This window comes from Streptomyces sp. SID9727 (genome assembly GCF_010550605.1).
Taxonomy (GTDB): Bacteria; Actinomycetota; Actinomycetes; order Streptomycetales; family Streptomycetaceae; genus Streptomyces.
Genome location: NZ_JAAGNI010000356.1, coordinates 57,672 through 114,008, shown reverse-complemented (window position 1 = coordinate 114,008; position 56,337 = coordinate 57,672). Strand labels below are relative to the sequence as shown.

Annotated in this window: 50 protein-coding genes and 12 pseudogenes (1 of these 62 cut by a window edge); 35 read left to right on the top strand and 27 right to left on the bottom strand. The window is 69.4% G+C overall.

Going from position 1 to position 56,337, the window contains the following annotated elements; genetic code table 11:
• Positions 1-845 precede the first annotated feature (845 nt).
• Positions 846-1,880 (bottom strand): annotated as a pseudogene (locus G3I41_RS24630) (IS256 family transposase); the annotation flags it as partial.
• A gap of 486 nt (positions 1,881-2,366) precedes the next feature.
• Here G3I41_RS24630 and G3I41_RS24625 point away from each other — a divergent pair.
• Positions 2,367-3,194 carry an alpha/beta hydrolase gene (locus G3I41_RS24625; protein WP_164402554.1) on the top strand — a complete coding sequence of 276 codons (828 nt, stop codon included), beginning with the start codon at positions 2,367-2,369 and terminating at the stop codon, positions 3,192-3,194.
• A gap of 136 nt (positions 3,195-3,330) precedes the next feature.
• Positions 3,331-3,872, top strand: a pseudogene (locus tag G3I41_RS24620) (peroxidase family protein); the annotation flags it as partial.
• Between the two features lie 124 nt (positions 3,873-3,996).
• Here the strand turns inward: G3I41_RS24620 and G3I41_RS24615 are convergent.
• The 3 genes from G3I41_RS24615 to G3I41_RS24605 all read right to left on the bottom strand — a co-directional run bounded on the left by G3I41_RS24615 (position 3,997) and on the right by G3I41_RS24605 (position 5,969).
• Positions 3,997-4,434 (bottom strand): NUDIX domain-containing protein, encoded by a 438-nt coding sequence (locus tag G3I41_RS24615; protein ID WP_343242220.1) that lies wholly within the window; start codon positions 4,432-4,434, stop codon positions 3,997-3,999.
• A gap of 652 nt (positions 4,435-5,086) precedes the next feature.
• Entirely contained in the window at positions 5,087-5,305 is a 219-nt protein-coding gene (locus G3I41_RS37075; RefSeq protein ID WP_343242222.1) for a hypothetical protein, read from the bottom strand.
• Positions 5,306-5,378: 73 nt separating this feature from the next.
• The gene (locus G3I41_RS24605) at positions 5,379-5,969 is read right to left on the bottom strand and encodes an XRE family transcriptional regulator (RefSeq protein WP_164402552.1); all 591 of its coding nucleotides are present in this window, start codon (positions 5,967-5,969) and stop codon (positions 5,379-5,381) included.
• Positions 5,970-6,092: 123 nt separating this feature from the next.
• On the opposite strand from G3I41_RS24605, the pseudogene G3I41_RS24600 reads away from it, so the two are divergent.
• The 4 genes and pseudogenes from G3I41_RS24600 to G3I41_RS24585 form a co-directional block, all read left to right on the top strand.
• Positions 6,093-6,926: pseudogene (locus G3I41_RS24600) on the top strand (DMT family transporter); the annotation flags it as partial.
• A 410-nt stretch (positions 6,927-7,336) separates the two neighbouring features.
• The gene (locus tag G3I41_RS37070) at positions 7,337-7,597 is read left to right on the top strand and encodes a hypothetical protein (protein ID WP_239081813.1); all 261 of its coding nucleotides are present in this window, start codon (positions 7,337-7,339) and stop codon (positions 7,595-7,597) included.
• Positions 7,598-7,641: 44 nt separating this feature from the next.
• Positions 7,642-8,349 carry a phenylalanine--tRNA ligase beta subunit-related protein gene (locus tag G3I41_RS24590; RefSeq protein ID WP_164402551.1) on the top strand — a complete coding sequence of 236 codons (708 nt, stop codon included), beginning with the start codon at positions 7,642-7,644 and terminating at the stop codon, positions 8,347-8,349.
• Between the two features lie 150 nt (positions 8,350-8,499).
• Positions 8,500-9,221: pseudogene (locus G3I41_RS24585) on the top strand (transposase family protein).
• A gap of 160 nt (positions 9,222-9,381) precedes the next feature.
• Here the strand turns inward: G3I41_RS24585 and G3I41_RS24580 are convergent.
• Positions 9,382-9,600, bottom strand: a pseudogene (locus G3I41_RS24580) (DJ-1/PfpI family protein); the annotation flags it as partial.
• 109 nt (positions 9,601-9,709) lie between these two features.
• Here G3I41_RS24580 and G3I41_RS24575 point away from each other — a divergent pair.
• From G3I41_RS24575 to G3I41_RS24565, 3 genes are all read left to right on the top strand, one after another.
• A complete protein-coding gene (locus G3I41_RS24575) occupies positions 9,710-10,342 on the top strand; it encodes an SMI1/KNR4 family protein (protein ID WP_164402550.1) in 633 nt (210 codons plus the stop codon).
• A 207-nt stretch (positions 10,343-10,549) separates the two neighbouring features.
• Positions 10,550-11,161, top strand: coding sequence for a hypothetical protein (locus G3I41_RS24570; protein ID WP_164402549.1), 612 nt, complete (start codon positions 10,550-10,552; stop codon positions 11,159-11,161).
• A gap of 619 nt (positions 11,162-11,780) precedes the next feature.
• Positions 11,781-12,161: a tautomerase family protein gene (locus G3I41_RS24565; protein ID WP_164402548.1), complete on the top strand. Its 381-nt coding sequence runs from the start codon at positions 11,781-11,783 to the stop codon at positions 12,159-12,161.
• A gap of 22 nt (positions 12,162-12,183) precedes the next feature.
• On the opposite strand, the pseudogene G3I41_RS37065 reads toward G3I41_RS24565, so the two are convergent.
• Positions 12,184-12,408 (bottom strand): annotated as a pseudogene (locus G3I41_RS37065) (IS5/IS1182 family transposase); the annotation flags it as partial.
• 147 nt (positions 12,409-12,555) lie between these two features.
• On the opposite strand from G3I41_RS37065, the pseudogene G3I41_RS24560 reads away from it, so the two are divergent.
• Together G3I41_RS24560 and G3I41_RS24555 are read left to right on the top strand one after the other, a co-directional pair.
• Positions 12,556-13,811: pseudogene (locus G3I41_RS24560) on the top strand (IS256 family transposase).
• A gap of 42 nt (positions 13,812-13,853) precedes the next feature.
• Positions 13,854-14,837, top strand: a complete 984-nt coding sequence (locus G3I41_RS24555) for a GNAT family N-acetyltransferase (protein WP_164402547.1) — start codon at positions 13,854-13,856, stop codon at positions 14,835-14,837.
• A gap of 88 nt (positions 14,838-14,925) precedes the next feature.
• On the opposite strand, the pseudogene G3I41_RS37060 reads toward G3I41_RS24555, so the two are convergent.
• Positions 14,926-15,858, bottom strand: a pseudogene (locus G3I41_RS37060) (IS3 family transposase); the annotation flags it as partial.
• A gap of 253 nt (positions 15,859-16,111) precedes the next feature.
• On the opposite strand from G3I41_RS37060, the gene G3I41_RS24550 reads away from it, so the two are divergent.
• The 5 genes from G3I41_RS24550 to G3I41_RS24530 all read left to right on the top strand — a co-directional run bounded on the left by G3I41_RS24550 (position 16,112) and on the right by G3I41_RS24530 (position 21,619).
• On the top strand, positions 16,112-16,696 hold the full coding sequence (locus G3I41_RS24550) for a hypothetical protein (RefSeq protein WP_164402546.1): 585 nt from the start codon (positions 16,112-16,114) through the stop codon (positions 16,694-16,696).
• 3 nt (positions 16,697-16,699) lie between these two features.
• Positions 16,700-17,881: a peptidoglycan-binding domain-containing protein gene (locus G3I41_RS37710; protein WP_164402545.1), complete on the top strand. Its 1,182-nt coding sequence runs from the start codon at positions 16,700-16,702 to the stop codon at positions 17,879-17,881.
• An 83-nt stretch (positions 17,882-17,964) separates the two neighbouring features.
• Positions 17,965-18,651 carry an ABC transporter ATP-binding protein gene (locus G3I41_RS24540; protein WP_164402560.1) on the top strand — a complete coding sequence of 229 codons (687 nt, stop codon included), beginning with the start codon at positions 17,965-17,967 and terminating at the stop codon, positions 18,649-18,651.
• Positions 18,648-19,934 carry an ABC transporter permease gene (locus G3I41_RS24535; protein ID WP_164402544.1) on the top strand — a complete coding sequence of 429 codons (1,287 nt, stop codon included), beginning with the start codon at positions 18,648-18,650 and terminating at the stop codon, positions 19,932-19,934. Before G3I41_RS24540 ends, G3I41_RS24535 begins: the two co-directional genes overlap by 4 nt.
• Before the next feature lie 14 nt (positions 19,935-19,948).
• Entirely contained in the window at positions 19,949-21,619 is a 1,671-nt protein-coding gene (locus G3I41_RS24530; RefSeq protein WP_164402543.1) for an ATP-binding protein, read from the top strand.
• On the opposite strand, the gene G3I41_RS24525 is transcribed toward G3I41_RS24530, so the two are convergent.
• From G3I41_RS24525 to G3I41_RS24515, 3 genes are all read right to left on the bottom strand, one after another.
• Positions 21,568-22,284: a response regulator transcription factor gene (locus G3I41_RS24525; RefSeq protein WP_164402542.1), complete on the bottom strand. Its 717-nt coding sequence runs from the start codon at positions 22,282-22,284 to the stop codon at positions 21,568-21,570. The genes G3I41_RS24530 and G3I41_RS24525 overlap by 52 nt on opposite strands.
• Positions 22,285-22,517: 233 nt before the next feature.
• The gene (locus tag G3I41_RS24520) at positions 22,518-23,408 is read right to left on the bottom strand and encodes a serine hydrolase (protein ID WP_164402541.1); all 891 of its coding nucleotides are present in this window, start codon (positions 23,406-23,408) and stop codon (positions 22,518-22,520) included.
• A complete protein-coding gene (locus G3I41_RS24515; RefSeq protein ID WP_164402540.1) occupies positions 23,405-24,364 on the bottom strand; it encodes a LysR substrate-binding domain-containing protein in 960 nt (319 codons plus the stop codon). Before G3I41_RS24515 ends, G3I41_RS24520 begins: the two co-directional genes overlap by 4 nt.
• 86 nt (positions 24,365-24,450) lie before the next feature.
• On the opposite strand from G3I41_RS24515, the gene G3I41_RS24510 reads away from it, so the two are divergent.
• Positions 24,451-26,073 (top strand): penicillin-binding transpeptidase domain-containing protein, encoded by a 1,623-nt coding sequence (locus G3I41_RS24510; protein ID WP_164402539.1) that lies wholly within the window; start codon positions 24,451-24,453, stop codon positions 26,071-26,073.
• Positions 26,074-26,288: 215 nt separating this feature from the next.
• A complete protein-coding gene (locus G3I41_RS36515) occupies positions 26,289-26,582 on the top strand; it encodes a transposase (protein WP_203601585.1) in 294 nt (97 codons plus the stop codon).
• Positions 26,583-26,679: 97 nt separating this feature from the next.
• Here G3I41_RS36515 and G3I41_RS24500 read toward each other — a convergent pair whose 3' ends face one another.
• Together G3I41_RS24500 and G3I41_RS24495 are read right to left on the bottom strand one after the other, a co-directional pair.
• The gene (locus tag G3I41_RS24500) at positions 26,680-27,225 is read right to left on the bottom strand and encodes an FAD-binding protein (protein ID WP_239081812.1); all 546 of its coding nucleotides are present in this window, start codon (positions 27,223-27,225) and stop codon (positions 26,680-26,682) included.
• Between the two features lie 187 nt (positions 27,226-27,412).
• Entirely contained in the window at positions 27,413-28,594 is a 1,182-nt protein-coding gene (locus G3I41_RS24495; protein ID WP_239081811.1) for a serine hydrolase domain-containing protein, read from the bottom strand.
• A gap of 117 nt (positions 28,595-28,711) precedes the next feature.
• On the opposite strand from G3I41_RS24495, the gene G3I41_RS36510 reads away from it, so the two are divergent.
• The 6 genes from G3I41_RS36510 (at position 28,712) to G3I41_RS24465 (ending at position 34,488) form a co-directional block, all read left to right on the top strand.
• A complete protein-coding gene (locus tag G3I41_RS36510) occupies positions 28,712-29,314 on the top strand; it encodes a hypothetical protein (RefSeq protein ID WP_203601584.1) in 603 nt (200 codons plus the stop codon).
• 294 nt (positions 29,315-29,608) lie between these two features.
• Positions 29,609-30,577 carry an alpha/beta hydrolase gene (locus tag G3I41_RS24485; RefSeq protein ID WP_164402538.1) on the top strand — a complete coding sequence of 323 codons (969 nt, stop codon included), beginning with the start codon at positions 29,609-29,611 and terminating at the stop codon, positions 30,575-30,577.
• Positions 30,578-30,701: 124 nt separating this feature from the next.
• Positions 30,702-31,391: a GPR1/FUN34/YaaH family transporter gene (locus tag G3I41_RS24480; protein WP_164402537.1), complete on the top strand. Its 690-nt coding sequence runs from the start codon at positions 30,702-30,704 to the stop codon at positions 31,389-31,391.
• Positions 31,392-31,492: 101 nt separating this feature from the next.
• The gene (locus G3I41_RS24475; RefSeq protein ID WP_164402558.1) at positions 31,493-33,385 is read left to right on the top strand and encodes an amidohydrolase; all 1,893 of its coding nucleotides are present in this window, start codon (positions 31,493-31,495) and stop codon (positions 33,383-33,385) included.
• 27 nt (positions 33,386-33,412) lie between these two features.
• Positions 33,413-33,928 (top strand): DoxX family protein, encoded by a 516-nt coding sequence (locus G3I41_RS24470; protein ID WP_164402536.1) that lies wholly within the window; start codon positions 33,413-33,415, stop codon positions 33,926-33,928.
• The gene (locus tag G3I41_RS24465; RefSeq protein WP_164402535.1) at positions 33,925-34,488 is read left to right on the top strand and encodes a DNA starvation/stationary phase protection protein; all 564 of its coding nucleotides are present in this window, start codon (positions 33,925-33,927) and stop codon (positions 34,486-34,488) included. The genes G3I41_RS24470 and G3I41_RS24465 overlap by 4 nt, the downstream gene beginning before the upstream one ends.
• Before the next feature lie 194 nt (positions 34,489-34,682).
• Here G3I41_RS24465 and G3I41_RS24460 read toward each other — a convergent pair whose 3' ends face one another.
• The 7 genes from G3I41_RS24460 to G3I41_RS24430 all read right to left on the bottom strand — a co-directional run bounded on the left by G3I41_RS24460 (position 34,683) and on the right by G3I41_RS24430 (position 42,251).
• Positions 34,683-35,516 (bottom strand): alpha/beta hydrolase, encoded by an 834-nt coding sequence (locus tag G3I41_RS24460; protein WP_164402534.1) that lies wholly within the window; start codon positions 35,514-35,516, stop codon positions 34,683-34,685.
• Positions 35,517-35,594: 78 nt separating this feature from the next.
• Positions 35,595-36,257, bottom strand: a complete 663-nt coding sequence (locus G3I41_RS24455) for a hydrolase (protein WP_164402533.1) — start codon at positions 36,255-36,257, stop codon at positions 35,595-35,597.
• A 165-nt stretch (positions 36,258-36,422) separates the two neighbouring features.
• Positions 36,423-36,824, bottom strand: coding sequence for an SsgA family sporulation/cell division regulator (locus G3I41_RS24450; protein WP_164402532.1), 402 nt, complete (start codon positions 36,822-36,824; stop codon positions 36,423-36,425).
• Between the two features lie 51 nt (positions 36,825-36,875).
• Complete coding sequence (locus G3I41_RS24445) at positions 36,876-37,532, bottom strand: CE1759 family FMN reductase (protein ID WP_164402531.1); 657 nt, start codon at positions 37,530-37,532, stop codon at positions 36,876-36,878.
• Positions 37,529-38,614, bottom strand: a complete 1,086-nt coding sequence (locus G3I41_RS24440; RefSeq protein ID WP_164402530.1) for an LLM class flavin-dependent oxidoreductase — start codon at positions 38,612-38,614, stop codon at positions 37,529-37,531. The genes G3I41_RS24445 and G3I41_RS24440 overlap by 4 nt, the downstream gene beginning before the upstream one ends.
• Positions 38,615-38,719: 105 nt before the next feature.
• Positions 38,720-39,736 (bottom strand): AraC family transcriptional regulator, encoded by a 1,017-nt coding sequence (locus G3I41_RS24435; protein WP_164402529.1) that lies wholly within the window; start codon positions 39,734-39,736, stop codon positions 38,720-38,722.
• A 184-nt stretch (positions 39,737-39,920) separates the two neighbouring features.
• Entirely contained in the window at positions 39,921-42,251 is a 2,331-nt protein-coding gene (locus G3I41_RS24430; protein WP_164402528.1) for a helix-turn-helix domain-containing protein, read from the bottom strand.
• Between the two features lie 371 nt (positions 42,252-42,622).
• On the opposite strand from G3I41_RS24430, the gene G3I41_RS24425 reads away from it, so the two are divergent.
• The gene (locus G3I41_RS24425; protein WP_164402527.1) at positions 42,623-43,459 is read left to right on the top strand and encodes a prephenate dehydratase; all 837 of its coding nucleotides are present in this window, start codon (positions 42,623-42,625) and stop codon (positions 43,457-43,459) included.
• A gap of 52 nt (positions 43,460-43,511) precedes the next feature.
• Here G3I41_RS24425 and G3I41_RS24420 read toward each other — a convergent pair whose 3' ends face one another.
• Both G3I41_RS24420 and G3I41_RS24415 read right to left on the bottom strand, forming a co-directional pair.
• Positions 43,512-44,588: an alpha/beta hydrolase gene (locus G3I41_RS24420; protein WP_164402526.1), complete on the bottom strand. Its 1,077-nt coding sequence runs from the start codon at positions 44,586-44,588 to the stop codon at positions 43,512-43,514.
• 252 nt (positions 44,589-44,840) lie between these two features.
• Positions 44,841-45,416: pseudogene (locus G3I41_RS24415) on the bottom strand (transposase); the annotation flags it as partial.
• 135 nt (positions 45,417-45,551) lie between these two features.
• Here G3I41_RS24415 and G3I41_RS24410 point away from each other — a divergent pair.
• Together G3I41_RS24410 and G3I41_RS24405 are read left to right on the top strand one after the other, a co-directional pair.
• The gene (locus G3I41_RS24410) at positions 45,552-45,743 is read left to right on the top strand and encodes a hypothetical protein (RefSeq protein WP_164402525.1); all 192 of its coding nucleotides are present in this window, start codon (positions 45,552-45,554) and stop codon (positions 45,741-45,743) included.
• Positions 45,744-45,868: 125 nt separating this feature from the next.
• The gene (locus G3I41_RS24405; RefSeq protein ID WP_164402524.1) at positions 45,869-46,354 is read left to right on the top strand and encodes a nuclear transport factor 2 family protein; all 486 of its coding nucleotides are present in this window, start codon (positions 45,869-45,871) and stop codon (positions 46,352-46,354) included.
• A gap of 156 nt (positions 46,355-46,510) precedes the next feature.
• Here G3I41_RS24405 and G3I41_RS24400 read toward each other — a convergent pair whose 3' ends face one another.
• The 3 genes and pseudogenes from G3I41_RS24400 to G3I41_RS24390 all read right to left on the bottom strand — a co-directional run bounded on the left by G3I41_RS24400 (position 46,511) and on the right by G3I41_RS24390 (position 48,320).
• On the bottom strand, positions 46,511-47,074 hold the full coding sequence (locus G3I41_RS24400; protein ID WP_164402523.1) for an ABATE domain-containing protein: 564 nt from the start codon (positions 47,072-47,074) through the stop codon (positions 46,511-46,513).
• Positions 47,075-47,274: 200 nt separating this feature from the next.
• A pseudogene (locus G3I41_RS24395) lies at positions 47,275-47,970 on the bottom strand (transposase family protein); the annotation flags it as partial.
• Positions 47,971-48,083: 113 nt separating this feature from the next.
• Positions 48,084-48,320 (bottom strand): hypothetical protein, encoded by a 237-nt coding sequence (locus tag G3I41_RS24390; RefSeq protein ID WP_239081809.1) that lies wholly within the window; start codon positions 48,318-48,320, stop codon positions 48,084-48,086.
• A 20-nt stretch (positions 48,321-48,340) separates the two neighbouring features.
• On the opposite strand from G3I41_RS24390, the gene G3I41_RS24385 reads away from it, so the two are divergent.
• Complete coding sequence (locus tag G3I41_RS24385; RefSeq protein WP_164402522.1) at positions 48,341-49,063, top strand: hypothetical protein; 723 nt, start codon at positions 48,341-48,343, stop codon at positions 49,061-49,063.
• Positions 49,064-49,320: 257 nt separating this feature from the next.
• Here G3I41_RS24385 and G3I41_RS24380 read toward each other — a convergent pair whose 3' ends face one another.
• Complete coding sequence (locus G3I41_RS24380; RefSeq protein WP_164402521.1) at positions 49,321-49,812, bottom strand: hypothetical protein; 492 nt, start codon at positions 49,810-49,812, stop codon at positions 49,321-49,323.
• Between the two features lie 523 nt (positions 49,813-50,335).
• Here G3I41_RS24380 and G3I41_RS37050 point away from each other — a divergent pair.
• From G3I41_RS37050 to G3I41_RS24345, 6 genes and pseudogenes are all read left to right on the top strand, one after another.
• A pseudogene (locus G3I41_RS37050) lies at positions 50,336-50,743 on the top strand (hypothetical protein); the annotation flags it as partial.
• A 358-nt stretch (positions 50,744-51,101) separates the two neighbouring features.
• Positions 51,102-51,995, top strand: coding sequence for a histone H1-like repetitive region-containing protein (locus tag G3I41_RS24365; protein WP_164402520.1), 894 nt, complete (start codon positions 51,102-51,104; stop codon positions 51,993-51,995).
• A 59-nt stretch (positions 51,996-52,054) separates the two neighbouring features.
• On the top strand, positions 52,055-52,336 hold the full coding sequence (locus tag G3I41_RS24360; protein ID WP_275408445.1) for a transposase: 282 nt from the start codon (positions 52,055-52,057) through the stop codon (positions 52,334-52,336).
• Positions 52,337-52,784: 448 nt separating this feature from the next.
• The gene (locus G3I41_RS24355; RefSeq protein ID WP_164402519.1) at positions 52,785-53,987 is read left to right on the top strand and encodes a hypothetical protein; all 1,203 of its coding nucleotides are present in this window, start codon (positions 52,785-52,787) and stop codon (positions 53,985-53,987) included.
• A 332-nt stretch (positions 53,988-54,319) separates the two neighbouring features.
• Positions 54,320-54,502 carry a hypothetical protein gene (locus tag G3I41_RS24350; protein WP_164402518.1) on the top strand — a complete coding sequence of 61 codons (183 nt, stop codon included), beginning with the start codon at positions 54,320-54,322 and terminating at the stop codon, positions 54,500-54,502.
• Positions 54,503-54,671: 169 nt separating this feature from the next.
• Positions 54,672-54,848: pseudogene (locus tag G3I41_RS24345) on the top strand (WhiB family transcriptional regulator); the annotation flags it as partial.
• 73 nt (positions 54,849-54,921) lie between these two features.
• On the opposite strand, the gene G3I41_RS36505 reads toward G3I41_RS24345, so the two are convergent.
• Together G3I41_RS36505 and G3I41_RS24340 are read right to left on the bottom strand one after the other, a co-directional pair.
• Positions 54,922-55,086, bottom strand: coding sequence for a hypothetical protein (locus G3I41_RS36505; protein ID WP_203601581.1), 165 nt, complete (start codon positions 55,084-55,086; stop codon positions 54,922-54,924).
• A gap of 50 nt (positions 55,087-55,136) precedes the next feature.
• On the bottom strand, positions 55,137-55,370 hold the full coding sequence (locus tag G3I41_RS24340) for a DUF5133 domain-containing protein (protein WP_164402517.1): 234 nt from the start codon (positions 55,368-55,370) through the stop codon (positions 55,137-55,139).
• A gap of 463 nt (positions 55,371-55,833) precedes the next feature.
• Between G3I41_RS24340 and G3I41_RS37045 the strand changes: the two genes are divergently transcribed.
• Positions 55,834-56,337: the 5' portion of a DUF6531 domain-containing protein gene (locus G3I41_RS37045; protein WP_239081808.1), read on the top strand. The gene runs 1,344 nt beyond the window's last position; 504 of the gene's 1,848 nt are visible here — the first part of the coding sequence; it begins with the start codon at positions 55,834-55,836; the stop codon falls past the right edge of the window.

Sequence of the window (56,337 nt, the reverse complement as noted above, 5' to 3'; positions counted from 1 at the left end):
GATGTGGCGGGCGGTGCGTACGGCGTCGAGAGAGGGAAAGGAAAAAGTCGCCAGCTGCGCGGCACCTAGATCAGCGCTTACTACTCGGGCCGCAAAGTCCCCTGAGTAGGGGCTGGACAACGCGAAGGGAGCGATTCCTTCACGCACCGCATCGATGAACCACGCGAATCGATCGGCCCGGCTGAGACCGCGGTTCGACTGAGAGAGCAAGGAATGGGCGGCACTGGGTAAGGACACGCCGCCATGGTCGACAGCCCAAGACGGAGACGGGAAGCAGATCTTCGGCCATGTCAGAACCGGCGTCAGCAAGGCTGCTCGCCCTGATTGGGCGACCTACTTGGCTTCGGGGGAGACCTTCTGCCAACTGCCGGCCCGCCGCGCCGGCAGTGCGGACAGCGGCGACCAGCGCGGTTCGCCAGCACCATGTCCCTGAGCGCCGCCTCAGCACACCTCGCACGCTCCACCACGTACTGGTCAAACGCTTGGACCACCAGGAAGTACGCCGGTACCGCCCGCGACCGATGAGATGGCCGAGGCTGCAGGGATCGAACAGCCCGACCCGGGCAAGGGCGAGATCATCTCGCGCATGGCCGAGGTCGGATTCGAGCGCCTGAGCGGGAGCGTAGGGGGCTGTTGCGGCACCGCCCCCTGGTCAGGGTCTGTCAAAGGAGCGGTGTAATCGGGGTTGTTGAGGGCTACTGGCGGGCTGCGGAGAGGCGGCTGTCGAAGGCGTTCAGGGCGGTCCTCCAGCGCATGGTCCAGCGGGCCTGGCCCTTGCCGGTCGGGTCCAGTGACATGATCGTCATGTAGACGCACTTCAGGGCGGCCTGCTCGTTCGGGAAGTGACCGCAGGCTTTCACTGCCCGTCGGATCCGCGCGTTCACGGACTCGGTCGCGTTCGTCGTGCAGACGATACGGCGGATCTCGGTGTCGAAGCGCAGGAAGGGAGTGAACTCCTCCCAGGCGGTCTCCCAGAGCCGGACGATCGCCGGATATTTCTTGCCCCACGCGTCGGCGAAGTCCGCGAACCGCTCGAGTGCGGCTTCCTCGGTCGCCGCGGTTTAGACGGGCTTGAGGACCTCCGCGACCTTGTCCCAGTCCTGGCGGGCGGCATAGCGGAAGGAGTTCCTCAGCAGGTGCACCACACAGGTCTGCACGATCGTCTGCGGCCGGACGGTCTCGACAGCGTCGGGCAGGCCCTTCAGTCCGTCGCAGACCAGCATGAGGACGTCATTCACTCCGCGGTCTTGATCTCGGTCAGGATATGTATCCAGTGCTTGGCGCCCGCACCCGTCGCCGGCCCACAGCCCCAGGATGTCCCGCCGGCCCTCGGTCGTGACGGCCAGGGCCACATAGATCGGACGGTTCGCCACGGCGCCGTCGCGGATCGTCACGTGCATCGCGTCGATGAAGACCACTGGATGGACTGCGTCCAGAGGCCGGTTCTGCCACTCGGCCATTCCCTCGAGAACCTTGTCGGTGATCGTGGAGATCGTCTGGCGCGACACGTCGGCGCCATAGACCTCGGACAGGTGGGCCCGGACCTCGCCTGTCGTCAACCCCTTCGCGGCGAGAGAAATGACCATCTCGTCCACGCCCGACAGACGCTTCTGCCGCTTCTTAACGATCTTCGGTTCGAAGGAGCCTTCGTGGTCACGGGGCACGGCTATATCCACCGGACCGACGTCGGTCAGCACGGTCTTGCCACGGGTTCCGTGGCGACTGTTACCGCCGTTCTTCCCCGCCGGGTCGTGCTTGTCATAGCCGAGGTGGTCGGTGATCTCGTCCTCGAGAGCGGACTCCAGGAGCCGCTTGGTCAGCTGCTGGAGCAGCTGGCCCTCGCCGGTCAGCTGCAGGCCCTCGGCCTGAGCCCGACTCACGAGCTCGGTCGATCAGCTGCTCGTCCATGGACGTCGGCACCAAGCCTCAGACGGCTCGACGGTCTCGTCCTCGATCCGTTGTTGCTGGTCATCGATGCATCTTCCATGATCGGGAGTGGAGTTACACCGAACGTTTTACAGTCCCCCCGGCAACGGCCGGTGGAGGTGATGGGCTGGTTGCCCTCGTCACCTCAGAATGAGCGCGTGGCTCCTCTCCCCATCGACCCGACAAGGTTTTCGCGTGTGCACGGTCGTGACTGGCAGCTACGCCATTGTGGGCATGGGCGATGCACCTCGCACGCGCGCCCGACGTGCGAGAGCTTCCGGAATGTGGACTATGGGGCAAGGGGAAGAAATGGCTGCGGTCTGGACTGCCGCCAAAACTCGGGCCGTGACGCCTGGATCGTGAGGCGGGCTCCCGCTTCGTCTTCGGTCTGCCTGTTCTTCGGCAGCCAGGGCCTTCGCTCAGTGAGAGGAAATCTGCTCATGCCGGTGTGCACGACGCGCGATGGTGTCGACATCTTCTACAAGGACTGGGGCCAGGGTCGCCCCGTGGTCTTCATCCATGGCTGGCCGCTCAACGGCGACGCCTGGCAGGACCAGCTGAAGGCGGTGGCCGACGCGGGCTTCCGGGGTATCGCCCACGACCGCCGCGGCCACGGACGCTCCACCCCGGTGTACGACGGCTACGACTTCGACACCTTCGCCGACGATCTGAACGACCTGATCACGCAGCTCGACCTGCGCGACGTGACGCTGGTCGCGCACTCGATGGGCGGTGGCGAACTGGCCCGGTACATCGGCCGGCACGGCACCGGACGCATCAAGTCCGCGGTTCTGCTCTCCGCGGTCCCGCCGCTGATGCTCCAGGGCCCGGACAACCCCGAGGGGGTGCCCCAGTCGGTCTTCGACGACATCAAGAAGGGCATCCTCGCCGAGCGCTCGCAGTTCTGGAAGGACACGGCGGTCGGGTTCTTCGGCGCGAACCGGGACGGCAACAAGGTCACCCAGGGCAACATGGACGCCTTCTGGTACATGGCCATGGCACAGACCATCGAGGGCGGCGTGGACTGTGTGGACGCCTTCGCCTCGACGGACTTCCACGAGGACCTGAAGAAGTTCGACATCCCCACCCTCGTCGTGCACGGCGACGACGACCAGGTGGTGCCGATCGACGCCACCGGCCGCAAGACCGCGAAGCTGGTGCAGAACGCCACGCTCAAGGTGTACGAGGGCGGCTCCCACGGGATCGCGCTCGTCCCGGGCGACAAGGAAAAGTTCAACAAGGACCTGCTGGACTTCCTCAAGAGCTGAGGCGGCCGGCCGGTCCACGATCGCGGGCTCGCACCTGGATCTTTCGGGGGCGGGCCCTCGGCCGTTGATGTCGCCTACCGGTCCCGGCGGGCCTCGAACACGAGGATGGATGCACAGGGCATGAGCAATCTCTCCCCAGGTTTCCACCCCAGGCCGGGTCGACGCCACCCAGGAACACACCGACATCGAAGGCTTCGCCAACCTGGAGCCCTTGGCCGACGGCTTCCGCAACCACCTCGGCAAGGACGACACCCTCCCAGCCGAGTACCGTCTCGTCGACCGGGCCGATCCGCTCGGCCTCGATCCGGAGGAGATGGCAGTCCTGCTCGGCGGGCTCCGTGTCCTTGGCGCGAACTACCAGAAGTCGGACCTGGGCGTCCTCACCACCACGCCGGGCGTACTGACCAACGACTACTTCGGCCACCTGCTCGACCAGGACGTGACCTGGACCCCCAGCGCCCACGACCCGGAGATCTTCGAGGGCAAGGAAGCCTCCGGCAAGCCGCGCTGGACCGGCACCCGCAACGACCTCGTCTTCGGCTCCAACGCCGAACTCCGTGCCGTCGCCGAGATTTACGCCGCCGCCGACGGGAAACGCAGTTCGTCCAGGACTTCACCGCAACATGGACCAAGGTCATGGACCTGGACCGCTTCGACCTGACACGGCACTCCAGGTAGACACCGCCCCTCGACCGCGGCGTCCCTCAGCCCGAGTCCCAGGTCCGGTGGGAAAGCGCCGGACCACCACCGCTCATCATCACGGGCCGGGGCGCCGCCGACGCTGCCGCCCAACCTCCCTGTCCTATGCGGCGAGCATGCCCCTGCGCCGCAGGAGAGGGAGAACGTGGTCCCTCACCGCGGGCGCGAGTTCGAGCCCCGCCTCGTGACCGGACACCCACCGCATATGCGCCAGCTCAGCGGCGGGAGTCGGGATCCCGCTGATGCGGGCCCCGAACACGGTCATCCTCATGGGAACACCTTCCAGCGCGGCCACCGCGTCGACATCGGCGAGGAACGCCGGATCCAGCGGCTGCACGCCGAGCTCCTCCTCGAATTCCCGTGTCAGCGTCTCCAGAAGCTCCTCGCCCGCAACAGGCTTCCCGCCAGGAAGGTAGAAGATTTCGGGCGCCGCCTTCTTGCTCACCACCAGGAGCCGACCGTTCTCGACCACCGCCGCCGCAACGACAGCAAGTGGCTCCACCTGTGCCGGCGGCGTGGCCGCCTGATGTCCATGAGTCACGCATGCAATTCTCCCAGAGGCTGCGGGGCCGGCCGGCCGGGCAGGCTGTCCGGCCATGCAGGGACGTGTCTACGCCATGGCGGAACGCACTCACCACTGCATGCCGCCCTGGCCTGGGCATACTCGGCGTGCTGCGACCAGTACGGGGTCGCACTCCTGGACCGCCGGGGCACCGGGCAGCCGGCTCGCGGGCGGGTGGTACCGGTCATCGAGGGCTCCTTCACAGCCACCGGAACAGAACACGGGCAGCATGGCGAGGGCACCCCTTGACCGCGGTCTGACGGTGCTCGGGCAGCCATCCCGGTCAAGGAGAAACAAGACCACCTGGAACCGGGCTCACAGGGCCGGATCACTATGTGGGTCACTGGCCGCAGCAGATGGGTCAGCGTTCCCGGGGGCGTCGGGGCGCCCGGTCCGCTGACCCAGCACCCGGTGTCAGGGGTGCAGGCGGCAGATCTGCCAGCGCGGGCCCGTGCGGCTGATTAGCCCGAGTTTCTCCAGGCGCCTGAGCTGATAGGCGACCGAGCTCGTGCTCGACGGACCGACCTGGCACCGATCTGCCGGACCGGGGGCCCCTCACCGTGCTCGGCAATCCTCTCCCGCACCGCCCGCAGGATGGCCTCCTGCCGCGACGACAACCCGGCCGGCCCGGTCACGCCGATCGCTCCCCGCGACGCTGCGCAGCTGACCGAGCCTGGCGGCGTAGCTCCACCCGGGCCGCCGGCGCACCACCGGGTGCGGTCGACCAGAACGGGTGGGTGTGCAGGAGCACCGACAGCCGCAGCAACCGCCGGCGCAGCACCGTAGAGCGGCGGGGGTACGGAACGGCGAATGCCTGGTCGGTGGCGTTCCATGCATGCTGGACACGGATGTCCCGTCTCACTGAACCTTGACCGATCTCACTGAAGCTGAGTGCTGCCGGTGAGGCCAGTGGACCTTGATCCTCAGGTGGACGGTCCTTGAGCGGGTCCGGGTGGGATGTGGACGGTCATGATCAAATGGCAGGTTCCGGTGCCCGCGCCGCGGTAGGTATGGGGGACATCGCTGTCGAACGTGGCGGTCTGTCCTGCCTCGACCGGGTGCTCGGTGCCGTCGGCGATGAGGATCATCTGTCCGGCGGTGACGCTGAGGGTTTCCACGACACCGGCTTGGTGGGGGTGGCTGGGGTACTCCTCCCCGGGCTCCAGTTTCCAGCGCCAGACCTCGACCGGGGCCGGCCCTGAGGTGGTCAGCATGAGCCGCGCCTCGCTGCCCTTTCCCCCGGCCCACAGAGGCATGACCGTGTCAGCGGACACGACCCGGACCCGGCTCTCGGACGGTCCTTCCATGAGTGCGGACACCGAGATGCCGAGGGTGTCGGCGAGGCGGACCAGGGTGGCGAAGTTCGGGTTGCCCTGGGCTTTCTCCAGGGCGACGAGGGCTCCCTTGCTGACCTTGGCCCGGCGGCCGAATTCGTCCAGGGACAGCCCGGCGCGGTTTCGGGCTGTTCGGACGTTGTGCGCGAGCGTCCGTAGCGCGTCTTCGGTCTCGGCCATCGCTGTCGTCCCTCCAGGGCGCGTGGTTCATTTCGCTGGCCCGTGCGGTCGTTCGGTTGACTATCTACGGTCGGTACGTTGTACGGTGTAGTCGTTCCATTGATAGTAGAGGATGTACTACCTGTGTTCGCTGTGCTGCTGGCCCTGGGCAGTTCCCTGGCCTATGGATACGCCGATTTCCTCGGCGGTCTGGGTGCCCGCAAGGCTGATGTCCTGCGCACGGTGACGATCGCCGCTCCGGCCTCGCTCGCCGTCGAGCTGCTGCTGTGGCCCTTCTTCGGTGCCTCCTTCGCTCCGGCCACCCTTGCCTGGGGCGCCGCGTCCGGAGTCGCGTCGGCCACCGCGTTCGCCCTGCTGTACAAGACCCTGGCGGTGGGCCCGATGAACGTGCTGTCCCCGGTCACCGCGCTGGTGTCGGCGATGCTGCCGGTCGGTGTCGGGTTGGTGCAGGGTGAGCATCTGGGGCCGGTCGGGCTGCTCGGCCTGCCGCTGGCGCTGGCGGCCGTGGTGCTGGTCAGCGCCGGGCGTGGCGGGAAGTCGGCCCGGCCCTCGCGTACCGCGCTGCTTCTGGCCGTCGGCGCCGGGGCCGCGATCGCCCTGCAGCTGGTCTTCCTGCACCAGGCGCCCTCCGACAGCGGGGTGGGACCGCTGATCATCGGACGCGCCGTGTCCTCCGCCGTCATCCTGGCCGCCGCCGCGGTGATGTTCCGGCGCCTGGGCAGGGAGAGGCCCGCTTACGGAATCTCGGCGGCGGCCGGTGTGCTCGACTCGTTCGCCAACGTGCTGTTCCTGCTCGCCGCCCGCAGCGGCGACCTGGCCGTCGTCGCCGTGCTCACCGCCCTGTACCCGGCCGGCACCGTTCTCCTCGCCCGCAGCGTCCTTTCCGAACGCATCCACCACGGCCAACTCGTCGGCCTCGGCACCGCTGCCGTCGCCGTCAACCTCCTCGCCCTCACCTGCCCCCCCGTACGACAGGAGCCCGGCATGTTCATCCAGCCCTGGGACGCAGCCCTCGACGACGCCGAATGGCAGACCTGGATCGCCGAGGACACGGCTTCGGCATACTCGGCGTCAACGGTCCGCCCGGACAGGCACCGGCCGTCGTGCCCACCCACTTCACCGTCGACGGCACGGCCCTGCTCGTGCACCTCGCCCGCCCCAACCCGGTATGGAAGGCGATCGAGACCGAGCGAACGTCACCTTCACCGTCACCGGCGACTACGCCTTCATACCCGGACCCTGGCGCGCCAAGCCCGGCACCGGCCCACCGACGGCGTCCCCACCAGCTACTACGCAACCGTCCAGTTCACCTGCCAGGCAACCATCATCGACGACCCGGCGGCCAGGCCGAGCTGCTGCTCCGCCAGATGACCCACTTCCAGCCCGACGGCGACCACGCCCCCATCGACCCCGACCAGCCGCCCTGCGGCCGGAGGCTGCCCGGCATCCGCGGCCTGTGCCTCGACGTCACCGAGGTACGCGCCAAGTTCAAGTACGACGACCACAAACCCGTCGAGCAGCGCACCGACACCGCCCGCCGGCTCACCGAACGCGGCACCGCCCTGGACGGACCCACCGCCGCCCAGCAGCTCCGCCGCCTCGACCGCCTCGGTACCTGGAAGTCCTGACCCCACCCCTCCTTGCCCGCCTTCTTGGAACGGAGCCGCAGATCATGACCGCTTTCCGCATCAGCCCCGCCGTCGCCGACGCCTTCCCCGACACCCTGATCGCCGTCGTCACCGCCACCGGCCTCAACGGCCACGAGCCCTGGCCCCACACCACCACCGCCCTGCAAGACCTGGAGCAGGACCTCGCCGACGGCACCTGGGCCCCCGCCGACGAAAGCGACCCGCGCATCGAGGCATGGCACACCGCCTACCGCTCCTTCGGCACCAACCCCCGCCGCATCCGCCCCAGCGTCGACGCCTTGGGCCGCCGCATGGCCAAGAAGGGCACCCTGCCCCGGATCAACCCGGCCGTCGACTCCTACAACACCGTCTCCGTCCGCCACGGCCTGCCCGCCGGAGCCTTCGACCTCGACCACGTCACCGGCGACGTCGAAATCCGCTACGCAGAGGGCACCGAAACCTTCACCCCCCTCGGCGAACCCGACACCGTCGAGCACCCCAAGCCCGGCGAGATCATCTACACAGACACCACCGACATCCTCACCCGGCACTGGAACCACCGCGACGCCCACCGCACCCGCGTCACCGAAGATTCCACCCGCGTCGCGTTCGTCCTCGAAACCCTCAACGCTGCCCGCGACGGCCACCTCCTCGAAGCCGCCGCCGAAGAACTGCACGGCCTGCTCGCCTCGCACGCCGGAGCCACGACGGTCCACTACCTCACCCCGCAGCAGCCACAAGCCACCATCTGAGACCGCGCTCACGAATCCGGTCCGAACGCGGCGGTGAGGCAAGCAAAATGGTGGCCTGAACCACGCCCCGGTTCCGTCACCGCTCCCACCCCTCCACCTCGACAGCATTCGGCACTCAACCTTCAGTGAGCCTCTTCGAGTTGGCCACCGATGCCGCATGCACTCGTGGAGTGGGTCACCACGCTGATCGTCACCCGTGAGGGCGACCGGCGCTGCAAGCTCCGTCTGTCCCAGCGCGCGATGGTGGCACTGGTGTGCCTGCGCGAACACGCCAGTCTTGCGAAGATCGCCGCCGGGTTCGGGATCAGCGAGTCCAGGGCCCATGCCTACACCAGCGCGGTCGTCGGCCTGCTCGCCGAACGCGCACCGGGCCTTCTGAAGACACTGCGTGAGCACGAACCCGGGTTCGTCCTGCTCGACGGAACCCTCGCCGAGTGCGACCGGGGCGCCGACGGCCGGGCCGGCTACCTCACAAGCACCGGCGCCACGGGGTGAACGCGCAGGTCGTCACCGACCCGTACGGACGGTTGCTGTGGCTCTGGCCCGCCCTGCCGGGCCGCACCCACGACCTGACCGCCGCCCGAACCCACCGGATTATCCGGATCTGCGAGCGCCAGGGCGTCCCGGCCGTGGCCGATCTCGCCTACCAGGGCGCCGGCCCATGGCTGACCACCGGCATCAAACGCCGACCCCTGCAGGAACTCGCCACCACCGAGAAGACCCGCAACCGAGCCCTGGCCGCAGCGCGGGCACCCGTTGAACGCGGCGTCGCCCGCCTGAAGTCCTGGCAGATCTTCCGCAGATCCCGCATCAGCCCCAACTGCAGGACGTCAATCGCCAAAGCCATCCTCACCCTGGAGCGGCACCGCTGAAGAAGCGCACTGGAGATCACCCACCGGTCTTCGGGAGGCTGAAGTGAAATCTCCCATTGGAGTAGAAGTAGCGGAGGAAACCTTTCCGTTAAAGGTGGAAAATACGTTTCTCTGGGTCCGGGCATATGAAATGTGTTTGCCGGGATTATCACTCGCGCGCGTAGAGCCTGTCCGGTTCCACGCGCAGCCGGGGGAACTCACGCCGCAGCTGCTCGGCACGCGCCCAGTGCGTGGTAGCCGAGCGGCCGTCCAACAGTCCGGTGCGGGCCAGCGCGGACACCCCAGAACAAATCGTGACCAGCCGCGCCCCACGCGCGTGCGCCCGCAGCAGCGCGCGGCGCACGACATCTGAGAGCGGCTCCTCCGCCGGCAGCCAGCCGAAGCGGCCCGGGGTGTCGCAGCCGCCACCACACGCGCCCGCGCCGAACGACAGACGGCTGGCGGGGGCCTCGAATCAGCTTGTCAGAGGTGTGGGGCAGGATGGCGCCATGGCACAGCTGATCATGCCCCCGTCGGAATCCTGGCGCCTGATCGACGCCTGGCTGGCGACGCACGTGGCCTCCGAATTCGCACTCCTCAATCCACCAGCGACACTCGACGAGATTCGACATGCGGAGCAGATCCTCGGCGCCCAAGTCCCCGGTGATCTCGCCCAGTCTCTGCGATGCCACAATGGCGTGAGCACCTGGACAACCATCCTGCCGGAACAGTCCCCGCTCGCCGTGAACGGCATTGTGGAGCACTGGGAGACCTGTATGGACGTCGCGGCAGAGAACGACGGACTGACCCCGCGCCCATGGGAAGACGAGCCTTGGTGGCACCCACTCTGGGTTCCCTGGGCTGAGAGCGCCGACGGCGCGGCACAGATCATCGATCAACGTCCCGGCCCTGACACGGGACGTCTCGGCTGGGCAGGCCACAGCGGTGGCGGCGACTTCACCGATTCCTGGGCTGACCTGGCGAGCCTTCTTCACACAGTCGCGCAGGCGCTTCATCAAGGCGGCGACGTCCGCGGGCTGCACCCCTACCTCACCACGCAAGGTGGCATGTGGTGGGACGAAGAGGGCTGCCGAGAGCTAAACGGTCACCCGTTGAGAGCCGCGCCGGTCGGACTGCCCTAACTGCGAGCCATCGCGGACCACTACCGACTGCTCCTACTTCTCGCGAACATTCCCCAGGTGTCTGACCCACGGTCGTTCTTACAACACATCGACAAACGTTCCTGCTCGTGACCTACGTAGCCAGTCGTTCCCCCGTCGACGTCGCTCCGTGCGTCGCCGTGTAATCTCGCTCGTTCTGCCGACCTGTTCGCGAAGGAGTACCCGACGATGCCCTTGGCCCCCTATCGGCTCGTATGGCTGGCCCTTTGGGTCGAAGCATCGTCCACGGAGAACGCGGCGTTCACCGAACACTTCCGCGCAGCCCTCGCGCCCCACGGCGAGGTCACGGTGCATGCGTACGGGCCCTTTCACCGCACCCCGCAGATGCTGCACTTCGAGATCGACCTGACGCCTCGCGAAGCCGCCTCGGAGTGTCTGCAGGCACTCGGCTTCAACTGGGTCGGGGACGGCTGGGAACGGCCGGTCGACGGCAAAGCCTTCCTGCACCCCGCCGTGCATGGCGCTCAGGCCGGTGCAATGGAAGCAGCTACCGCCCCACGGTACGTGACGGGGGACATCGTGAGGGTCCGCGATTCCCCCGACGCCTACGAACTGGGTCTGGTTGGTGCGGAAGTGATCGTCGGGCACCCTGACTACGACGCCGACGCCAGGCCCGAAGTAAGGACGTGGCGCTATTCCGTGCACGTCGAGGGACAGGACGAAACAGAGGATCTCACCGAAAGCGACTTGGAGCCTACCGGCCGACACGTCCAGCTCTACGGTGAGCGCATCAACATCACCCACGATGGTGTGGCGATGGGCCCGTCAGGCATGGTCTGACGGTCGAAAGGTGAGGGCCTGTCCGACCCTGATCGGCCGGACAAGTCATCCAAACCCTCTACCGGTCGCAGCCGGTGCTGCCCGGGGTGCCGGAGTCCGCACCTGGATCGACTCGTGGAACGAGGACCCCAAACCGTTCGCCTGGACTGTTCTGGGTCTCGGCCGCTCTGTCAGGTTCCACCCACGACCTGACGGCCGTCCGAAGCCGCGAAATCGGCGACGCGCTCGCCGTCGAGGGGGCCCTGTCCCCTGATGTTGAACACACGAGACACTGGATCCTGAGGATCTGAGAACACATCTCGTGGTCATGAAGAACTCGGCACCGGCTGCGCCTCGCCGTCGACCGCGAGCTCCTGCCTTCTACGTCGTGAGGTCCTCTGATCTCGCCGTTCAAGGTCGCGACGGCTCGATCTACTTCCCAAGGAGCTTCTTCCGTCCTGAGTTCGCTGGCCAGGCGGGTGCGGAAGGGGGGCCATGGCGCCTGACTGCGTACACGATGGTGCACGAAGCACGGCACAACCCGCGTGATGGCTCTTGGTGGAGGTGCAGTCATCTATTGTACCTACTGGTATGTACAGTGGTTGGGCAGCATCGCAGACCGACCTTGGAGGCACGCGCCATGCCACTCGTCCGCATCGACGCCATGCACTGCGACACGGAGCGGCTGAAGGCCCTGGGGCGGGCCGTCCACGAAGCGCTTGGCGAGACGATGGGCTTTCCTGACGAAGACCGCTTTCAGATCCTGACTGGCCATGACGGACGGCAGGGGTTGCTGCGCCACGGCACCTATCTCGGCGTGCCCCGCGATGACGGCATCGTGTACGTGTCCATCACTTTGCGGGCCGGCCGCCCAGACGCCGAGAAGCAGGCGTTGTATCAGCGCATATCCGAACTTGCCGAGGAATACGCGAGCGTCGAACCACGCAACATGTTCGTCGTACTGACGGAGAACTCGCCTGCGGACTGGTCGCTGGGCTATGGCGATGCCCAGTACTTGTAGCGAAGCTGTGAGCTTTACGTCTTCACTCCGCGCTGACCGGATGCAGGGCGAGGACGGCTTGAAACGAGAGCCGTGATGCGGGGTGGTCGAGCGCCGGAGCTTGCGCAGGAGCCGCCAAGACAGCCTGCTCGACGAGGGCCCGGTTCGTCGCGTGGGACTGGTTGACGACCTGCTGGTCTGCGGAAAGTTCTCCCAGCGGCCGCGGGAGGACACGGACCGTGCCCCCGCCGGCGCCCTGGTAGCCCTTGATGCTCCTAGAGGAGTCAACTCGACGTGAAGGGAGCGATGCTCAGGACCTGTGGATCGGCTCGGGAGGACGTACCTTCCCGGGTGATTGATCGACAGGTCACCGAGCAAGACCGGTGTTTGCAGCGCCGGCCGGGAAGGCACATCCGTGCTCAGCGTAGTGAACGATGACGGCACCACCGCCAAGGGCTCCTCCTTGATTGACGAGATCGTCCGAGAGGGCGCGCGGCGGATGCCGGCCGCCGCGCTGGAAGCCGAAGTAAACGCCTATATAGCCGAGTTCGCCGGTGAGCGCGACGGCAACGGACGCCGTCTGGTGGTGCGCAACGGCTTCCACCAGCCCCGGCAGGTCACCACCGCGGCCGACGTGGTCGAGGTGTAGGCGCCACGGGTGAACGACAAGCGCGTCGATGAGGCCACGGGCGAGCGCAAGCGGTTCTCCTCCGCGATCCTGCCGCCGTGGTGCCGCAAGTCCCCGAAGATCAGCGAGCTGCTGCCGCTGCCCTACCTGCACGGCCTGTCCTCCGGCGACTTCGTGCCCGCCCTGGAGCAGTTCCTCGGCAGCTCGGCAGGTCCGTCACCGGCGACGGTCACCCGGCTGACCCCAGCAGTGGCAGGCCGACCACCAAGCGTTCGGCGAGCGAGATCTGTCCGGTAGCGACTATGTCTACGCATGGGCCGACGGCATCCACCTGCGCATACGCCTGCAGGAGGCGAAATCGTGCGTGCTCGTGCTGATGGGTGTGCGCGGACGGCACCAAGGAGCTGATCGCCATGAGCGACGGCTACCGCGAATCAGCCGACTCCTGGGCCGACCTGCTGCGCGACTGCCGGCGGCGAGGGATGCGCGCTCCCGTCCTGGCGGTCGGCGACGGCGCGCTCGGTTTCTGGAAGGCCCTGGCCGTGGTGTTCCCCGAGACCCGCCATCAGAGGTGCTGGGTCCACAAGATCGCAAATGTGCTCGACAGTCTCCCGAAGTCCGCCCAACCGGGCGCGAAGAAGGCCCTGCAGGAGATATACAACGCCGAGGACCGCGACAGTGCGCTCGTGGCGGTCACGGCGTTTGAGAAGACCTACGGCGCGAAGTGGCCCAAGGCCGCCAAGAAGATCACCGATGACGTGGACGAACTGCTGGCGTACTACGACTTCCCCGCCGCGCACTGGATCCATCTGCGCACGACGAACCCCATCGAGTCCACGTACGCCACCGTCCGGCTGCGCGCGAAGGTCACCAAGGGCGCCGGCAGCGCGGCCGCCGCCTTGGCCATGGTGTTCAAGCTCGTCGAGTCCGCCCAGCAGCGGTGGCGGGCCGTGAACGCACCCCCCCTCGTCGCCCTCGTCCGCGCCGGGGCCCGCTTCGAACGCGGCCAACTCGTCGAACGGCCGCAGACGACCGCGGCATGAACAGGGTGGCAGACCTGCCTCGAAGTTCGAGATCATCCGACCATGTCGAATAGCGCGCCAGGACAGGGCCTTCCGGTCGGCTTCGGGTTCCAGCCGTATCGCGGCGACGAAGACCACGGCCCCATGGCCGCGGTGCGGCTGGGTTGTGCTGAACGGGACCAGGTCGACGCCCATTCGGTTGTGGAAGGGCTCCCGTCAGCGACCGAGGTAGCCGAAGCCTCTGCCAGGCTGGAGGAGCCGTCCAAGAACCAGATCCTGGTGGTGCACGACGGGAGCGTCGTCGGCTACTCGACGATCCGATGGTGGCAAGAGCGGGACGACACGTGGCTGTACCTGCACCGCGGCTACCTCGTGCCCGAGCATCGCTGCCAAGGGATCGGCTCAGCCATGCTGAGCTGGGCCGAAGAACGGATCCGCCAGCTCGTCAAGCAGCATGGAACGGCGCGGACGGCAGTGATCGGTACGAACGCCATGGCCTCCGAGCAGGACGCCACGGCGCTTCTGCTCGCAGCCGGCTACCGACGTGTCTTCAGCCTGGTCGAACTGGAACTGGGTGATCTGCAGCAGTTGCCCGAGCGGGGCAGCAAACTGCCAGCCGGGATACGGACGGGACCGATCGAGTCAAGCCACTACCGCGCAGCCTGGAGGACGGTCGTCGATTCGTATACGGACACCGGCTTCACGCAGAAATGGCCATTCCAGGACTTCGTCGACACGGCCGACCCGGCATGCTGGAGGGCTGCATGGAACGGGCAGGACATGGTCGGCGTCGCCCTCTGCTGCATCCGCCGTCACGACCACACCGTAGGCGAGGTCGAAGAGCTGAGTGTCCGGACGGACCAGCAACGCCTCGGAATCGGCCGGGCCCTGCTGATGGACGGGCTGCGGAGCCTTCGCGGACAGGGTGCAACGACCGCTCGGCTGTTCACGGGCACGTCAAACCCGCACCGGTCCTACGATCTTTACGAGAGTGTGGGGTTCCGGCGGCAGAACGAGTACGTCCGTTACCGCAAGCCGCTTGCTTGACCGACCGGTCATTGGGCGGCCCGATCAGTCCACAGGATTTGACAATAACTCTCGTGAACGGCTGCTGCATGAGTAGGTGACAGCGTGGTTATGCAGCAAGGGCCGCGGGTTGGGTCATGATGACTTCGTACTCGATAGGGGTCAGGCGTTTCTGGCGCTGGCGCCGGCGCCGGTGGTGGGTGCGCTCGATCCCGGTCACGATCGCGATTCGTAGTTCTTGGCGGGTGGTGTCCAGGGGCGGCGGTCGAGGACGTTCTTCTGCTTGTTCATGCCGTGACGTGCGGGAACGGCCACGTATGTTCGGCTACGGAATTGCGACCCGTGGTCGGAGTGCATGGTGCGTCCGGCGACTTGGCTGCGGCGGGCGACGGCGGATTCCAGGGCTGCCAACGCGAGGCCGGAATTCATCCGGGCCTCGATGGAGTAGCTGCACGATGCGGCCGGAGTAGACGTCCTTGACCGCGCACAGGTGGAGCTTGCCTTCGCTGGTGGCGTGCTCGGTGATGTCCGTCATCCAGAGCCGGTTCGGCCCGGACGCGGTGAAGTTGCGCCTCACGCGGTCGTCGTGGACCGGCGGGCCGGCCTTGACGTTCTTCCCGCGGCCCCGGCGCTTGCCGAACGCGCTCCACCAGCGGTTGTCGCGACAGATCCGCCAGGCAGTCCGCTAGGCCATCGCCTCACCGGTCGCGCGGGCCTCATCAAAAAGGAAGCGGTAGCCGAACTCCGGGTCTTCACGGTGCGTGTCGGACGAGGCGTTGGCGAGGCATGCCTCGGCCGGTTCGGGGTCGGTGACCGGGGACTTCAGCCACCGGTAACACGGGTGGCCGGGCCAGCCCGAGAGCCCGGCACGTCACCGCCACCCGGCAAAGGGCGCTCCAGGCGGCCAGCTCGCGGACGAGCGGGTACGTCATTTTGACGACAGATTCGCCTGCGACAGATTGGCAGCAGACGGCCGCAGCACTTCGTTCTCCTGCTCCAGGAGCCGGATCCGCGAACGGGCCTCGGCCAGCTCGGCCGACTCACCCTTTGTGGCATAGCGCCGGTGCGTCGGTGGCAGAGAGGAGGCGTCATGTCGTCTGTTCGGTGGAGGTGCCGGATGCCGTCGGTGATGGGCTGCTGGAAGAGCATGAGCGTGCTGTTCGGCCCCTTTATGTGCCGTTGCCGGACCGCACGGCAGTTGGACAGGTTCTTCAAAGGTTCTTCATCGTTCCGCTTCTACGTTCGCTCTGCCCGTCGCGCCTGCGGCGGGGTTCGGCAGGGAGAGCGGGAGAACGATGAGGACGAACCGGGTACGGCCGGCCGTCGCGGCCTCGGTCATGGCCTTCGTGCTGGCCGGATGCGGCGGGAGCGGCGGAGAGGCGGAGGTCCCGACCGCGGGGGGCGGAAAGGTGTCGTCCCCGGCCTCGGCGGGAAGGGGCGCGCAGCGCGGCGGCGACGACGTGGCCGCGTACGTGAAGGCGCAGCGCGCGTACGTGAAGTGCCTGCGGGAACACGGCGTGGACGCGCCCGACCCCGACGCCCGGGGGACCATCGACTTCGGCGAGGGCGACCAGCGGCGTGCGCTGAAGCAGGAGCCGAAGTTCAGGGCCGCCCAGGAGAAGTGCGCACAGTACGTCTCCGCCGTGCCCGAGAGCATCGAGAACGGCAACCAGCCCAAGCTGTCGGCCGCCCAGATCAAGGTGAAGCGCGAGTACGCCGCCTGCATGCAGAAGAACGGCGCCGCCGACTTCCCCGACCCCGGCCCCGACGGCCTCGGCCAGGGCGAGTGGGACCAGAGCGCGGCCGGAGCGAAGCGGGCCGCCCGGATCTGCGGGCCGATCATCGGGGTCCCCGAGAACGCGGGTCCGGGCGAGGGCTGAGCGGTGGAGAACGAGACAGACCTCGATGAGGAGCGCGGGCCTCGCGGACGGCGGAGGTTTCTCGTCGTCGCCGGTGTGGCCGTCGTGGCGGCGGTCGCGGTGACCGGGGCCCTCGGGTTCGGCGGCGGCCGGGACGAGGGGCCGAAAGCGCCTCCCAGGGCCAGTTCGACTGTCCCCGTCACCCGGGCGACGTTGACCGAACGCACCTCGGTGGACGGTGCCTTGGGATACGGTCCCGAGATCCCGCTGCCGGTCAAGGCGACGGGCACGGTGACCTGGCTGCCCGTGTCCGGTACGACCGCGGAGCGTGGGGACACGCTGCTGCGCGTCGATGACCGCCCGACGGTGCTGCTTTACGGGGCGCTGCCGATGTACCGGGACCTCACCCTGACCCCGGCCGCTCCGGAGGGCGACGAGGCAGAAGGGGCCGACGAGGCAGAAGGGTCGGAAGAGTCCGGCAAGGGTGCGCCCCCGGCCGCTCAGGGGCCCGTACGGGGCATGGACGTCATGCAGTTCGAGACCAACCTCGCCGCCCTCGGCTATACGGGCTTCACGGTGGACGAGACGTTCACGCGGGGCACCGCCGCGGCGGTCGAGCGCTGGCAGATGTCGCTCGGCCTGCCGCAGACCGGCTCGGTCGGCGTCGGGGACGTGATCTACAGCGCCGGGCGGATCAGGATCGGCCGGTCCGGCGTCCGGCTGGGCGCCGCCGTCGGCGAGGGCGCTCTCACGTACACCGGCACGACCCGCAAGGTCGTCGTCAACGCCTCCGCGTCCGAAGCCTCCTGGGCCGTGCACGGCGCCGGCGTGACGATCCAGCTGCCCGACGAGACCCGCGTGAAGGGCCGGGTGGCGTCCGTGGGGAGGCAGGCGAACGAGGGCGAGGGGAGTGGCGGCACGGACGAGCGGGCGGCGACCGTGCCGGTGACCGTCACCATCAAGGACCAGAAGGCCGTGGGGAAATGGGAGAGCGGGCCCGTGACCGTCGAGTACGTGGGGCGGCGGGCCGAGAACGTGCTGACCGTCCCGGTCGCCGCCCTGGTCGCCCTCGCGGAGGGCGGCCACGGCCTGGAGAAGGCGGACGGTACCTTCGTCGCGGTGAAGACCGGCCTGTTCGCGGACGGGGACGTGGAGGTGAGCGGTCCGGCGGTCCGCGAGGGCCTGAAGGTGAGGATTCCGGAGTGAGCGGGGACTCTGCAGCGTCCGGTGCGGGGCTTTCGGCGTCCAGCGGCGACCTTTCTGCGTCCGGCGCGGGCTTCTCGGCGGTCGTGGAATTCGATGCCGTCTCCAAGACGTATCCCGGCGGCGTCCACGCCGTCCGTGACGTCAGCCTGCGGATCGGGCGCGGGGAACTGGTCGCCGTCGTCGGCCCTTCGGGCTCCGGCAAGTCGAGCATGCTGCATCTGATGGGCAGCCTGGACCGGCCGTCCTCCGGCCGCGTCCTGATCGACGGCCACGACGTGGCGAAGCTGTCCGACCGGGAGGTCTCGGCGCTCCGGGCGACCAGGATCGGCTTCGTCTTCCAGCAGTTCCACCTGGCCGTCGGCGTCCCGGTGCTCGACGCGGTCGGAGACGGCCTGCTCTACGCGGGGGTGCCGCTGCGCCGCCGCAGGGCCCGGGCAGCCGCCGCGCTCGCCCGGGTGGGGCTCAGCCACCGCGTCCACCACCTTCCGCATCAGCTCTCCGGCGGTGAGCGACAGCGGGTCGCGGTCGCCCGTGCGGTGGTCGGCGACCCCGCGGTGCTGCTGGCCGACGAGCCGACCGGGAACTTGGACTCCGCCTCCGGGGCGGCCGTGCTGGACCTGCTGCACGGGCTGCACGCGGGGGGCACCACGGTCGTCGTCATCACCCATGACCAGGAGATCGCGGCCGGGCTCCCCCGCCGCCTCGCGATGCGCGACGGCCGGCTGACCGGTGACGTCACGCGCGGCACGACGATCGGGGCACCCCGATGACGGAGCGCACGCATACGCCCGGGCCGGCCCGGAAAGAGGCCGGGACGCCCTCGCCATTCCCACCCCGGCCGGCGCGCAACCGAAAGCGCGGCCCGTCCCGCCTGCGCCCCGCCCGCCTGGGCCCCGCGGACGTCGTACGGCTCGGCTCCACCGGGCTGCGCACCCGCCCCCTCCGCGTCTTCCTCTCCGCCCTCGGGATCGCCATCGGGGTCGCCGCCATGATCGCGGTGGTCGGCATCTCCGGTTCCGGCCAGGCCGAGGTGGACCGCAGGCTCGACGCGCTCGGGACCAACCTGCTGCGGGTCGCCCCCGGCGAATCCCTCTCCGGCGAAAAGTCCGAACTCCCCGAGGAGTCCGTGGCGATGATCCGCCGCATCCCGCCGGTCCAGGAGGTCGCCGCCACCGGAGAGACCGGCGCGCACGTCTACCGCAACGAACGCATCGCCATCGGGCGCACCGGTTCGCTGAGCGTCCTGGCGGCGGACACCGGTCTGCTGCCGGCCGTCGGCGGGCGCCTCCGCGAGGGCCGCTGGCTGGACTCCGCCACCGAGGAGTACCCGGCGGTCGTGCTCGGGGCGACGGCCGCCCAGCGGCTGGACGCGTACCGGCCGGGCATCCGGGTCTGGATCGGCGGCCGGTGGTTCTCGCTGATCGGCGTGCTCGACCCGGTGCCGCTCGCTCCGGAGCTCGACAGCGCGGCCCTGGTCGGCCGGCCGGCCGCGCGGACCTACCTCCGCTTCGACGGCCACCCGTCCACGGTCTACGTACGAGCGGAGGACAGCCGGATCGCCGCGGTGCGGGACGTGCTCGCGGCCACGGCGTACCCCGAGAAGCCCGGCGAGGTGCGCGTCTCGCGGCCCTCGGACGCGCTCGCCGCCCGCGAGGCCACCGAATCCGCGCTGACAGGGCTGCTGCTGGGGCTCGGCGGGGTCGCCCTCCTGGTCGGCGGGGTCGGCGTCGGCAACACCATGGTGATCTCCGTGCTGGAACGGCGTACGGAAATAGGGCTGCGCCGCGCGCTCGGCGCCACCCGGGCGCAGATCCGCACGCAGTTCGTGATGGAGTCACTGCTCCTGTCGCTCATCGGCGGACTCGCCGGAACGGTCCTGGGGACGCTGATCACCTCGGGGTACGCCCTCAGCCGCGACTGGCCTACGGTCGTGCCCGCGTGGGCGAGCGCGGCGGGTATCGGGTCAACCCTGGTCATCGGCGCCGCAGCCGGTCTGTATCCGGCGGTGCGGGCCAGCAGGCTCGCACCGACCCGGGCGCTGGCCGGCGCATAAGGGGAGGGGACAGGGTGAGCTTCCGGATACGGGCCCTCGGCCTGCTGATGCTGATCGCGATGACCGCCACGGCGGCCACCGCCTGGCTGACCCTGCGCCAGGCCAACCGCCAGGTACGCGAGACCGTCACGGCCGGTCAGCAGGACACCTCCCGGATCGCCGGGGAACTGCGCGCGTACGGGCTGGCGCACGCCACCTGGGACGGGCTCGCGCCGACGGTCGCCGCGCTCGCGAAGGAGACCGGGCAGCGCATCCGGGTGGCCACGGAGGCCGACGCGCTGCTCGCCGACTCCGACACCCTGGCCGGCCGCGCACCGCGCACGGTGAGCGGCCGCCCGCCGGTGCTCGTCGACGCGCGCCCCACACTGCGGATCCCCGGTGGGCAGGTGCGGCGGGCCGCCATGAAGCAGGCCGCCGCCGCCGTCTCCGACTACCGTTCCTACGCCGCCGACGCGTCCTGCCTGACCCGCGCGGGGGCCGAGGTGATCACCGGGGCCGGCGCCTTCGGTGTGCCGACGGTGCGTGCGGACCGCAGGCCCGCCCAGTGCCCGAAGCCCGCGGGCACGTACGACCCGCTGACTCCCCAGCATCTCGATGCGCTGCGGCCGTGCGAGTCCGAGAAGCGGTTGTCCGACTGCTTGCAGCGGGTCTTCAACGAGCGTGTCGCCTCCGTGGCCCCGCCGCGCCTCGAGGTCGCACTCGGCTTCCGCGACGAGTCGCCGCCCACCCTGGCCATCGCCCCCGCCGCGGCCGCCGCGGCGGGCGTGGCCCTCGTGGTCATCCTGGGCGGGCTGCTGCTGAGCAGGGCCGTCCTGCGTCCCGTACGCGCCCTGACGCTCGCCGCGAAAGGGCTGGGCGAAGGCGACCTGGGGCGGCGGGTGCCCGCGTCCGGCCGGGACGAGATCGCGCAGCTCGGTGGGGCCTTCAACCGCATGGCCGACTCGCTCCAGGCAGGCGAGGAGCACCAGCGCCGCCTCACCAGCGACATCGCGCACGAGCTGCGCACCCCGCTGGCCAATCTGCGCGGGTACCTGGAGGCCCTGCGCGACGGGGTCCTCGAACCGACCCCCGAACTCCTCGCATCCCTCCACGAGGAGGCGCTGTTGCAGCAGCGCATCGTGGACGACCTGCGGGACCTCGCGCTGGCCGAGGCAGGCGCGCTGGCGTACCGCCACCGGGACGTCGATCTCCGCGAGCTGCTGGAGACGAGCCACCGCGCCCACTCGCCCCAGGCGCGGGGCGCGGGCATCACACTGGCCCTGGACGCGCCGCGCCCGGCGTACACGCGCGCCGACCCGGACCGGCTGCGCCAGGTCGTCGGCAACCTCGTCGGCAACGCGCTGCGCGCCACCGCCCCGGGCGGAACCGTGACCCTGGCCCTGCTCAAGGACGGCGACCGGGCCGTCATGGAGATACGTGACACAGGCACGGGGATTGCGGCCGAGGACCTGCCACGGCTCTTCGACCGCTTCTGGCGGGCGGATGAATCGCGGAACCGGGCCACCGGAGGCACCGGTCTGGGCCTGTCCATCGCCCGCCAGATCGTCGCCGACCACGGCGGCGCCATCGAGGTGCGCAGCACGGTCGGGGAGGGCACCACGTTCGCGGTAGCCCTTCCCCGGGCACGGGAACGTCAACCCCCGGCGGGGGGTGACGCGGAGACGGGACCGTCCGTGAGCCGGTAGCCCCTCCCGTACACCGTCTCCACATGGCTGCCGTCCGGGCCCGTCCCCAGCTTCCGCCGCATGTTCATCACATGGGCGTCGACGGTCCTCTCCAGTACGTCCCGGTCGAAACCGAAAACGCGCTCGATGATCTGGGCGCGGGTGAAGACCCGGCCCGGCTCTCGCGCGAGCGTCTCCAGGATCGCGAACTCCTTCGCGGTCAGCTCCACCTGCCTGCCCGCCACCCGGACCTCGAACCGCGCGGTGTCGAGCTCTACCTCGCCGACCCGCAGCACCGCGGGCCCGCCGCCCCCGCCGGACCTTCCCGAGCGGCGCAGCAGCGCCCGCACCCGAGCGGTCAGCTCACGCGGGCTGTACGGCTTGGTGAGGTAGTCGTCGGCGCCGAGGTCGAGGCCTAGGAGCATGTCCTCCTCGGCCACCCGGGCGGTGAGCAGCAGGATTGGCACATCGGACTCGGTGCGCAGGACGCGGCACACGTCGAGGCCGTCGACGAGGGGGAGCATCACGTCGAGGACGATGAGGTCGGGCCGGGTCGAGCGTGCCCGTTCCAGTGTCGCCCGACCGTCCGCGACCACATGGACTGCGTGGCCTTCTCTTTCGAGGTAGATCCGGATCAGACGGGACTGCTTCGCGTCGTCCTCGGCGACCAGAATGCGAGCGCTCACGTTCCCCCTCCACGGCCTCCTGCCGGTGCCCGAACGGTAGTACAGAACGGCCGTGCGCATGGCTTGGGCCAGCGTAGTTGGTGTGAGTTTGAGGGCCTCCTCGAAGACGATCGGGGATCGTTGTCCGAGGCGGGAGTGCCGGCGTCGGGTGTTGTAGCGGTGGAGCCATCGGAACGCGTCGAGTGGCGCATCGCGCTCGATCGGCCAGCTCTCTCGCCCTTGCAGGGTCTCGCTCAGGGCGTTTGCAGCGTAATCCTCTCCCGGAGTGCATCGATGGCGATGCGGCCGGCTGCGCCGATCACTGCGTCGGCTGCGGGCAGGATTGCGGCGGTGCTGACTGTGCGGGTGAAGACGGCAACGGCGTAACGACCACCGTCGGGGTATTCGACGACGCCGGCCTCGCCGCGCAGTGTGGGCAGTGACCCCGTTTTGCCCGCGACGTGCACATCGTCGAAGGGGAAGCCGGAGGCAAGACGGTGAGGCCAGACCTGAAGTCCCATCAGACGGCGTATGGATGAGCAGTGTTCGGGTGTGCATGCCGTGTCGCGCCAGATCGTCGCGAGCAGCCGGGTCAGGTCGCGTGGGGTGCTGCGGTTGGACTGCGCCGGATCGAGGGCTCGGAGCCGGGCGATGACGTGCGGGTCGGCGAGCGCTTGCGCGCCGCCGGGCCCCGCGTCCTCCTTGATGCTGGCCATCATCTCCCCGAAGGAGTGAAGGGCGCGGGTGCGAGTCAGGCCGAGGCGTGCTGTCGTACGGTTAACGGCGTCAAGGCCGACGCGCTGCAAAATCACGTCGGCGGCGGCATTGTCACTGATCGACATCATCAAGTATGCGAGGTCGCGCAGGGAGAGGCGGGCGATGTCCGCCATGGCCGCGAGTCCCGTCGGTCCCGAGGCGCGATCGTCCGGCGGACAGTCGACCAGCTCGGTGAGATCGATGTCGCCGGCCGCTGCCCGCTCGTGCAGGGCGACGAGGAGAGGCAGTTTGTGCACGCTGGCGGTGCTCAGCACGTGATGCCCCTCGTAGTCGACTTCGGCTCCGGAGTCGATGTCCACGGCGTGCATCCATCCGGTCACCCCGGCGTCGGTGAAAGCCGCGCGAAGGTCGGTGAGGGTGTCAGTCATAGCCAGTACTCCGCTGCGGGGCGCAAATGTGTGGGTCGGGCGGGGGCGTCGGGGCGGGCGTCGGCGGTCGACTGCAAGGCGTGCGCGGCAGCGTCGGCGAAGGCGTGCACGGCCGCGTCGCCGTGCCCCTGCGGCCAGGCCACTGAGTGCCGCCAGGCCAGCGGGTTGCCGGCGAGAGGGCGCCAGACCAGTCCCGAGTCGGTGGCGTCGCCCTTCGTGTCTCGTGGGGTGAATGCGACGGCGGAGGCCGAGAGAACCAAGCCGTGTACGAAGCTGTCGCCCCGGCCGTGCCGCACAGCCGTCGGTGTATAGCCGCCACGTGCACAGGTCCTCAGCACCTCATCGTAGAGTGCGGGGGATCCCGCCCGCGGAAACAGCACCAGTTCGTGGCCGCTGAGCGCGGCCAGGGCCACTTCGCTCTGCCCGGAGGCGCGAACGCCGCGGGGCAGCAGGACACCGAGGTCGCGCCGCAGTACGGGGCCGAGTTCGAGGCCGGTCACGTCACACGGATGCTGTACCAGCCCGACATCCAACTCCCGTGCGGCGAAACGGGCGAGCTGTTCACCGGTCGACAGCTCATGAAGCTCCAGCTCCACTGTCGCGCAGCTCTCCCGGAAGGCTCCCACCAGCGCCGCGACGGTGGTGCTGGCGATATCGGGAGGCAGCGCGGCGCGAAGCAGCCCGCTCTCCCCGTCCCGGATCCGGCGGGCTGCGGCGTGCAGGGACGCAGCACGGACCAAAAGTGCACGTGCTTCGGGCAGTAGCAGAGTCCCGGCCTTGGTGAGAGCCACCTGGCGACTGGTCCGGTCGAACAGGCGCACCTCCAGCTCCCGCTCCAGGCGTTGGATGCGCTGCGACAAAGGTGGCTGGGCCATGCGCAGTCGTACCGCCGCACGGCCGAAGTGTGACTCTTCTGCAACAGCCACAAAGCATTCCAAGTGCCGGATCAGGTCCACGAGCAGCAATCATATCGGAAGGATTATTGATCGAAGATCCATATCTGTCTTGGACATGAGGTCTGGTCGCTTGGTCTCCTCACGGCATGACACGCACTCCCGCTCGACGTAGAACCTCGCGTTCGCCGCTCAAGGCGACCGCCGCAGCGACAGTGGCCCTCGCCCTTGCCGCCGGCGGTGCGTACGCCGCAGGAATAGGACCGTTCGACCACACCTCCAACGCCCTCGACCCGGCCGCCGTTGCCCAGGCCAGAGCCTTTCTCGCCGACTGGTCACGCGGCCGCTACGAGGGCGCCGCAGCCCGCACGACCAGCCCCGCCCGCGCCGAGGAGGTGTTGCACAGTTTCACCGAAGGGCTCGACATCGAGGGCCCGCGCCTCACCGCGGCTACCGCCGAGCGCGCGGACGACGGCGCGGTGAGCGTCCCTTTCACCGCGCAGATGCCCGTGAAGGGGCTTGGTTCCTGGACGTACAACTCACGCATACTCCTACGGGAGGAGAAGGGGACCTGGCAGGTCGACTGGACGCTGGGACTCGTTCATCCGCACTTGAGCGACAAGGCCAAGTTCCGCCTCGAGCGCGAGGAGACCAGTACACCGGAGGTCGCAGACAGGAACGGGAAGTCCCTCAGGGGTGACGCCTACCCGTCGCTGCAGCCGCTGCTGGCGCAGATCGCGGGTGGGGGCGGCGGGCCACGAGGGACGATTCGGCTGGTCGACCGGGTCACCGGGGAGACGAAACGCACGGAGATCACGTTTGGAGGCAAGACGAACGCGGGCGGCCAGGACGGCCCGGCATCGGCCCGGACCACCCTGGACGCCACCTGGCAGGCCGCCGCCGATCAGGCGCTCGGCGCCGAGGCCGATGGCAGGAACGCCTCGCTGGTGGCCCTGCGCGTGGACAACGGCGAGATCCTCGCCATGGCCAACTCCCCGGCCACCGGCTTCAACCGCGCCGCCTCAGGCACGTACGCGCCCGGGTCCACCTGGAAGATCGTGACAAGCAGTGCACTGCTGCTGAAGAACGCTGTCACCCCCCAGTCCGTGGTGGACTGCCCCAAACACCTCGTCGTCGGCAAGGAGTTCCACAACGTCGAAACATCGGAGTTCCACGGCGCGACCTTCCAGAAGGACTTCACGGAGTCCTGCAACACGGCCTTCATCAGCCTGCGCGGCAAACTCGGCGACGCCGAAACGGGCGACATCGCGCGCAAGTACTTCGGCGTAGGCCAGGAGTGGCACGTGGGAATCCCCTCGTACGACGGGTCGGTGCCCGTACCGAAGGACGAGACGGAGAAGGCTGCTGCGATGATCGGACAGGGCCGCATCCAGGCGAACCCCCTGATCATGGCCTCGATCACCGCGACTGCGGCCTCCGGCCACTTCCACCAGCCGACAATCCGTCCGGAACTGGATGACCGGACGTCCACCACCGCCCTGCCGCGTACCGTGGTGAATCAGTTGCAGACAATGATGCGCGCCACCGTGAGAGGCGGCACCGCACGCGTCCTGGCCGACCTGCCCGGCCCCATCGGCGCGAAGACCGGAACCGCCGAGGTCTCCGAGGACGAGGAGAACAACGGCTGGCTCGTGGCCCGACGCGGCAACGTCGCCGTCGCCTGCGTGGTCGAGCAAGGTGTCACGGGTGGCGGCTCGGCCGGACCCATCCTCCACCGCCTGCTGGCGGCCGTCCCAGAGGATCCCTCCTGAGCCGCGCCAGTCAACGAGCCAGGGGTGATACCTCCAACAACTGCGTCGACGGGCGCCGTCCTCGCGCGCCTGTCCCCGCACATCGGCCAACCCCGTAACAAGGCGGACCATAGGGGAGTCAGACGATGTCCAGATTCCGATCGCTCGGGGGACTGCTGCACAGTTGAGCGACACCTGACCTGGCTTGCTGAGAGGTGGCCTGGAAGGATGCTGCAGTGCCCAAACCGTATCCGAAGGAGCTCCGCGAGGACGTCGTGCGCGTCGCGCGCAACCCTGAGCCCGGCGTCACGGTGGAACAGATCGCCGCCGACTTCAGTGTCCCCCTGATCACGCTGTCGAAGTGGCCGCGCCATGCCGACACCGATGAGGGCTGCAGACCCGCGACAGCGCAGGGCGCATCCGCGGAGCTGCGCGAGGCCCGCAAGCGCGTCCGGCTACTCGAGCAAGGGAACGAGGTTCTGCGGAGGGCCGCGGCATATCTGTCGCAGGCGAACCTGCCATCAACATGATGTACCCGCTCGTCCGCGAGCCGGCCGCCGCCGCTGCCCCTCACCGGGTGCCGGTGGCGGTGACCTGCCGTGTGCTCGGCCTGGCCCGCCAGCCCTACTACCGGTGACTGGCCCGGACGGTCACCGTTTCCGAGCTCGCCGAGGCACAGCGCGCCCGCCGGGAACCAGCTGCCGTCCCACCCTGCCCGAACAGTGCCAAGTCGTGCCGTTCGGCCAGCCCGATGTGATCGCCCCGCGAGCCGGGTACGGCGACGACGAACAGCGCCTCGCCGGCGACTTCGGCATCGGGCAGGAAGCGGCGGACGAGTTCCGGGTCGGCGGCCAGGCCGCCGCTGGCGACGACGACGGCCGGGGCGGTGGCTTCCTCGCCGTCCGTGACGACGCCGCGGACGGCGCCGTCACGGACCACGAGGTCCTCCACCCGGCTGCCGAGGGCGAGGTCCACGCCGAGGCGGGCGCGGGCCTTGTCGAGAACCTGGACCAGACCGTATCCCTGGTCCTTGGGGACGTGGCCGCGCCAGACGTCCTCCACGCCGGCCCGCGTCAGCCCGGGTTCGTGGGCACTGCGCGAGACCTGGGCGGGTATGTCGACGCCCAGGACGAGCAGCCAGTCGTCGACCGCTGCGGACTCCTCGCAGAACATACGTACCGGGGGCGGGCCGGACCCGCCAGCCGTTGAGGTCCATGTCGTGCTGGAACATGCGCAGGAGTGAGTTTTGGATGCCGAGGCGCTGCCGGACGCGGGTGGCCGAGGCGGTCAGGAGTCCGGCGGACAGCTGTGTGGACCCGCCGATCTCGTCCTCGGACTCCAGGAGCGGCGACGCCTCCGCTCACGGGGTGCTCGGGCCCGCGGTGCACAGTGCGTGGTCGATCAGGGCGCCGGCCGCGTTCTCTTGCTCCAGTATGTGCTCCAGGGTGTCACCGCGTGCCTCGGACATGGAGACCACGGCGCTTCGCCTGCCGTCGTCGGTGACGCCGTTCAGCGTGATGTAGCCGCCGTCCCCGCCCTCGTGGCTCCAGTAGGTTCCTCCGCAGCTCAGGGGGCGTTCGACCAGGCCGAGCCCGTATCGACCGCCGGGCCAGAACTGTTGGAATTCCGCGCTCACGGGAACGGTCTGTTTCATCTCGGCCATCTGCCGAAGCGACAGCAGGCGGCCCGCGAGCAGCGCGCGGAAGAAGTCGTTCTCATCCCGTGTGGTCGTGACCCACGAAAAGGTTTCATAGCCCACCGGTATCTGGTCGGTGACGTCCACCACGGAGCCGGGGCCGAAGAACTCGTAGGCCCTGGCGTGCGGCCGGGGCAGGGAGGGCGAGGCACCCATCCACCGGGTCTGGTCGAGGCCGAGCGGGTCCAGGATGCGGTCTTCGATCTCCTCGTGAGCGGATTGGCCGGTGGCCCTCTGGATGATCATGCCGAGCAGGATGTAGCCGGTGTTGGAGTACTGCCAGCCCTCGCCGGGCGCGAAGTCCGGCGCGTGGGCCATGGCGCGAGCAACCAGCTGCTCGGAGCTGTGGAGGTCGTGGCGCTGCTCGTAATACTCCGCCGGCGTGGTGTATCCGGGCAGGTCGTCGTGGATGCCACTGGTGTGCTGGAGCAGTTGGCGAACGGTGATCCGGCTGCCGTCGTTGCCGTGGGACCGCACCACTCCTGGCAGCCAGTGGCCGACTGTGTCGTCCAGGGACAGCTCGCCCTCGGCTTCCAGCTGGAGAATCACGGTGGCAACCAGAGTCTTGGACGTGCTGGCCATACGGAAGTAGCCGTCGGAAGAGACCGGGCGGCCGGTGTTCAGGTCGGAGGTGCCGCTGGTGGCGACCGACTGCCGACCCTCGGGCGTGATCACGCGGGCCTGCACACCGCTGATACCGAGGGCGTGGATCGCCTCGGTGTCCTGGCGTAACTGTTTCGCAGGGGAGGGACCGGTGGGTTGGGCGATGGCGGTGGTCACCTCGGCGGTGAGCAGCATGGCCACACCGAGTGCCATGGCGAGGTGCTTGCGCAGAGTCGAAGTCATAGCTGGACGCTAGTTTCGCCCCCCAACTGGGCGCAATCCGGCACACCCCAAGGCCGGAAGGGGGATATCCCCCAGAGCAGCCTGTCACCAGTCCGGTGTCGACCTGCCGAGCGCGACGTGGCGGTTCTCGACTCCAACACCAACAAGCGGCGGCGACTGACGACGGCGCAGGAGTACGAAGACATCGAGCAGGAGCTGTCGACCAGTTCCTGCTCGCCGGCGTCGGCGCGGGAATGGCGGTCCCCCACGCCCTTTCGAGATCTGGAGCAGGACGTGGCGTGCGGCGAGGCAGTCCCCGAATGCACGGTGCCCGCCGCCGAGCGGATGCCACCGGGGCGAGCCGAGCCACGCGGCATACGCCTCCATGAGGCAGTACCAGGCAGCATCGTCCTCCGGGGCAGTGGCTTCTTCCCGCTCCGCCGGATGTCGCCCAAGACCACGTGCCTGTCGAAGGCGGCGTTGCAGCAGCAGATCACCCGGTCCTTGGTGACCCTCCGCAGACGCGGAAGGAGCTTCTCGAAGGGCTTCACCCCGAACGCGGGTGTGTCAGCGGCGTCGCTGGTCTGCTCGCAGTTCGAAGTCGCCGTGGCTGTTGTCGACCGCGTTGGCCGTGTCTCTGGGGCGACGATCGCGTCGAGGACATCGACGGGCAGGGTGATGTCACCGGCGAGCAGGAAGGACCTCCAGCTGTTCCGTGGTGCGGAGGCCGATGATGGCTGAGGCGACGCCGGGGTGGTTGATACGAAGGCGACGGCGCGCTCGATCGGCGTCAGGCCGGACTTCAGACAGCGAGCCGCCAGAGAGCAGGCTGTCGGTGAGCGTGCCCCCGGTTGCTGCCTCGGCTTGTGGTCGGAAGTCCTCGAGCGGTGCTGACGCTGACGAAGCGCTGTGCGCTGCGGAGCAAGGAGTGGTGCGCGCAGCGGCGGGACTCGCTGTCGGTCGTGCCTAGCGTGCTCTTCGGAGCAGCACCTTCTGCTCCGACGTACCCCTCTGAGCGCTGGAAGAAGACCATTCATGCAATCCTTTCCCGTTCCGCCTTCACCTGTCCTGGAGGCGGCCGCCGCTGCGTTCGCCGAGGCGACGGCGCAGCCCCCCTACCTCTTCGACCTCGCCCCCGCAGAGGGCCGTGCCGCTGTGGACGAAGCGCAGTCCGGCTCTGTGGAACTGCCTGAGGTGGACGAGGAGTGGGTGACCGTCCCGTCTGACACCGGTGACGTCCGGGTACGCGTCGTGCGCCCCGCAGGGCCCACGGGGCCGCTCCCGGTGATCCTCTACATCCACGGTGCCGGCTGGGTCTTCGGTAACGCGCACACCCACGACCGGCTGGTGTGCGAACTCGCCGACGGAACGGGCGCGGCCGTTGTCTTTCCCGAGTACGCGCTCTCGCCCGAGGCACGTTATCCCGTCGCGATCGAGCAGAACTGGGCTGTGGCGCGCTGGATCGTCACCGACGGCGCCCGGCACGGCCTGGACGGCGAACGGATCGCCGTCGCGGGTGACTCGGTGGGCGGCAACATGAGCGCGGCGCTCACCCTCATGGCCAAGGAGCGCGGCGGCCTCGCTCTGCGCCAGCAGGTGCTGTTCTACCCGGTCACCGACGCCTCCTTCGACACCGCCTCCTACGAGCAGTTCGCCGAGGGCTACTTCCTGCGCCGCGACGGTATGCGCTGGTTCTGGGACCAGTACACGACCGAGGAGAGCGACCGCGCCCGCATCACCGCCTCCCCGCTGCGCGCCACGACCGACCAGCTGGCCGGCCTTCCGCCGGCGCTCGTCATCACCGCGGAGGCGGACGTGCTGCGCGACGAGGGGGAGGCGTACGCCGCGAAGCTGCGGGCCGCCGGGGTGCCGGTGACCGCCGTGCGGTATCAGGGCGTGATCCACGACTTCGTCATGCTCAACGCGCTGCGCGGAACACAGGCCGCCGACTCCGCGATCGCCCTCGCCGTCGCCACGCTGCGTACGGCGCTGTCGCCGCGCTGATCTCCGCTCAACTCCGCGGTATCGAGCCCTGCCCAGGCGGGACCGGCCTTCATGCGGCACCGGCCGGTCCCGCCCCGCCGTGCTGCCCTGATGGGGCAGCAGTCTTCTCCGACAGGTGATCACCATGACCACACCTCCACCCGCCCGCCGCTTCGAACCCGATCTGCGCGCGATGACCCGCATCAACCTGCGGCCCATCGCTTCCCCGATGCCCCTCGGCTTCTACGCCGTCGGCATCGCCTCCGTGGTCGCCGGGACCTACCAGCTCGGCATACTCGGCGAGGACGCCGGCCGCGCCGTGGCCTTCACGATCCTGCCCGCGTTCGTCCTCCAACTTCTGGTCGCCGTACTCGCTTTCGGAGCACGTGACGTCCTGGCGGCGACGCTCATGGCGTGTTTCTCCGGAACGTGGCTCGCCAACGCCCTCGTCCTCGCCCTGCACCCGGAACACGGATCGCGCGTCCTCGGCGTGCTCAATCTGTGCTTCACACTCTTCGCGCTTCTCATGGCGTCCGTCGCCCGCGCCAAACGCGCGCTGTGGTTCGTGCTGTGCGTGGCCGTGCCCCGCTTCGGGGCGGCCGCCGCTGCCGGGCTGAGCGGCGCGCACGCGCTCACCGTCCTCTCCGGAGCCCTCGGTCTGCTTCTCGCGGCCGTCGCCCTCTATGCCGCGTTCGCGCTGATGCTGGAGGACATGCGGGGCGAGGAGGTGCTGCCACTGGGCCGCAGCGGCCCCGCGCACCACGCCGTCGAGGGCGACCTGAGCGTGCAGCTGCGCAACCTCGAACGTCACGCGGGCGTACGCCGCACTCTCTGAGGACGGCCGCAGCCCCCCACGTTCGGGCAGGCGTCGCCTTCCTGCCGCCGTGACTCTTTCACCACCCACTGGAGCCTCATTCCATGACCAGCAGCACCCCCATGCCCGTCGGCGGGTTCACACCGCAGCCGGGCCTCGCCCCAGCGGCCGGCGCCGACCTCGTCGTCCGCAACGCCAAGGTGTGGACCGGTGACCCGGCCCGGCCCGCCGCTTCGGCCCTCGCCGCACGCGACGGCATGATCCTCGCGATCGGTGACGAGAGTGACGTCGCCGCTGTGACCGGCCCCGGCACCCGCGTCGTGGACGCCCTCGGACGCCGTGTCGTGCCCGGACTCAACGATTCCCATCTGCACGTGATCCGCGGCGGACTCAACTACGTACTCGAACTGCGCTGGGACGGTGTGCCGTCGCTGCGACAGGCCCTCGCCATGCTGCGTGAACAGGCCGGGCGTACGCCGAAGGGTCAGTGGATCCGTGTCGTGGGCGGCTGGACCGCCGACCAGTTCGCCGAACGCCGTATGCCGACCGTCGCCGAACTGACCGCGGCCGCCCCCGACACACCCGTCTTCGTGCTGCACCTCTACCAGTCCGCGCTGCTCAACCGAGCCGCCGTCCGCGCGGCCGGACTCACCCGCGATACCCCCGACCCCGCCGGCGGGCAGATCGTCCGGGGCCGCGACGGTGAGCCCACCGGCCTCCTCCTGGCCGCGCCCAGCGCCCTCGTCCTCTACTCGACGCTCGCCCGCGCCCCCGGCCTCGGCCCCGAGGAGCAGCGCCTGTCCACACGGCACTTCCTGCGCGAACTCAACCGCTTCGGGCTCACCTCGGCGGTCGACGCGGCAGGCGGCTTCCAGAACTTCCCCGACAACTACGCCGCCGTCACCGACCTGGCCCGGGCCGGAGAGCTGTCCCTGCGCATCGCCTACCATCTCTTCCCCCAGACCGCCGGGCAGGAACTGGCGGACCTGGCCCGCTGGACGGACATGGTGAAGCCTGACGAGGGCGACGCCTGGCTACGGCTCAACGGGGCCGGCGAGAACCTGATCTGGGCCGCCGCCGACTTCGAGAACTTCGCCGAGCCCCGCCCCGGCCTCGCCCCCGGCTACGAGAGCGAGTTCGAGAAGGCCGTGCGGCTGCTCCTCGAACACGGCTGGGGCTTTCGACTCCACGCCACGTACGACGAGACGATCCGCCGGGACCTCGCCGTCTTCGAGAAGCTCGCCGCCGACGGGCTCTTCCCCGGGCAGGGCCGCTGGCTCTTCGACCACGCCGAGACCGTCTCCTCCGGCAGCCTGGAGCGAATCGCCGCGCTGGGCGGGGCCATCGGCGTGCAGAACCGGATGTCGTTCCAGGGCCGGGTCTTCGCCGAACGGTACGGAGCGCGGGCCGCCGCCCACACCCCACCGGTGAGCGAGATGCTGGAGGCCGGTCTGACCGTGGCCGCCGGGACCGACGCGACGCGTGTCTCCTCGTACAACCCATGGGTCGCGCTGCACTGGCTCGTCACCGGGCGCACGGTGGGGGACCTGTGCCTCTACCCGCCGGAGCGGCTCCTGAGCCGCGAACGCGCCCTGGAGCTGTACACCATCGGCGGAGCCCGGATCACCGGCGAGGCGGACATCAAGGGCACCCTGGGCGTCGGCCGCTACGCCGACTTCACCCTGCTGAGCCACGACTACTTCTCCGTCCACCAGGACGACATCCCGCACATCGAGTCCGTACTCACCGTCGTGGGCGGCCGCATCGTGTACGCGGCGGCCGAGCACGAGGGCGTCGACGAGGCGCTGCCCCCGCTCGCCCCGGCCTGGAGTCCCGTCGCCCACTTCGGCGGCTACCAGGCCACACCGCCGCCGGGCCTCATCGGAGCGCGTCAGGCCGACCGGATCGCCGAGGCGGTCGGCGCCTCCGAACAGCACCGGCAGTGGCGGGTGGCACGCGGCTTCGCTCCCGAGGGCACCGCGCCGCAGGTTTTCGACCCCTGCTATGTGCTCTGACCGACCTCACCACAAGGAGAAACACGCGTGAACAGCGCGCTGTTGCTGCTCCGGCTCGTCACGGGACTGCTCGTGGCCGGCCACGGAGTGCAGAAGATCAGTTTCCGGCTCGGTGGCAAGGGCCTCGCGGGCGGCGTCGAGGAGTTCCGGCAGGACGGATTCCGCGGCGGGCGGCTCACCGCTCTCGCCGCCGGAGGCACCCAGGTGGGCGCCGGACTGCTGCTCGCCGCCGGAGCCCTCACCCCGCTCGCCGGGGCCGGCGTGATGGGCGTCATGACCGTCGCCCTCACCGTCAAGCGCCCGCACGGCCCATGGGTGCAGAACGACGGCTACGAATACCCCCTGCTCCTCATCGCGGTTCCGGCCGCACTCGTCCTGGCCGGCCCCGGTGCCTGGTCACTGGACTCCCGGCTCGGAGCCACCCCCTGGCCGGCCTGGCTGAACACCGGCTGCCTCGCACTCGGGCTCGCCAGCGGCCTGCTGACCCGTCTCCTCCTGCACCGCACACCCTCACCCGCGATCACCCCGAGGAACGCCTCATGACCACCCAGCAGACCTCCCGCCCCGCCGTACTCCAGGAATTCGGGACGGTGCACCCCGTGCCGCTCGGCCTCACAGCCGACACCCGGCGGTACGCGGCCCAGCGCCTCAACCGCGTACTCGCCGACACCCACATGCTGTACGCCCTCTACAAGAAGAGCCACTGGCAGGTGCGCGGCGGCCTCTTCCACTCGCTGCACCTCCTCTTCGACCGGCACGCCGGCGAACAGCAGGCGCTCGTCGACGATCTGGCGGAACGGGTGCAGATCCTCGGCGGGATCGCCGTCGCCGATCCCCGGCACGCCGCCGAACTGACCTCCGTGCCCCGTTTCCCCGACGGAGCCGAGGACGTGCCGGATCTCCTGCACCGGCTGCTCAGGACACACGAAGGCATCCTCGTGGACGCCCGCGAGGCCGCCACCCGGCTCGGCGCCCTCCACGACCCCGGCACCGAGGACCTGCTCGTGTCCTCGATCGTCCGCACGGGGGAGCGGCAGGCGTGGTTCCTTGCGGCCGAGGCGGCGAAGGACGCCTCCGCTCCCGGGAACCTTCGGACCCGCTGATCCCCCCACCGCCCGCCCCGCGCCCGGTCTCCCGGACGCGGGGCGTTTCGCTGCGCCCGCGGCCTCCGGCTGTGCCACGCACCGCGAGTCGGACGACGCACTGGTGGCGGCCCGCGTCCGCACGCACGAAGGTGCCGGGGCGGTGACGTCGTTCGTCACCGCCCCGGCACCGGGAGGGTCTCAGACAGAGGGGGTTACCGCTTCAGGAATGCCAGCAGCGCCTCGTTGACCTCCTGAGCGTGCGTCCACAGCAGACCGTGCGGGGCGCCGTCGATCACGACGTACTCGGCGGCGGGCAGCGCCGCGTGGAAGCGCTCGGCGGTCGCGCCGATCGGCAGGATGCGGTCACCACTGCCGTGCACGATCAGGGCCGGCACGTCGATCTTCGGGATGTCGTCGCGGAAATCGGTGAGCCACGTCGGGACGGCCGCACGCGACGCGTACGCGGAGGAGCCGGCCGCCGTCGCCCAGTTGGCGCGCACGACGGCTTCGCTGATGCGGGTTCCGAGATTCTCGTCCAGGTTGTAGAAGTCCCGGTAGAAGTCATCGAAGTACGCGTAGCGGTCGCGGGTCACGGCGTCCAGGATGCCGTCGAAGACGGCGCCGTCGACGCCGTACGGGTTGTCGTCCGTCTTCAGCAGGAAGGGTTCGAGGCCCGCGAGGAACACCGCCTTGGCAACGCGCCCGGACCCGTACCGGCCGAGGTAGCGGCCGACCTCGCCCGTGCCCATCGAGAAGCCCACGAGGACCGCGTCCCGCAGGTCGAGCCGCTCCATGATCGCGTGCAGGTCGTCGGCGAAGGTGTCGTAGTCGTAGCCGGTCGTGGGCTGCGACGACTGTCCGAAGCCCCGCCGGTCGTACGTGATGACGCGGTAGCCGGCATCGAGCAGGACGGGAAGCTGCTTCTCCCAGGAGTGGCCGTCCAGCGGGTAGCCGTGGATGAGCACGACGGGCCGGCCGCTGCCGTGGTCCTCGTAGAAGAGGTCGATGGGGGTGCTGTTCTCATGGCCGACGGTGAGGAAAGACATGGTGGGTTCCTTCGGGAAGGCGGGATGGGAATGACGGGTGCCCGGCACCACGGGGTGCCGGGCACCTGCGGGAGGCGATCAGCCGGCCGCGTGCGGGCTGATCATCGACTGGGCGTAGACGACACCCATGCCGTACGCGCCCCCGTGCTCCTTCACGACATCGAGCGTCGCGGCGTAGGTCTCGCCGCGCGCCCAGTCGCGCTGGAGCTCGAGGAGCACCTGGAGCCAGGTGACGGGCACGGCGCCCGCAGCCGTCATGCGCTGCATGGCGTGCTCATGCGACTCCGCGGTGACGCCCGCGGAGGCATCGGCGACGACGTACACCTCGTAGCCCTGACCGAGCGCGGACAGGGCGGGAAGGACGAGGCAGACTTCGGTCCAGAGACCGGACAGGATGATCTTGCTGCGCCCGGTGGCCTTGACCGCCTCGACGAGCGCGGCGTCCTCCCACGCGTTCATCGAGGTGCGGTCGATGACCCCGTGCTTCGGGAAGACGTCCAGGAGCTGCGGCAGGATCGGGCCGGAGAAGGACTCGGCGGCCACCGTGGAGAGCACCACCGGCACGTCGAAGACGCGGGCGGACTTGGCGAGCCCGACCGTGGCGTTGATGACGCCTGCACGGTCGGCGCTCGCCGCGCCGAAGAACATCTGCGGCTGGTGGTCGACGAAGAGCATCATCGCGTTGTCGGGTGTCAGCAGGTCCGGACTCGGGGCGGCCTGAACGGAGCTGGGATCGAACATGGTGATTCCTCGGGTGAAATAAGTGGGATGAGGTAAGAGCAGCCGGACACCGACCGGTGCCGCGCTCGACATGGCGAACCTATGGCCGCCGGTGAGAAGGCGGTTGACTGTGAAGGTCCGCTTCCTGTGCCCTGCCTGCACACCTGCGGCCCCGGGGCAGAGACGTCAGCCGGCCGTCGTGAGGCCCGCGAGCAATTCGTCGACCGCTCGCGCGACGCACTCCGCGACCGTCGACGGCCAGGTGTCGGTGCGGGCGAGATGGGTGAGCACAGCGGCGGTACGGAGGTACAGGACGCACCTGCCCGAGGGCGACCGCAGGACCAGTTCCGTATGAGTACCGGCCGCACGTACGCGTACGTCGCCCTCACCGGCCAGGCCGTTCACACCCTCCTCCAGCAGAGCCCGCGCGAAGACCCAGGTCACCGTCGGCCGGCCGTCGGGTGACAGGAAGTCGCAGTGGACGGCGAGCGGGTCGTGCGAAAGATGCCGCAGATGGACGGTGAACCGTGCCAGGTGAGCGTGCGGCCCGACGACGTCCGCGGTCAGGACGTGTACGACGCCGTTCACGTCCGCTCCGTCCACGTGCGACGGCAGACGTCCACCGGCCGCGCCCGGCGCCTACCCCGCCGAGTGCGCGCGGGGGCTGCGCAGTTGCGCCGCGAACACACGGATGCCCTCCTCTTCCTCCTCGGCGAAACCGGACACCGCCGAAGCCCCGCGCCCGGCGAGGGCGGTGGCGAGTTCGGCAGCCGCGCGGTCGATGCGGCGGGGCAGCGCGGGATCGGCGTCCTCGGCGCCCGTACCCCAGTCGGCGGTGGCCGCGAAGACACCGGTGGGAACGACCGCGGCACGCAGATACGCGAAGAGAGGCCGCAGGGCGTGGTCCAGGACGAGCGAGTGCCGACTCGTTCCGCCCGTCGCGGCGACGAGGACCGGCCGACCGGTGAAACCGTCCGGGTCCCACAGGTCCACGAACGACTTGAAGAGCCCCGAGAACGATGCCGCGAAGACCGGCGACACCGCGATGAGCGCGTCGCTCGCACGTACGCGCTCCAGCGCCTCTTCGAGGGCGGGCGGCGGGAAGCCGGTGACGAGAGCGGAGGCGATGTCACGGGCGAGCGGGCGCAACGAGACCTCCTCGGTGACGCACTCGACCCCGGCATCCGCGCAGGCGTTGCGCGTCGCCTCGCCGAGCCGGGACGCGAGCAGCGCCGTCGCCGAAGGGACGCCGAGCCCGCCCGCCACGACCACTACGCGCCGAACGGGGCGGCTCATCGGGCGGTCCCCGCGAAACTGCTCACGCGTGCCGCGTGCGTGGGAGCCTCGGCGACCCCGGCGGGCCGGGCAGCCGCCAACTCGCGGCGCAGCACCGGAACCACCTCCTCGCCGAGGATGTCGAGCTGTTCGAGGACCGTTTTGAGCGGCAGCCCGGCGTGGTCCATGAGGAACAGCTGCCGCTGGTAGTCACCGAAGTCCTCACGGAAGCGCAGCGTCCGCTCGATGACCTGCTGCGGCGATCCAACGGTGAGCGGGGTCTGTTCGGTGAACTCTTCCAGCGACGGCCCGTGCCCGTAGACAGGCGCGTTGTCGAAGTACGGCCGGAACTCCCGCACGGCGTCCTGCGAGTTCTTGCGCATGAAGACCTGCCCGCCGAGCCCCACGATCGCCTGCTCCTCCGTGCCGTGGCCGTGGTGGGCGAACCGTCTGCGGTAGAGGCGGATGAGCCGCTGGTAGTGGCGCGCCGGCCAGAAGATGTTGTTGGCGAAGAAGCCGTCCCCGTAGAAGGCCGCCTGCTCGGCGATCTCGGGACTGCGGATGGAGCCGTGCCACACGAAGGGCGGCACGCCGTCGAGCGGGCGCGGAGTGGAGGTGAATCCCTGCAGCGGTGTGCGGAAGCGGCCCTCCCAGTCGACGCTCTCCTCGTCCCAGAGCCGCCGCAACAGCGCGTAGTTCTCCACAGCGAGCGGAATCCCGTCCCGGATGTCCTTCCCGAACCACGGGTACACCGGGCCGGTGTTGCCCCGGCCCAGCACGAGGTCGGTCCGACCCTCCGCGAGGTGCTGGAGCATCGCGTAGTCCTCGGCTATCTTCACCGGGTCATTCGTCGTGATGAGCGTCGTCGCCGTGGACAGGACGATGCGCTCGGTGCGGGCAGCGATCCAGCCGAGCACAGTGGTGGGTGACGACGGGACGAACGGCGGGTTGTGGTGCTCCCCGAGAGCGAAGACGTCGAGACCGACCTCCTCCGCCTTGAGCGCGATGGCGAGGATGGCCTTGAGCCGTTCCCCCTCGGTGGGCGGCCTTCCCGTGACGGGGTCGGCGGTGATGTCGCCGACGCTGAAGATGCCGAACTGCATGGTGTTCCTCACTCGGAGCCTGGGGCGCGGCGTGTACCGCGCCGGTGCGAGGCTAGGAGCGGGGGAGCGGGCCGGGGCGCCGCTCGGTGTACGGGGCCTTGCCGCTCAGCGCCCGGCCGCCGGCCGCCGTACGAGGAAACGCCCCGCCTCGTCCGGCACGCCGCTCGCAGCGAAGGCGCGCGACCGCCATTCGAGCGGTGAACACCCGTGCAGCTGGCGGAAGGCGCGGCTGAAGTGGGCCGCGTTGGTGAAGCCGCACAGCTGGGCGACGGCGGCCACGGTCACGGCCCGACGCCCGGGCCTGGCCAGTTCGCGTGCGCTCTCCTCGAGCCGACGCCGCTGGATGAGCCGGCCCACGGTCGACTCTTCCGCCTCGAAGACCCGGTGGAGGTACCGCAGCGAGATGTGATGGGCCCTGGCTATGGACTCCGGCGAGAGCGAGGGGTCCCGGTAGTGCCCGTCGATGTACGCCCTGACCCTGCGCACCAGCTCTCCGCGCGGACCGTTCTGCACCGTCTCCGGATCCGGCGCGCTGTGCTCCAGTACGAGGAGCGTCACCAGGTCCACGAGCGCGGCCCCCAGCCGTTCGCCGACGCGGGGGGACCAGTCCGCCGTGGGGGAGGTGACTGCCGGGAGAAGCGACGCGAGCAGCGCAGCCGTCCCGTCCGTCGTGGGCAGCGCCGTACCGGCCACCGAGCCCAACTGCTCCGCGGAAAGACCGACCGCCCGAGCGGGCACCCGCAGCACAACAGCGGTGAAGGGACCTTCATACGACAGCGAGCACCACTGCGCGCTGTCGTGTATCAGCAGCACACTCGGCCCGGCCAGGACATCGTCGCCGCGCCACCGGTACGTTGCCGAGCCGTGCGGGTGCAGCAGGAGCACGACGTCTGGCTCGTCCGCGCCGGACCTACGCACGGGGACTCGGGTCACGCGCTGCGCGCCGGACACGACGGCGGAGACGGTCACGGCCCCCAGTCGGTGTATGACGATGTCGCCGCCCGGCACCCGGCCGTCGGCGGTCGTGACGGAGACCGGCATCGCGGCGTCGCCCCACCGCGAGCCCCAGCGGGCGAGATCTTCCTCGTCGTGGACGGGGCCGGCAGGCAGCAAAAGGCTCAAGTGCGTGCTCCTTGTCTCCTGGGAGCGGAGTGGGGAAGTCGGGCGGGAAGTGCGGAAGGAGCCGACGCAGATCGTCCTGCGTACGGCTCCTTGCGCAATCCCCAGCCAACCAAGCCGTCACCGCGGTAACCAGGCAGACACCAGGCGGTTTCGAACTGCCTGTCCGTTCCTTCCCCCAGGCGCCTTACTCGAAAGCAGTACGGGAGGGCAGAGCGCCCGTACTGAGTCCGGCCAGACCCGCCCGCGCCTCCTCTCGAAGATCAACCGGGGCGGAATCACCCAGCCCCAGCACGGCCCGGTAGTCGCCTTCCGCCTCCGCTTCCCGACCGAGATGGGCCAGGCAGTGGCCCCGGAACAAGTAGATCTTGGTCGTCGCGAGGTGGAATCCGCTGTCCGCGTACGTTTGTTCCAGCCCGTCCAGTACTTCGGCCGCCTCCTCCCACCGGCGCTCATTCAGGTAGACGAAAGCGACGTGGTAACGGGAGATGCGGACAGTGACGGCGTAGCGCGGGTCATCTATCCCGCCCGGCAGTTGCGCCAGTGAGCCCATCACCGCGTGGTGCGTCTCGACCGCCTCCTGCCCGCGGCCGGCCTTGCGCAGCACCGTGATGTTCATATTCGCCGCTTGGAGATACCGGCGAGTGTCGCCCGCACGCATGAAGAGATCCATGGCCTGCGCGACGTCCTCGACGGCGTGCACCACATCGTTCACGACATCGCGCAGCCAGCCCAGATACATGTATGCCTCCGCCTGCCGGCCGAGGGAACCGCACGCGGACGCGATGGCCAGCGCGGAGGTGGCGGTCTCGAGCGCTTCCTCGTGTCGGCGGTGGCACTGCCAGTACACCCAGGCAAGCATGCTCAGGCATCCGGCCTGGGAATCGGGATCGCCTGTCGCCTGGGCCGAACGGGCGCCGAGGGCAAACACCTCCGACCAGTGTCCCCAGGAGATCCAGGAGTTGCACACGCCCTCGACGGCGAACGCGATCACGACTACCCGTCCGGGATCCTGCTGCTCGGCCTCCTGCCGCAGGGCCGAGAGCCAATTGTCGCTCTCGGCCCGCAGCCACTCCAGGGCCTGCTCACGGGTACGGAAGTGTTCAGGCGACGCCGTCGAGGCGCTGCCTTCCTGGGCCTCCGCCTCTCCAATGGCGACCTGCGCCGCAGCGGCGACCGTATCCAGGAGCCACCCGCGCAACCGGGCGGCAGCAGCCACCGAAACCGCCTCGTTGTCCGTGTCGCGATTCCGTGCGCGCCCATACAGGCGCAACAGGTCGTGAAAGCGGTAGCGATCCCCAACCGACGTCATCAGGAGTCCGGCCTCCAGCAACTCCTCCAGCGTGTCCTCCGCCTCCACCACACTCGTATCCGCGAGCACGGCTGCGTACGGAATGCTGAAGTCCCCGCCGGGAATCAGCGACAGCAGGCGGAACACACGCGCCGTTTCGGGGGCTAGGCGGGAGTACGACAGGTGAAACGCCGAGGCGACTCCCAGATCGCCCGCGCTGAGGGCATCCATCCGGCGGTCCTCGTCGGCGAGCCGATCCGCGAGCCGTCCCAGGGTCCAACCGGAGCGAGTCGCCGCCCAGTTCGCCGCGACCCGGAGGGCCAGCGGGAGGTGGCCGCACAGTCCGGCCACCCGTGCCGCCGCGTCCGGGTCGGCATCGACCCGGCCGTCGGCCACGATCGCGCGCAGGAGAGCGGTGGACTCAGATCCGGCGAGCGTTCCCAGCTCCAGGCGGTGCACACCGCTCAGCCCGGCCAGCGGCCGGCGGCTGGTCACCACGACGAGCATCCGCCCCTCCGCCGGGAGGAGCGCCCTGACCTGTGTCTCATGGCCGGCATTGTCCAGAACCAGAACGGCACGCAGCCCGGCGGCGGCGGACTGGTAGAGCGCGAGCCGTTCCTCACTGGTGAGCCGGCCAACCTGCGCGTCGTCGACCCCCCAGGCGTTCAGCAGCCGGACCACCGTCTCGTCCGGAGTCGGCGGCCGGTCCTCCAGACCGCGCAGGTCGATGAAGAAGGCGCCGTCGGGAAAGTCCGAGCGCCGCTCCTCGGCAAGGCGGAGTGCCAGGGTCGTCTTACCGCTCCCGGGCACCCCGGACACCACAGCCACCGGCGGCAACGGCGGTGCGGTCCCGGACCGCCCCGCGCCGGAGCGAGTGCCCTCCTCAATGAGGTCACCCAACACTCTCAACTCGTCTTCGCGCCCGACGAAGTCACGGATCCCCCGAGGCAGCGGAGCAAAATGCGCGGTGGGCGCGGGCACGTCCGCCGCCTTCTCGCTGCGGTCGGCACGCGCGGCCAGGAACAATTCCTCGGCCTCCGCCTCTCCGAGCCGGAGGCCCTGCATCAGCGCCGCGACGGTGCCGTGCCTGGGCTTCGTGCTGCGACCCCGCTCCATGTCACCGATCGCGCGCACGGATACCCCGGAGGCCTCCGCGAGTTGCTCGATCGTGAGCGCCCGCGCGAGCCGCAGCCGTCGCACCAACCTGCCGAAAGAGGAGACCGTCACCGAGTGACCGCCCCGAACCATGCTGGCCTTGCCTTCCTCGTGGATCCGCCGGAAACGAACTACGGTCCCATCGGCGACGTTGTGCTCATGAGAGGCAAAGTGCTCTCATGAGCGCAACGGACGAAGGTGGGCAATTCGCTGACTTCGACATTAGTACGCGCGCACCAGACGCCGATTGCCGCCCCCGCCAGCCCTCCGACTCCCGGAAACGATGACGGTGACCGGCGCCGCGGCGGACGGCGGTCGCGGTCCCGGGATGCAGCCCCTGGTGAACGTGAGGGAGGCGAGTTCGCCGATACTTCAGCAGGCGCGGTACGCAACGGAACGTCTGCCGCCCCACGACAGGATGTCCCTCAGGAAGGCTGAACGCGGTGACGACCGTCGCATATCAGGGTGAACCCGGATCCAACTCGGCGACCGCCGTGCGCGCCCTGTACCCGGACGCCTCGGAATACCCCTGCACCGGCTTCGAGCAGGCCCTGGACGCCGTGGCGCTCGGCGACGCGGACCTCGCCGTGATCCCGGTGGACAACTCCGCGGCCGGACGCGTCGCCGACGTGCACCACCTGCTGCCGGAGTCCGGGCTGTTCATCGTCGGCGAGTACTTCCTCGCCATCCGTTTCGACCTCATGGGCGTCTCCGGCGCCACCCTCGACCAGGTGGAGTGCGTCCGCAGCCACGTGCACGCCCTGGGGCAGTGCCGCAAGCTGCTGCGGGAAGGCGGCTGGCGGACCCTGGTCTGCGACGACACCGCCGGCGCGGCGCGCGAGGTCGCCGAGCTGGGCGACGCGCGGCACGCGGCACTCGCACCCCCCGCCGCGGCAGGACTGCACGGTCTCGACGTCCTGCGCGCCGGCGTCGAGGACGACCCGGAGAACACCACGAGGTTCGTCGTCCTGTCCCGCACGCCCGCTTCCGCCCCGGACCTGGGGCAGCCGACCATGACGAGCCTGTTCTTCAGCGTGCGCAACATCCCGAGCGCGCTTTACAAGGCCCTCGGCGGCTTCGCCACCGGCGGCGTGAACCTCACCAAGATCGAGAGCTACCAGATCGGTGCGGGGCTGAACGCCAGCCGCTTTTACGTCGAGGCCGAGGGCCACCCCGACGAGCAGCGGGTCGCCCTGGCCCTGGAGGAACTGCGGTTCTTCTCCTCCGAGGTGCGCGTCCTGGGCGTCTACCCGGCCCACCCCCGCCGGCTGAGGGGCTGACCGGGTCCCGCGAGAGCGGTTTGAGGGAGGGCCGTCGGCCCGCGCCCCGGAGTCAGAGGCGGCCGGCGTCGACCACGGCCTGGGCGAAGGCGGTGGGCGCCTCCTGCGGCAAGTTGTGGCCGATGTCCGCGATCGTGCGGTGCGCGTAGGGGCCGGTGAAGTGGAAGCGGTAGCTTGAACCGTCGCCCGGCGGCGGGGTGAAGGGGTCGAGCGCGGCGTCGAGGGTGACGGTGGGCACGTGGATGGCGGGCTGGGCGGCGAGCAGCTTCTCGTGGCGCGCGTACCGGGGGTCCGTGTCGACCAGGCCGATTCGCCAGCGGTAGTTGAAGAGCACGACGGCCGCGTAGTCCGGGTTCTTGAACGCCTCCGCCGTGCGGTGGTAAGTGGCGTCGTCGAAGTCCCAGTTGGGGGAGACCAGGGTCCACACGTAGCGGCACAGGGCGAGGCGGCTCTCCTCGACCTCCATGGCCGCCTTGCCGCGAGGGGTGGCGAAGTACCACTGGTACCACCAGGTGCGCTCGACGGCCGGGTCGGCGGGTGCGGCCTGCGTCTTGCGGTCGGTGATGAGGTAGCCGCTGGTGGAGACCATGGAGGTGACCCGCTCCGGCCACAGGGCGGCGATGATGTCGGCGGTGCGTGAGCCCCAGTCGAATCCGGCCAGCGCGGCCTTCTCGATCTTCAGGGCGTCCATCAGGGCGACGACGTCCAGCGCGATGGCCGACTGCTCGGCCGTGCGCGGAGTGCGGTCGGACAGGAAAGTGGTGCTGCCGTGTCCGCGCAGATACGGGACGATGACGCGATAGCCCAGGCCGGCGAGGAGCGGGGCGACGTCGACGTAGCTGTGGATGTCGTACGGCCAGCCGTGCAGCAGGATGACCACCGGGCCGTGGGCGGGACCGGCCTCGGCATAGCCGACGTTCAGAACACCCGCCTTGACCTGCTTGATCTCGCCGAAGGACGTGTGGGTGCCCGGGGTGATCGCCGGGACGGTGGGAACCTGCGAGCCGCCGCCCGGCCGTCCGTGCGAGCTGGTGGAGGCGGACGCGTCGGACCCCAGGCCCGACAGCGAGACCGCGGTCGCGCCGGTGCCCAGGCCGACGGCCTTGCTGAAAGTGCGCCTGTTGATCATGTCAAACCCTCCGTTACGTGCACGTGCTCATACGTTGTCCGGATCGCGCTGCCCGCGATGGCGCTCACACCTGCCGTACGGAAGTGCCGGGCCGCGAGGGCATGGCGACCCTCGCACAGAAAGTCGTCACCTGTCCAGCAGGTGACGCCTTGCGCGTGGCGGGGTCGATGCGGTGGCGAGCCGCGCTATCCGGAGGGGTGCTGGCAGGGGGCACCGGCGTGGGCCGAGTGTCGGGGGCCCCTATGGGTGCGGTCAAGCTGAAGCGGCGGGTTGGGGTTCGTAGAAGGTGCCGTCGCGGAGCATCGCGAAGGGCACGTCGGCTCGTCGTCTTGCGAGGCAGAGGAGAGCTTGGGTGTGGTGCTTGCCCTGGCTGATCTTCTTGTCGTAGTAGGCCCTGGAGACCGGGTCGGCCAGGGCCGCGAACGCGGAGAGGAGGAAAGCCCGTTTGAGCTGCTTGTTTCCTTTCCGGGACGGTTGCTCGCCACGGATTGACGAGCCCGAGCTGCGGGTTGCTGGGGCAAGGCCGGCGTATGCGGCAAGGTGTGCTGCGGACGGAAACGAACGGCCGTCGCCGACGTCGATGAGAATCCTGGCTCCGGTCCTGACGCCGATCCCCGGCATGGACGTCAGGACCTTGCGAAGAGGGTGGTTCTCCAGCAGTTCCTCGATCCGTGCGGCGAGGAGTTCCCGCTGGTCAAGCACTGCCTGGAGTGAGCTGGCAAGGCTGGGGACGATCAGGGCTGCCGCGTCCGTGCCCGGGACGAAGACGGTCTGCTCGTCCAGCGCGGTGAAGATGTCCTCGACCAGCCGCTCGGCCATCCGCGGTGCCTTCGGACGGATCAGCGTCACGAGCCGATATTGCGTCACCGGTTTGACGGGTGACGAGCGGGGGTGCATGCTGGCAGTAGTCGCCCGGAGCGACGAACAGGACGTGATCCACGACCGAAGAAGTGGGGCAGAGCCATGAACAAGGAACGCGCCATGGACGCCGACGCGGCAGTGAGGCACATGCGCTTCGGCAAGCTCCCCGAGCGGATCCGCGGCGAGGACATGACGGCGGAGGTGGAAGCCGCGCCGGGTGCCGAGGGAGACACGTACACCCCCGAGAACTCGTGGAAGTTCTACTCGTGCGTCGCCTTCGACCTGGGCCTGTAGCAGCACCGTTCGGCCCCTTCGCCCCGTACGGCGGCCGCCGCGCGGGCCACGGCCGCCCTGGGTACCCCCGATGAATCACCCGCGCCCCTCGTCGCGCGAGAGCCACCCGCCCCTCGAAGGCCACCATGGAGAAGTTCGTGCCCGCGCCCTCCTGCCCGCTCGGCGACTCCCTGCCGAGTCACCGGATCATCGAGAACCTGATCGCCCGGTACGCCGAACTCGTGGACGACGGCGACTTCGCCGGCCTCGGCGCTCTGCTGGCCGACGCCACGTTCCACGGCAGCGGCGAGCCGGTCGGCGGAAGCGCCGCGATCGAGGAGATGTTCCGGAACACCGTGATCGTCCATGCCGACGGCACGCCGCGTACGCAGCACGTCACCACCAACATCCGCGTCCAGGTGGACGAACAGGCGGGCGCGGCGGTCGCGCGCTCGTACGTCACCGTCCTCCAGTCGCTCGCCGACCTGCCGCTGCAGCCCGTCGCCGCGGGCCGGTACCGCGACCGCTTCGCCCGCCGCGAAGGGCAGTGGCGTTTCGTGGAGCGGAGGGTTCAGATCCGCATGGTGGGCGACGTGAGCCGTCATCTGCACCAGGCCGCCACCGGGCGGTAGCGCGGAGAGCCAGGCGGGGGGCGGGGGCGCAGGGCACCGTCATGAGCCACCGGCACAGCGCGTCGCGCGAACTGCGCGCGGCCGCCCACCCCGAGTCCGCCCGGGCGGCGCCGGAGAGCCGAAGGCCCACCCCGCGCGATCCGGGGCCGGCGCCCGTCAGCTCGCGGCGTCCGCCGCCGCGGTCTTCTTGCGGGCCCGGTAGGCGGCGGCCTTGTACTTGTTGCCGCAGGACTCCATGCCGCACCACTGCCGTCGCATGCCCCGGGACCGGTCGATGTAGACGCGCGTGCACTCGGGGTTGCCGCACTCCTTCAGCAAGGGCACGTCCGGGCCGCTGAGCAGCTCGACCGTTCGCTGGGCGACGGTGGCCAGGGCCTGGGCGGGCGTCGCCTCGGTGTGCCGGCCCGCCGGGGTGAGCTGAGGCGTTACGGGCGGCCTGCGCGCGGCGGCGTTGAGCACGGCGAGTGCCTCGCGGTCGGACTCCTCGCCGAGGCGGCGGTCGGTGATCAGCCGGTAGGCGGCCTCGCGCACGGTGACCGCCGCCCGGACGTCGTCCTCGGTGCCGGGGACGACCGCGTCCACGAGCCCGGACTCCAGGTACCAGGCGTTGAGCCGGTCCGGAGACGCGAACATCTCGAAGCGCGTCGACCGCCGGGCCCGGAGGGTGGCCGCGAAGTCGAGCGCCGGGTTCCCGCAGACGAAGACATGGTCGAGGTTCACGTCACCATTCTGACAGGTGACCGTATCGAGGTGCAAGAACGCGCCATCGTCCGAGCCGACCGGTGACCGGAGCGCCGGACCCGCAGCCCCTTCGTCACCTGTCTAACCGGTAATACATTCTCGATCGGTCTCCGCCGCACGGTGAGCCCATGGCTCCCTTGCCGTGCTCGACCCAGGCGGTCAGCGCGGCCAGGCCGTCGGCTGCAGCGGAGATTCCGCAGAAGGCGCCAGCTCTTCAGAGTTGCCATGGCCTGCTCGCCGAGGCAGCGGATCTTGGCGTGCGTGCTGTTGTGCCGGCGCTGCCACCGCTTGAGGCGACGACCTCGGAACGGGACGCGAATGAGGTGGCCGGCGCCCTGGTACGCCTTGTCCGCCCAGCACTTCAGATCGGCCGCGGCGAGCGCGTCGATGATCCCGTGCGCCCGTGCGGCGGTCAGGTCGTGGACGGACCCGGGCAGGGCGGGGGAAGCCCACAGCAGCCGGCCGAACGGATCGGTGAGGACCTGAACGTTCATGCCGTGACGCTTGCGTTTCCCGGAGTAGTACGGGGTGTCGGCGGCGATCCGGTCGATCGGCAGGAGGGTGCCGCCCAGGATCACGAACGCCTTGGTCCGGACGGTCTTCATCGCCTCGGTCAGGGTCGGGGCGAGGGCGGCCAGGACGTCGATTACCTTGCGTATGTAGCGATAGACCGTTGCGATGCCGATGCGGAACCCGGCGGCCAGTTGGGCATAGGTATCACCGCACCTCAGGTGAGCCAGAGCGAGCAGGGCCTGCCGTCCTGCGGGCAGACGCCGCCAGCGTGTCCCAATTTCCCCTCGCCGGGTACACAGCCGAGCACTCAGGTACCGCAAGGTGCGGCTGGACAGATCAATCGACGACGGGTAGACAAGCACGCGAAGCTCCTGGTGGGGCACGGTGGATCTTGGTCGTGACACCTCCTACCAGGAGCTTCATCGCGTTGCAGAGCCGCCCAACTGGCGGACACCGCAGACAGGTTGGAATCAGCTCATTGCCAGTTCTTCAGATGGCCGATGCCGTGCTCGACCTGGATGCGGCGTGAGGAGTGCTCCTTGCACCGCCGCTCTTGCATCTCCTCATACCACTCAGGAGCGTTCTTCTTGAACTTGCGGTGCGGTGGTGTCACCACGCGGCCGCCGGTCTGGGCGCCCAGGCCGGAGCACGCGGCGTTCTGCGTGCAGCGTCGAAGCCATCGCGGGCTCGCCGAACCAGCGCTGGAGTTCACCCCGACACCGTGCCGCTATCATGATCGATTTAAACTCTGGGGGAACGATCGTGCGAATATTCTTTGGTACTGCGGCATCCGGCGCCGCGTGCATCGCCCTGGCCGTCACGCTCTCGGGGTGCTCCGGGAACACGGAGCCGCAGGAGCAGTCGGCCGGACAGATGCTCGCCGAGGCGAACAAGACCATGAAGTCCCTCCAGGCGGTGACAATCACAGGGCGCATGACCATGGAGGACGGGCGCTGGAGTACCACCCGGCTGAGGACCGACCTGAAGGGCACCTGCTCCTTCACAACAGCTGCCAGTACGGGTGAGAGACTCGATCAGATCCGTATCGGCGACACCGACTTCATCCGCCCGAACCTGAAGCACATGCAGCTTTCGGGCATGGACACCAAAGGTCGGAAGGATCAGAAGAGCTGGGGTAGGACGACAGTCGATCCTGCCGCATCAGCCGGCGAGAACGGACTGACTGACTGCACCCACCCCTTCGCCTCATTCGGGAAGGTCGTCAAGGGTGAGACCGGCAAGACTCGCGGGGTATCCACGATCGGCCTCATCGTCACCGACAGGACCGACAAGAGCGGCGCATACACGTTCCATATAGCAACCGAAGGCAAGCCCTACATCTACGAGGTGGTGTACAAGAGCCCCGACTTCCGCAACGTCACCTCCTTCAGCGACTTCAACACCCCTCTGAATGTCAAACCTCCGAAAGCCCACGTGGTCAAACTCCCAGACTGACCCCAGCCGGCCCGTACCCCGCCTCCAGCCCGGCCACACCGCGTCAGCGGACTGCTTCTGGTTCCGGGGGCGAAGCCGGAAGGGCCGGGGCGGAGCGGAGCGCAGCCCTTCATCCCGCGAAGCGGGACGTCAGGTCGCCGCGAGCGGGGCGGGCTCCTGCGTGACCGAGACGCAGTCGTCGCCGACCTGTCGAGCATTTGGAGCTCCGGCTAGGTCGAAGGCCAGGTCACCCGGGTCATTCTGTGGAATCAGCGATGTCAAGCCATGTGCTTGTGCATCACGTCGAGGTAGTGCCGATCGCGGTGCGGAACATGGTGGTCTCGGCCAGGCAGGCTGAAGACAGCGCAGACCTCGGCGGGCTGGGTGAGGATGCTCGACTGCTCGTCGAAGGTGAGGACGGGGTTGACCTCGTGGTGGCAGCCTGCTGTGTCGAGGGCCGTGAGCAGTTCCTCGCGGAGCACGGTGGCCTCGAACGACTCGGATTCGGGCAGGACGAGCGGCGGGAGTTCGGCGGTCGAACCAGGCCAGAGGTTGATCCAGATTCCGCTGATGGCGCGCTGCGTGACCACCAGCTGCAGTCCATTCCAGGAGTAGGGGTAGCCGTCGATATCGGGCCCCTTCATGATGTGGGCAGGGTGCGGGCGCCCCGGGCTGAGAAGGTCCTCAGCCTCGGCCAGGGGCATTCCGCAGTTCAGGGGCCCGATCCGGCCGGTCCGGGCGAAGTCGACGAGCACGTTCATCAAGGTCACGGCAGTCACTGTGACACTCTCCCGGGCCTGTGCGGCGAACGGTGTCCGAGCCAGGCTTGCAGCTCGAACAGCGTCATCGGTTCTTTGGGCGTTGTAGAGCTGGCTGGTGATGGTGGACCGGGCGCGGTGGCTGGTGATGTTCCCATGGACATCGGCGGCCGGGACTCCGGCCTTGCGGCAGAGCATCGGGATGACGGTGTTGTTGATGTAGCTGGTGGAGACGCGGCGGGCTTGGACAGCGAATAGCGGGTCTACCAGCTCGCCGGTGCGACGGTCGGTGAACTTCGGCTGGTCGGGGCGAGCGGCCTGCCAGGTATCGACGGCTTGGCCGAGGATCGGGTCGACCGGCTGGGTGAAGGCGGTGCCGGTCTTGTGCGTGGTGACGTCGAGCAGGCAGACCGCGTCGCGGGCCCTGCTGCGAGTCGCCGGGGATCGGTGTCCCGTCGTGCTGCCAGCGGATGCAGCCCAGCTTCAAGCGGCGTTCCGTCCGGGTGACGGGGTGCGTTACCTCTTCCGCGGTGTGATGGTCGGTGATGGCCGCCGCCCCGCGGGCACGGCGCTGCGCGTCGCCCAGGACGAGGCCGGCGTCCCGCCAGGGATCTGGCGGGGCCGGGGTCTGGACGCGGTCGGTCTCGCGGCCGGGGACGCGGTGGGCGAGCGGCAGGCCGGACTGCTTTTGCGGGAGGGTCGGCAGCCGGACGGTGACCGGATCGAGCGCGAGCGCCTTCAGGCGGGCGAGGATCCCGGGAGGGCCCGGCGGGCGAGCGTGCTGGGCAGGCCCACCGAGCACAACCGGTCGCCGAAGACGGAGAAGGCTGGCATTGACCAGCGGCTCATCGGCTGGCAGTCCACACGCCGTCAGCAGATTGAGGAGGCGCTGTTCGTTCTCACCGCCGAGTACGTGGAAGAGCACAGGCATGAGCCGGGGGAGCCCATCAGCGCCAAACTGATCGCTGCGCCCAGGCGACCATCGGCGGCAGGCACAGGGCCCGGCCCGCGAAGCGGATCCCGTCGCCGGTCTGCCCTCGCAGGGGGAGGCGTTTCTGGTCCGCAGTGCGATCCGCCTCGAGCACGCTGCTGCTCCTCAGGGCGCACCGTGGCTGCCAGGAGCGCCGCCCGTTGGCGGGTAGCGCGATGGTCGCACAGGGAGCCTGTCGCCTGTCCCCGAGGGGCGAATGCCGCATACCGAGATGCCCATCGCGAGGGTGGTGTTTGTGCGGGAAGGCAACGGCTGTTGTGTCGCTGTGCGTGGCATCCGGCAGTAACAACCAGGTAGAAGGAGTGCTGTCGTGGCCAATGTGCCCGCGAAGTCCCCGATCCAGACCAAGTACGCGCAGCAGTACGCCAAAGACCTCGCGGCCAACCGCAGCGAGCAGGAGGACCTCACCGCGCAGATCACCGACCTCCGGGCGCGCCTGGAACAGCTCAAGGTGGAGGAGGGCTGGTTGGCCAGCGCGCAGGGCAGCCTGCCCGGGGCCCTGGAACAGGTTGTCTCCGAAACCGGGACCGCAGCCGATGCAACCCAAGGCGTCCCGCAGCAGCGGCAGGACCAGGCGGCGGGGGAGAGGCCCGAGCAGCCCGTCGAGAAGAAGACGACCACGAGGAAGCCCGCGGCGAAGAAGACCGTGGCGAAAAAGGCCCCGGCGAAGAAGGCCCCGGCCAAGAAGACATCGACGAGGACTGCCGCGGCGAAGAAGTCTGTGGCGCAGAAGGCGCCGGCCAAGAGGGCAGCCGCCAAGAAGCCAGCGGCGAAGAAGGCCGCGACACAGCCTGCACAGAGGACGGCCGCCGAGACGAAACAGCCGGCGACCGGGGCCTCGGCATCGCAGGCATCCGCCGCGCCAGCACCGCTGGGCAAGGGCCCTCAGATGAGGTCGGGGTTGCCATTGTGGCAGCTGACTCTGGAAATCCTTCGCAGGACACCTGGGCAGCCGTGCATGGTCCGTGAGATCCATGACCAGCTCGCACGGGACTACCCCGGCCGCAAGACGTCCGTCCAGACAGTCCGCAACAACCTTGAGATCCTCGTGAAGAAGAGCCTGGCCGAGAAGTCGCGCCAACAGGGAAACACGATGTACACCGCCCCCGCACCGACCAACACGGATACCGCAGATGCAATCGCGGACCGCGGGCCCGTGCCAGCGCCTGCATCGCCTGTGCCTGAGGTTCCCGCCGAGGTCTGACCGCCGCTACGGCCCGCCCCGCCACGTCACCACCCGGCGGCCAGGCGGGCCAAGCGCCCTTGTCGTGTGCTGACCAGCGGGTGAAGGGTGGGTTGTATGTGCGGGGACTGCTGCTGGACGGGCGTCGGAAGTCGATGCAGCCGATGGCCGGACGTCGGGGTGCGGACCACCAGCAGTCGCAGCAGTTCATGACCTCGTCGACCTGGCCGGTGGACGCTGTTCGCACGAGGCTGGCCCGCCGGGCGGTGGCGGTGGTGCGGCCTCAGGTGTGGGTCGTGGACGACACCGGGTTCCCGAAGGACGGCGCGTCCTCGCCAGGGGTGGCCAGGTGGCGCGACTGACAGCCGCGGCTCACTCCCGCCCGGCCGCGCCTCCGGACCGGAAGTCAAGGCCGACCCGGGGAACGGCGAGATGACCAGTAGGACGCCGAAGCCACGCCCCTTTGCCTCCCCCCGAACGGTCCGCGCGACTCAGCATGCTGTCCAAGGTTCGGCGTCCGGAGCAGGATCCCGCACCTGGAAGGATCGCCACCGGACGTGTCGGCGCGCCCGAGAGCCGTGGGGCGTGCGACCGCAGAGGCTGGTTTTCCTGACCGGCCTTAATGCTTCAGCGTGGGCGTGTCGGGTGTGAGGGGCCGTTGGACGCTGTCACAAAACGATGACATACAAGATCACAACCCGGGGCTGGGGTGGGGTGTCGAACTGTGTGAGACGGCGGGGTTGATCCACCCACCGTTCGGCGAGAGGCGGTATTCGGCCGCGCCCGCCCACACGTCACAGGGGAGATGTCTTGAACACCATTGCGCGTACTGTGCGTTCCTCCCTGGTCGCTTCGGCGGCCGGGCTGCTGCTGACCATCACGGGGGCCGCCCTGGCTCCGGCCGCCGTGGCCGACACGGCTCCGCCGCAGCTGGCGGTGTCCACCGAGGCGCCCGCGGAGATCGGGCTGGGTGGTCTGCCGGTCGCCTTCACCACCACCGCCTCCAACACCGGCCAAACCGACACCTCCTCGGCCCGCCTGATCTACCGCATTGACGGCGGCACCACCCTGCCGGACAACGCCCTGAGCCTGGAGTACCGGCTCGACGGCTCGACGTGGAAGAAGATACCGCTGAGTATCGTCGAGGGCACCGTGTACGGCGGTGAGCTGCCCGAGCAGCTCGCCCTGGCCGCGGGGAAGTCGCAGACCGTGCAGATGCGTATCGGCCTGCCCATGGGTACCGCGCACAACGGTGCCAGCAACGGGGGCACGGAGCAGCTGAAGCTGACGACGATGATCTCCTACGGGGCCTCCGGCGCCGCCAACGCCACCGACTTCGACTTCGTCGGGGTGAACGGGCTGACCACCCGCCTGATCAACGTACCCACCACCGCGACCGCCGGCGGGTCGGCGATCACCTTCAAGGCCACCGTCGACAACCCGACCTCCTCGGCGTACGAGAACGTCACGGACGTACTGTTCACCAACCGCTACACCACCCTCCAGGTCCGGCGCTCCGGCGTGTGGACGACGCTGAAGCCGGTCACCGCCGCCGCCGAACCCGACCTCTACGGCTACGACGTCATCGGCAAGGACGCCTCCCTCGCCGCGCACGGCACCGCGACCGTCGACGTCCGCGTCACCTACCGCAAGGACGCCCCGGCCGGGAAGACCGAGCTGTCCCCGTGCGCGATCGTCAACGAGGGCTCGATCCCGTTCAGGGGCACCACCACCTGCGGCCCGAAGGCCACGGTCACGGTGAAGAAGGCGGCAACCACCTCCACCAACACCTCCACGACCCCTTCTTCGTCCACCTCCGCCCAGGCGGGCACCGGCACCGCCTCGACGGGTACTGGCACCACTACTTCGGCGACCTCCGGCATGACCGCGCAGCTCGCCGAAACCGGAAGCAGCAACCTCGCAGCCCCGACAGCAGCCGCGGCCGGCCTCGTCGCGGCCGGAGCCGGCGCCGTGGGCTTCACCGCCATGCGCCGCCGACGCAGCCACGCCTGAGCCCACACCACCACGGGCCGCACCCCGCCCTGCCGACGCACGCCGCCGGCAGGGCGGGACGCCGTCCGCCCACGCCACTGATGGAGGACCGATTACCTCCTGGCCGCACAGGCAGAAACCGAGAACGCTTCGGATCCCTTCGAAGGGGGCCTGTCCTCTGAGCTGGGAGCCCACGTAGCTTCAGGGGCAGCGGGGATGAGATATGGGCTTCGATGAAAACGAACCGCAGTCCGTGCGTCAGGAGCGCTTCGCTGCGGAACGGGGTCCAACGCAGAGAGGCACGAAGAAACGCGCCGCTCGACTCCAGGGGAGCCCACCTCGCCGCGGCAGTCGTGATCACCGCCCTGGTCCTGCTGGCTTGGCACGGCAAGCTGGTCGCTGTGGGCATGGTCAGCGCAGTGTCTCTGCTTTGGTTCTCCGCAGCCTTCGCCTGGGCCTACGCCGACGAAGACCATGGGCGGCACGCACTGCAGCGCGCCTACAACAGCACCTTCGGATGGGGCGACGCGTTCTGAGCAATCCCGCACTCGGTCTGCTGCGGTTGCTCGTGTCAAGTCCCGTTCACTCGCAAGGAGGGCAGCAAGGCTGATTCCTTCGATGCCAGGGGCGTATGCCATACCGTTCACGCACCCGCCTGGTCCGGGCATGGTGGCGGGCCGGGACTCGGGGAGAGGACGGCCTCGGGTGAACGGGGACGATCAGGAAGCCTGGCGCAGGCACGCGGTCTGCCGCACAGCCGATCCGGACGAGCTGTTCGTGGACGGCGCGGCCCAGAACAGCGCCAAAATCGCATGCACCGGCTGCCCGGTGCGCACCGAGTGCCTGGCCTACGCGCTGGACCACCGGATCGAGCACGGAATCTGCCAGGCTGCCGAGGGCCGATGCCGGGCCATGTGCCTGCACGGGGACGGCGGCGCTCAGCCCGGGTTTGGCTCTATGCGGCGTCGTCTTCGCTGCTGTTCTGCAGGCCGAAGTCGAGCTTGCCGGCCGCTTCGAGCCGGGTTTGCGCTGCACAGCGTGCCGCGTCGGCGACGACGTCGCCCCGCTCGGCGATCAGCAGGTCGTATATCGGTGCGGCGCTGGTGCGGGAGGCGTCCATGTGCGGTGTCCGTTTCCTCGGAGTGGTGCCAACAGGGGAGGAGCGGCGGGTCAGATGCCTGCCAGGACGGAATCGTCCAGGGGGCGAGCGCCTGGCAATTGGTGCCGGGCGGCGATCAGGGCGGCGTCGATGTCCCGGGTGCCGGTGGACACACACAGCGTGTAGGCGATGTCGTCCATGCGCTGGCGCACCCGGGCGCTGTCCGCTTCGCCGGCACCCACGGCTGCGAGGGCCTCGTAGCTCTCGATCAGGTCCCGCAGCACCGCGGGATGGGCCATCAACATCACAGAACTCCTTCTTCCACGTCGGCGCCGTCTGCTCCGGGGCCGTGCACCCCGATACCCGTTTCCGCGCCCCGCACGCCCCTGCCGTCGCGCAGAACATCAGCGCCTCGCGGGAAAGCGACATGGCGCGGCGAGTGAGAACCGGGGGCGCGGCCGCTGGTGGTTGTTCTCGAGCTGGCCAAACGCCACGAGTCGGATCCGGCCATCCGTGAGAGATCCCTTCGTTGATCATTACCTCTTATGCGGCATTTCGCAGATGGTTTGTGCTGGTTTTTGGTGTGTGGGGTGAGGCCGGTTTCGGGGGCGTGTGCGTCAGGATCTTGGGGGCAGCCCTCCGGCTTTTGTGTGCGCCTGGTGGCCGCTGGGGCTGCTGGGGTCGTCTTCCTGTGTGTGGGGGGAGTTGATGTCTGCACGTGCCTTTGGCATGCCCTCTCGGCGTGCCCGCACGACCATGCGCCATTCGTTGACCGCGACTGCTGTGGTCCTCGCGCTGGGGGTGGCGGCTCTGCCGGCGGCCGCGGCCGATCAGCCGGACGCCCCGGTTTCCGTCTGGGGCAAGAAGGAGCAGAAGCTGGAGCGGCCGCAGATGAAGTCCGGTGTGAACCGGGCACCCGCGACCGAGCCGTCGGGGAAGCCTTCGGGTGATCGCGCGGTATGGCTGAATGCCGAGCGGGAGCGTACCGACCGTGCCCGGGATGCGGCCGGGGCAGCGGCCTTGGCCCGCAAGCAGAACAAGACTGCTCCCAAGGCAGCGCCTTCGGGCTCGGCGGCCGAGTCGGGTGGGGTGGTGCCTTTGGTGTGGGTGCCGCGGGGGCAGGGCGATGTGCCCTGGCACCGGATGGCGGACACGCGGCTGACGGATGCGCTGGTGGCGCGGGTGGACTACTCGACGGGCAACCTGATGCTCGCGGGTACCGACTTCGGTATCGCCGGAGTGGGGCAGAAGCTGCAACTGGCCCGTACCTAC

Coding starts and splice junctions, on each gene's coding strand:
- G3I41_RS24550 (WP_164402546.1), top strand. CDS start 16,112: ATGAGGACGAACCGGGTACGGCCGGCCGTCGCGGCCTCGGTCATGGCC.
- G3I41_RS24420 (WP_164402526.1), bottom strand. CDS start 44,588: ATGATCAACAGGCGCACTTTCAGCAAGGCCGTCGGCCTGGGCACCGGC.
- G3I41_RS37070 (WP_239081813.1), top strand. CDS start 7,337: ATGACCCACTTCCAGCCCGACGGCGACCACGCCCCCATCGACCCCGAC.
- G3I41_RS24510 (WP_164402539.1), top strand. CDS start 24,451: ATGACACGCACTCCCGCTCGACGTAGAACCTCGCGTTCGCCGCTCAAG.
- G3I41_RS24565 (WP_164402548.1), top strand. CDS start 11,781: ATGCCACTCGTCCGCATCGACGCCATGCACTGCGACACGGAGCGGCTG.
- G3I41_RS24445 (WP_164402531.1), bottom strand. CDS start 37,532: ATGAGCCGCCCCGTTCGGCGCGTAGTGGTCGTGGCGGGCGGGCTCGGC.
- G3I41_RS24570 (WP_164402549.1), top strand. CDS start 10,550: ATGCCCTTGGCCCCCTATCGGCTCGTATGGCTGGCCCTTTGGGTCGAA.
- G3I41_RS24455 (WP_164402533.1), bottom strand. CDS start 36,257: ATGTTCGATCCCAGCTCCGTTCAGGCCGCCCCGAGTCCGGACCTGCTG.
- G3I41_RS36505 (WP_203601581.1), bottom strand. CDS start 55,086: ATGGACGCCTCCCGCACCAGCGCCGCACCGATATACGACCTGCTGATC.
- G3I41_RS24605 (WP_164402552.1), bottom strand. CDS start 5,969: ATGGCCGAGACCGAAGACGCGCTACGGACGCTCGCGCACAACGTCCGA.
- G3I41_RS24460 (WP_164402534.1), bottom strand. CDS start 35,516: ATGTCTTTCCTCACCGTCGGCCATGAGAACAGCACCCCCATCGACCTC.
- G3I41_RS24625 (WP_164402554.1), top strand. CDS start 2,367: ATGCCGGTGTGCACGACGCGCGATGGTGTCGACATCTTCTACAAGGAC.
- G3I41_RS24465 (WP_164402535.1), top strand. CDS start 33,925: ATGACCACCCAGCAGACCTCCCGCCCCGCCGTACTCCAGGAATTCGGG.
- G3I41_RS24480 (WP_164402537.1), top strand. CDS start 30,702: ATGACCACACCTCCACCCGCCCGCCGCTTCGAACCCGATCTGCGCGCG.
- G3I41_RS24520 (WP_164402541.1), bottom strand. CDS start 23,408: ATGACTGACACCCTCACCGACCTTCGCGCGGCTTTCACCGACGCCGGG.
- G3I41_RS24485 (WP_164402538.1), top strand. CDS start 29,609: ATGCAATCCTTTCCCGTTCCGCCTTCACCTGTCCTGGAGGCGGCCGCC.
- G3I41_RS24500 (WP_239081812.1), bottom strand. CDS start 27,225: ATGTTCTGCGAGGAGTCCGCAGCGGTCGACGACTGGCTGCTCGTCCTG.
- G3I41_RS24590 (WP_164402551.1), top strand. CDS start 7,642: ATGACCGCTTTCCGCATCAGCCCCGCCGTCGCCGACGCCTTCCCCGAC.
- G3I41_RS24340 (WP_164402517.1), bottom strand. CDS start 55,370: ATGTTGATGGCCCATCCCGCGGTGCTGCGGGACCTGATCGAGAGCTAC.
- G3I41_RS24555 (WP_164402547.1), top strand. CDS start 13,854: ATGTCGAATAGCGCGCCAGGACAGGGCCTTCCGGTCGGCTTCGGGTTC.
- G3I41_RS24410 (WP_164402525.1), top strand. CDS start 45,552: ATGAACAAGGAACGCGCCATGGACGCCGACGCGGCAGTGAGGCACATG.
- G3I41_RS24405 (WP_164402524.1), top strand. CDS start 45,869: ATGGAGAAGTTCGTGCCCGCGCCCTCCTGCCCGCTCGGCGACTCCCTG.
- G3I41_RS24535 (WP_164402544.1), top strand. CDS start 18,648: ATGACGGAGCGCACGCATACGCCCGGGCCGGCCCGGAAAGAGGCCGGG.
- G3I41_RS24575 (WP_164402550.1), top strand. CDS start 9,710: ATGGCACAGCTGATCATGCCCCCGTCGGAATCCTGGCGCCTGATCGAC.
- G3I41_RS24440 (WP_164402530.1), bottom strand. CDS start 38,614: ATGCAGTTCGGCATCTTCAGCGTCGGCGACATCACCGCCGACCCCGTC.
- G3I41_RS24495 (WP_239081811.1), bottom strand. CDS start 28,594: ATGACTTCGACTCTGCGCAAGCACCTCGCCATGGCACTCGGTGTGGCC.
- G3I41_RS24475 (WP_164402558.1), top strand. CDS start 31,493: ATGCCCGTCGGCGGGTTCACACCGCAGCCGGGCCTCGCCCCAGCGGCC.
- G3I41_RS24385 (WP_164402522.1), top strand. CDS start 48,341: ATGATCGATTTAAACTCTGGGGGAACGATCGTGCGAATATTCTTTGGT.